Source organism: Streptomyces sp. NPDC005820 (assembly GCF_040630255.1).
Taxonomy (GTDB): Bacteria; Actinomycetota; Actinomycetes; order Streptomycetales; family Streptomycetaceae; genus Streptomyces.
Map to the genome: position 1 here is coordinate 323,882 of NZ_JBEXXE010000002.1, position 56,741 is coordinate 380,622.

Here is a 56,741-nt window from a genome sequence, read left to right on the forward strand (position 1 = left end):
CGGGCGGGGACGGGGTCGTGGGGCCGGCGGGTGTGGGGCGTCCGGTGGGTGGGACGGGGTCGTGGGGCGGTGGGTTTGGGGGCGCATTACGGTAGGGCTGCGTAGATCCCCGTACCGGAGAGCCGATGTCCGCGAAGACGACCACCACCCCCGCCCCCGAGGCGGGCGTGCCCGCGGAGGCCGTGGTGCCGCTGATGCGGGGGGTGGCCGTGCTGCGGGAGCTGACCGGGGCGGGCGGCAGCATGCGGCTGAGCGAGCTGGAGCGGGCCACCGGGCTGGCCCGGTCGACGGTGGACCGGGTCGTCGCGACCCTGGTGCGCATGGGGTACGCCCGGCTGGAGGGCCGGGACGCGATCCTCACCCCGCGCGTGATGGAGCTCGGCAACGCCTGTCTGGCCGCGCTGCGGCTGCCCGCGCTGCTGGGCGCGCGGGCCGACGCGCTCGCCGACGAACTCGACGAGTCGGTGTCGCTGGCCGTCGCCGACCGGGACGGCATCCGTTTCATCCACCAGGCGACCCGCCGCCGCGCGATGTCCCTGAGCTTCCGCATCGGCGATCTGCTGCCCGCCGAACGCACCGCGCCGGGCCCGCTGTTCGCCGCCGAGTGGACGGACTCCGACTGGCGGCGGTGGCGCGAGCGGCGGGCGGCGGACCCCGAGGACCGGTCCTTCACCGCCGTACCGGCCGCCCCGCACCGGGCGCCCGACGAGGACTTCGTACGCCGGGCCGGGCGGGCGGCCGAGGAGGGCTGCTCCCTCGACGACCAGCTGATCGAGCCGGGCCTGGTGGCGGTGTCGGTGCCGGTACGGGCGCCGGGCACGGGGCGGGTCGTGTGCGTGGCGAACGTGGTGAGCCACACCAGCCGGCACTCGGCGGCCGACCTGCGCGACACCCTGCTGCCCCGGCTGCGGGCGGCGGTCGCGGCGATGGAGGAGGAGCTGCGGCGGGCCCCGGCCGTGGACGCGGGCCCGCCGCCCGCCGGGCTCGCGCTGTGGACGGGCGCGTCCAAGCAGGAGCTGGGCCGGGAGTTCATCGAGTCCCTGGCCCGCGGGCTGACCGTCCTCACCGCGTTCGGGGAGGGCCGGGCGGAGCTGACGCTGACGGAGGTCGCCCAGGCGACGGGGCTGGCCCGGGCCACCGCCCGACGGGCCCTGATCACCTACGAGCATCTGGGCCTGGTGGGCCCCGGCGGACCGGGACGGACCTTCGCGCTCACTCCACGGGTCCTCTCCCTCGGCTTCCCGCCCCTGTCCCGTACGACGCTCCCCCGCATCGCGACCCCGCATCTCGCGGCGCTCGCGGAACGGGTCCACGAGTCGACGGCGCTCGCGGTCCTCACCGACGGGGGCGACGAGATCCAGTACACGGCCGGGGTGGCCGCGCACCATCTGATGAGCGTGGACATGACCGTGGGCACCCGTCGGCCGGCCCGGCCGACGGCGGCGGGGCGGGTGCTGACGGGCGGGTACGAGGGCGGGTTCGCGTTCGTCGACGAGGAGCTGGAGCAGGGGCTGCGGTCGGTCGCGGTACCCGTGCGGGACCGGACGGGGCGCGTCGTCGCGGCGGTCGGGGTCGCGACCCACACGGCACGGCGGACGGCCGAGGAATGCGTCCACGACCTGGCACCCGAACTGACGGCGACCGCCGCGCTGATCGAGGCGGACCTGCGGGTGGCGGCCCGCTTCACCCGCGTCCCGCTGTCCTGACCCGCACCTGCCCCGCACCTGTCCCGCACCTGACCCGCACCTGTCCCACGGGCGGGGCGCCTTCTAGGACAGGATCCGACCTAAAGGGTCCCTACGGTGCTCACCACGAGCGCGCTGCGCTTCAGGCACCCCGGATCCCCCAGGAGCACCGATGCTGCGAGGCCTCACCACCGTCCGCTTCCACGCCGCCGACCTCGAGGCGGCCAAGCGCTGGTACACCGAACTCCTCGGCATCGAGCCGTACTTCGAACGCCCGGGCTACGCCGAGTTCCGCATCGGCGACTACCAGCACGAACTGGGCCTGCTGGACAGCAGGTTCACGGGAGCCCTGGGCGGCCACTCGGACACGACGGGAGGTGTGGTGACGTACTGGCACGTGGACGACGCCGAGGCCGCCCTGGCCCGCCTCCTCGCCCTGGGCGCCACCCTCCACGAGCCCCTGCGCGAGTTCGGCGAGGGCTTCGTGGGCGGCTCGGTCGTCGACCCGTTCGGCAACGTCCTGGGCATCATGCAGAACAGGCACTACCTGGAGATCCTGGCGAACCGGTGACCGTGCGCACCGGGTCCAGCCGGCGCAGCACCCTGAGCAGCGGACCGGTCATGACCGTGGTCAGCACCGCCACCACGACGAGCACCGCGTAGAAGTACTCGTCGATGAAACCGAGTCGGAGTCCGGCGGTGAGGATCACCACCTCGGTCAGTCCCCGGGTGTTCATCAGCACGGCGACCGGCAGCGCGAGGTCGCGCGGCATCCCCGACCACCGGGCTCCCAGATGGGCTCCCAGCATCTTCGTCGCCACCGCCACGCACAGCATCACCAGCAGGACGACGAGGTGGGAGGCGCGGAACGCGGCGAGATCGACCCGGGTGCCCGCCATGACGAAGTAGACCGGCAGCAGGATCCGTGTGGCCGACTTCGCCGGTCCGTCCACGACCGCGACACGCAGCCGGTGCTCGCCGCTCCCCCGTGGCATGATCGCGCCGAAGACGAACGCGCCGAAGACGAAGTGGACGCCGAGCCACTCGGTGACCGCGCACGAGCCCATCAGCCCGGCGGTCACCACGAGCAGGGTGCCCGCCGTATCCGCCCCAGCCTGCGCGTCCGCCTTCCGGCCGCGCAGGAACCCGGCCGCCAGGGGACGCACCACGAGGACGGCCACGGCCAGATACACGGGTACGAGAGCCATGCGCCAGGACTGCGTGGCACCGAAGAACGCGGCGACCACGGCGAGGCAGGCCCACGCGATGAGGTCGTTCACGGCCGCCGCCGCCATCGCGACACGGCCGACGGGTGAACGGTTCAGCCCCTGATCGGCGAGAATCCGCGCCAGCACGGGAAACGCGGTCACGGACAGAGCCACGCCGATGAACAGCACGAACCCCGTGCTGCCGGACGGGCCGTGCTCCCGGGCGTAGGGCAGTGCGGCGAGGCAGCCGCCGGCCAGGGGCAGCACCACCGAGCCGAGCGCGACGCCGAGTGCCATTCTGCCGCTGCCGCGCAGGAAGGCCCGGTCCGTCTCATGGCCGATGACGAACATGAACAGGGCGAGGCCGACATCGGCCAACGCCCCCAGCAGTGGCCGCACTTCGTCGTACGGGACGGCGTCGCGCAGGGAGCCCCACGAGTCCGACAGCAGCGTGGAGCCCAGCGCGATACCGGCGACGATCTCTCCCACGACCGCGGGCTGGCCCAGTCGGCGTGCCCCCACCGCGAAGAGCCTGGCCACTGCGAGGACCGCGGCGAGGGCGAGGAAGAAGGCGGCCGTGTGGCCGTTCACGGCTGCGACCCCCCTCCCGTGGCGACCGGTGCTCTCAGGACGGCCCGCCCGATGAGGTCCCGCATCACCTCGCTCGGCCCGGCGGCGATCGTGGCCGCCCTGGCGTCGCGGTACGCCCTGGCCGCGTCGGCCCCTTCGAGGTAGCCGTGCGCTCCCTGGAGCTGCAGAGCGGCGTCGGCCAGTCGGCACGCCAGCTCGGTGGTGCAGAGCTTGGCCATGGAGCATTCCGTGGTGGGCAGCTCACCCCGGTCGTAGAGCCAGGCGGTGTGGTGGACGAGTTGGCGGGCGGCGGCCAGCTCGGTGCCGAGGTCCGCGACGCGGTGCACGGACGCCTGTTTCTCCGCCAGCACGTCCCCGGCCACCCGGCGCTGCCGGAGGAAGCCGCACAGGTCGTCCAGGCTCCGCTCGATGCCGCCCAGGGCCAGCGTGGCCGCCACCAGCCGCTCCAGCTGCAGTCCTCGCATGAGGTAGTAGAAGCCGCTGTCGGCCCGTCCGATCAGACGGCCCGCGGGAACACGCACGTGGTCGTACGTGACCGTGGCCGTACCGGCCGAGCGCCAGCCGAGGGTCCGCACGGGCTCACGGCCGACGCCGGGCAGACCGGAGTCGACCACCAGCAGGGACAGTCCGGTCATGCCGGGCCGGCCGGGGTCGGTGGCCGCGCCGGTGCGGACGGCGACGACGGCGAAGTCCGCCGCCATGCCGTTGCTGACCATGGTCTTGGTGCCGTCGACCACGTAGTGATCGCCGTCCGGTGTCGCCGTCGTGGTCAGCCCCCCGAGGTCGGCCCCCGCCGCCGGCTCCGTGATCGCCAGGGCCGCCACGCGGTCACCGCGCACCGCCGGCGCCAGATAGGCGCGGCACAGTTCACGACCGCCGAACCGGGCCAGGTAGTACGTCGCCATGTACGCGTGCACCGAGACGGCGGCCCGAAGACCCGCGAATCCCGTGCGCCCGAGCTCCTCCAGGAACACGATCGACGTGAACATGTCCCGGCCGCCGCCGCCCGCGCCGGCCGTATGCAGCAGCCCCAGGTAGCCCTGCTCCCCCAGGCGCTTCCACAGCTCCCGCGGGAGTCCGCCCTCGTCCTCCCAGCGCGCCGCGTCGGGCAGCACCGCGTCGGCCAGGAACGTGCGTACCGCGGCCCGGAACACCTCGTGGTCAGGGGTGAAATAGGGGGATCTCACGATCCGGCTCCTCCGGTCTCGAGGGCGGTGGCCAGAGCCCCGAACGTGCTGTCGGTGAAGATCCGGTCCGGGGACAGCGCCTCCTCGCCGAGTTCCGCCTCGATCCCGGCGAGCAGCCGCACGGCGGTCAGGGAGTCCCCGCCCAGGTCGAAGAAGTCGGCGTCCGGCCGCACTGCCTCCGCGCCGAACAGGTCCGACCAGATCCGGGCGAGTACGGCGACACGTGGTCCGGCGCCGGGGTGGGGCGTGGCCGCCGCCACGGGTGGCCGTCCGCCCGTCGTGGTGAGCTCCGCGACCACGGTGAACCGGTCGGGCGGCGCCGTCGCGGGCAGCCGCCGGGCGACGAGCGCGCGCAGTTCCGGTTCGAGGTCGCGCAGTGCCGGGCCGCCGTCGAACACCGGAGCCGCCTCCGAGGCCGCCTCCCGCGTCTGCTCGGCGGCTGCCCCGGGGCGTCGCGCGTACAGGTGGTGGCACGGTGTCAGGACCAGTCGTGGGTCCTGGTCGTGGGCGACCTCGAAACCCCGGGCGCGGAGTTCCTCCAGGAGGGTGTCGAGTCGGCCCTCGACGTCGTGGACCTCCATCACGATCCGGTCGATCCGGGGCCACAGGGCCTCGCCGATCCCTTGGAGTACCTCGGCCTCGGCCTTCTCCGCGTCGATCTTCAGCAGATCGACGCGGGGGAGCCGGAGTTCGTCCGCGACGGACGCCAGCGTGGTCACCCGTACGCGCCGGTGCTCGGCCCGCATGCGGTCCTCGACGAACCGGTCCAGCTGCGCGCCCCGCTCGGCGTTGCGACCGGTGAGCAGGTAGCCCTTGAGCACGGCGTGGTCCTCGGGGCCGTCGGCGAACCGGCCCGACATCACGCTGTTGTGGGGGTAGAAGGTGAAGGCGGCCTCGCCCTCGGCGCGGCCCAGCGCGCAGCGCAGCACCGTGGCGTCCACACCGTGCAGTTCGGCGTTCAGCCGGACCGCTTCGGCGAGTTCCGCGACCGGTTCCACGGCGATGACCCGGGCCCGGGGGCTGTGCCGCGCCGCGTACAGCGTGAACATGCCGATGTTCGCTCCGACGTCCACGACGACCGCGCCGGGGGGCAGCGCGATGCCGTGCCGAAAGTAGGCGTTCTCGGTGAAGATCTCCCGGTGCAGGAAGTCCGTCTCCCCGCGGTTGAGGCCGGCGACGCGCAGCCCGCCCGTCGGCTCGTGCCAGGCGAGGTCACCGAGGCGGCCGGCCGCTTCGAGGACGGCGGATCGGTGCAGCATCGGCGCCCTGTCGGGATCGGGCACGATCCGGGCGGTGAGGCTTTGCCCGTCCGTGCTCTCGACGACGGCCGCGTCCGTCACCGCGGGGTGCCCGCGCAGCGCCTCGGACAGCGCGCGCCGGGAAGCGTCGACGACGTCGTTCATGTGCCCCTCCGGTCCCCGGTGGTCACCTCGTGCAGGAACTCATGGGCCAGGCCGACCAGTTCGCCGCCCGCGTCGAAGGCGGTGAGGTGATCTCCCTCCGGCAGGGTGCGCAGCCGCGCCCGGGGCAGGTGCGCCGAGACGAACGCGGAGCCCGCGGGGTGCGCCGTCGCGTCCTTCGCGCTGGTGACCACCAATGTGGGTGGCCCGGCCGTGAGCAGGGCGCGGCAGTCGGTCGACATGATCGCCCCGTTCAGCAGGCCGTACCGGTACAGCAGTTCCGGCGTCGCGTAGGGGTGGATCAGGTAGTGGGCGATGTCCTGACGCAGCGCCTCCAGGGTCGCGGGTCGGCTCAGCAGCCGGTGCATCCCGGCGGCCTGCCGCCGACCGCGCGCGACCATGGCGAGCAGGGACTCCACGTCCCGCTGGTGTGGCGTCTTGGGTGCCGCGCCGCCGAGTTCGTAGTCGCCGTGCCACAGGCTCATGGAGGTGATCCGGTCCGATCGGGCGGCCGCCGCCAGGGCGATCGCCGCACCTCCGCACAGCCCCATGGCGTGGGCCCGGCCGATGCCGAAGCCGTCGAGCACGGCGAGCAGATCGTCGCTCTGGACGTCCAGGCCGTGTCCCGTCAGCTCGCCGAGGCCGGAGCCGTCGTCCGCCGCGAACAGCCCGCGGCTCTCCCAGGTCACCACCCGGTACGAGGGGGACAGCGCCTGCATCCAGTGCGCCGCCAGCCCGACCGGCATGCCGCAGGCGCCGACCACCGCCACCGCCGGGGCGTCCTCGGGTCCGGCCGCCCAGCAGCGCAGCGGGCTGCCGTCGTGGGCGGACACCACGACGGGCCGGCCGGGGAAGGCCGTGCGGGCCCGGCGTGTCACGTCCTGGAGCAGGTCCTCGTCCGCGGGGCCGTCGTGGGGGCGCAGCGCCAGGCGCCGGCTGACGGCGAGTTCCGTGGCCGACAGCGGTCCCGGCTCCGGCACCACCTCGACCCCGGGTGTCCCCAGGGCGTCGGTGAGCCGGTCGAGGAGTGCCTGGGCGGACGACGTCCGGTCACCGGGGAACGGTGCGGCCGGCGCGACCCTCGCCCGCCGCGGCAGGACCCGGGTGAGGGACGCCGTGTCGAGGAGGGCCCGGGCCAGTGCGCCCAGCGCCCCGGCATCGGGCACGGTGTCCGGCACAGCGCCCGCCGCGGCCTCCGTCGGCATCAGGCCCCGGTCCGGGAAGCGGGCCGGAAGGGCTGGTCGCGGGTGGTGCGTTCGGCGATCCGGTTGTGGCCGTACGCGTCGGTCCCGCTGACCAGCACCGCCCCGTAGCGCTCGAGGCCGACCCGGCCGCCGTACTCCTCGATGTCCGTGGTGCCGGGGTAGACCTCCACGGAGGTGGGCACGTAGCGGGTCGCGAAGCCCATGCGCATCTCCCCGGTCCGGCCCGCGTGCGGATGGGAGGCGTGCATCAGCGTGGACCAGAACACGATGAACTGTCCCGCCTTCATCTCCAGGGAGACGGCCCGGGACTCGTCGGGCTTCCAGTCCGGGTCCACCTGCAGTTCGCGGTAGTCGTAGCCGAAGAATCCCCGTCGTACGCCGTTCTTCTCGACGGAGGTGTTCTGCCCGGGGTCGTAGTGCATCCGCTTGGTCTCGTCGTAGAACATGGTGCGGTGCGTGCCGGGGATGAACTGCAGGCATCCCCGGTCGGCGGAGGCGTCGGTGAACGCACACCACACGGTGATGGTGCCCCCGAAGCCGGAGCCGCCGGGCCACCGGATCTGCGGGGTGCCGGACGCGTTGGCGAAGGTGTCCGCCTGGTGCCAGTCGGTGCCCTCGTCGCCCGGGTACTTCGGGAAGAACTCGGTGCGCCAGCACAGCACGTCGGGGCCGAGGATGCCGGCGACCCGGTGGACGATCTCGGGGCGGGTGATGTGCTCCGCGAGGAAGCCGTGATCGAGGTGGCGGTCGTAGTTGGAGATGTTCGTCGCGCCGGACACCGCCGCGTCGTCGCGGTAGACGGCGGCACTGCGGTCCAGCAGTTCCAGCCGGGTACGCGCCCACGTCTTCTTGATCTCGTCGGGTTCGTACAGCGTGAAGGGGCCGGCGTAGCCGTCGCGGTGGAAGGCCGCCCGTTCCTCGTCGCTCAGGGAGAAGTCGGGGGGCTGGACGGTGGTCACGTGTTTCTCCTCTGCGCGGACAGGGCGTGGTCGACGTGGCGGGCGAGGGTGCCCACCGTCGCGCCGTCGATCAGTACGGTGATGTCGAGCCCGAGCCCGAAGGCCTCGTTGACCTGGCCGAACATGCGCAGCAGGGACAGCGAGGTGCCGCCGAGCTCGAAGAAGTCGGCGTCGCCGGGTATGCCGGGGACCTCGGGGACGTCCAGGACTGACTGCCAGATGCCGGCGATGCGCTGTTCCGTGGCGGTGCGTGCGCGGTGGTCGTCGGCGACGAGGTGGACGGGAGTGGTCGTGGCGCCGGCGACCGGTGCCGGCAACCGGTCCTTGTCCACCTTGCCGTTGCGGGTCAGCGGGAGTTCCCGCAGGACGACGTACGCGGAGGGACGCATGTGGGGCGGCAGGGCGGCGGCGGCCGTCTTCCCCAGTTCGGGAGCGAGGCTGTCCGCGCGCGGCCGGTCGGAGGCGACGTAGGCCACCACGCGGACGTCTCCCCCTCCGTAGTCGTGGGGCAGTACGACAGCTGCCGACACGTCCGCGTGCCGGACGAGGACCGTCTCGATCTCTGCGGGCTCCACGCGGTGGCCGCGGATCTTCATCCGGTCGTCGGTGCGGCCGAGATGGCCGTAGCCGCCCTGCGGCAGGGCGACGACCCGGTCGCCGGTGCGGTGGCAGCGGTGGACCGTGCCGTCGGGGCCGGTGCGCTCGATGAAGCGCTCCTCGGTCGGTTCGGGCCGCCCGAGGTAGCCGCGGGCGAGGCCGGGCCCCTCGATGTACAGCTCGCCGGGCTCGCCCCGCGTGACGGGCCGCCCGTCGTCGCCGAGCACATGGAAGACCAGGCCGGGCAGCGGGTCCCCGATGGGACTCGGCCCGTGCGCGTCCAGGTCGTGCCGGGTGAGCGGCCGGTAGGAGGCGTGCACGGTGGCCTCCGTGATGCCGTACATGTTGATCAGGCGGGGGCTCTCGTCGCCGTGGCGTTCGACCCAGTCCCGCAGCGTGGCCGGCTCCAGACGCTCACCGCCGAACACGACGACCCGCAGACCGGTCAGCCGGTGCGCGGACCTCGCGTCGGCCGCCGCGAGCCGGCCGAACGCGGAGGGCGTCTGGTTGAGGACGGTCACCCGCTCGCCGCGCAGGAGGTCGTGGAACGCCTCGGGTGAGCGCGCGGTCTCCAGGGGAACGACGACGAGCCGCCCCCCGAACAGCAGGGCGCCCCAGATCTCCCACACGGAGAAGTCGAAGGCCGTCGAGTGGAACAGCGTCCAGACGTCGTTCTCGTCGAAGCCGAACCGCTCCCGGGTGCTGTCGAAGAGGCGGACGACGTTGCGGTGCTCCACCTCGACCCCCTTGGGGGTGCCCGTGGAACCGGAGGTGTAGATGACGTAGGCCGGGTCGTCGGGGGTCGTGGCGCCCCTCGTCGCGGGGGCCGGCGGCTCGGCGGGCGGTGCCGTCGGCCGGTCCAGCAGCAGGACGTCCACTCCCAGGTCCGGGAGCGAACCGGCCGGCCCGGACGTCGATACGACGGCGCGGGCGCCGCTGTCCCGGACCGTCCAGGCGATCCGCTCCGGCGGCCAGTCGGGGTCGAGGGGGACGTAGGCGGCGCCGGCCTTGAGGATGCCCAGCACACCGACCGGCACCCCGGCGCCCCGCGGCACCAGCAGGACCACCCGGGCTCCGGGTGCCACACCCGTGGCCGCCAGTTCCCGCGCGAGCAGGTCGGAGCGCCGGTCCAGTTCCCGATAGGTGAGGTCACCGTCGTGGGAGGTGACCGCCGTCAGGTCCGGGAACCGCGCGACCACACGGTCGAACCGGGTGACGAGTGTGCACTTCACCGACTCCATGGGTCTCCTGTCCGTTTCGCTCGGCGCACGGCGGGGTCGGGCCCCGGTCGTCCGTGGTGCGGGTGGCCCGGGGGACGGGTCGGATGCCAGGATGTGCGGCCCGGAGAGAAGGAACGGAGACATCCGTGTTCGACGACACGCCTCGCCAGTTGCCCGCCCGCCTGCCCGAACTGCGCGCCGCGGCGCGCGAGGCCGGGTTCACCATGTCGTGCGACGAACGTACGGGCAGCCTGCTGGCCGTCCTGGCCGCCGGCCGGCCGCGACGGATCCTGGAGCTCGGCACCGGGGTCGGCGAGGGCACCGCCTGGCTCCTCAGCGGGATGGACGACACCGCGGAACTCGTCACCGTCGAACTCGACGGCGCGCTCCAGGCCGTGGCCGGCGCTCTGTTCGGGGCGGACGACCGGATCACCTTCGTCACGGGGGACGGCGGGGCCTGGCTGGAGAAGTACGACGGCGAGCCGTTCGACCTGGTCTTCGCGGACACCTGGCCGGGCAAGTTCACCCATCTCGACCTCGCCCTGGGCCTGGTGGCTCCGGGCGGCGCCTACCTCATCGACGATCTCCTCCCCCAGCCGGGCTGGCCCGAGGGCCACGAGGCGTCCGTGGAGCGGCTGCTGGCGGACCTCACCACCCGCCCCGACTTCCGCACGGTACGGCTGGACTGGGCGAGCGGGCTGCTCCTCGCCGTACGCACCGACGCGTGATGTCCTGTCCAAGGCGTCCTCCCACCCGCTGATCCGGTTGCCCCGCTGGTCCCGTCGGGCGGCGCGCCGCGAAGGCCTACGCGCCTGTCTCCTCCTGCGCCCGCAACCGGGCGAAGGGCCCGCCGCGGGCGGCCAGTTCGTCCGGCGGGCCGTCCTCGACGATCCGGCCGTCGTCGAGGACCAGCACCCGGTCGGCGTGGCGGACCGTGGACATGCGGTGGGCGACGAGCAGGACGGGGGCCACGTCCCGCAGCTCGGTCACCACGCTCATGGCCTGCTGTTCGGTGAGGGAGTCGACGGCCGAGGTGGGCTCGTCGAACACGGCCAGCACCGGGCGTTCGGCCGCGGCGCGGGCGGCGCCGCGCAGCAGCCCGAGCCGCTGCCGCTGACCGCCGGAGAGCCTGCCGGGGGCGAGCTCTTCGCCGGGCCGGCGACGGATGCGCTCGATGACACCGTCCAGGCCGAGCACGCGCACGAACCGGGCGATGTCCGCGTCCGCCCCGTCGGTGAGGTGGAGGTTGTCGTCGAGCGGCCCGGTGAAGAAGTACGGGAACTGCGCGACGTAGACGACGCGTGAACGCCAGGCGTGCGGGTCGATGTCGGCGAGCTCGTGGTCCCCGTTGACCAGCACGCGGCCGGAGTCCGGGCGGGTCAGGGCGCTCAGCAGGTCGCACAGCGTGCTCTTGCCGCTGCCGCTCGCCCCCACCAGGGCCGTCACCTCGCCCCGGCGCAGCGTACAGCTGATGGCGGACAGCACCTCCGGGCGGCCGGGGTGATGGAAGGTCAGGTCGCGCATCTCGATGCGGTCGACCCGGCGCGGAGGCGTCCCGCTGCCCGTCGGCTCCGCCGGCGCCGCCATGATCTCGGCGATGCGGGTCCGGCGCTGTCCGGCCTCCGCGGCCCGCCGGAACCACGCGGTCCAGTCCGCGGCGGCGACGCCGATGCGCGCCAGATAGCCGAACGCCACGACGAATCCGCCGGCGGCGATGGCTCCTCGCGCGGCGAGCCAGCCGCCTCCGGCCATCAGGGTGAGGGTGCCGAGCGTCTGCAGTCCGCCGCTCACCGCCGCGGTACGCGCGTCCAGTCGGGCCCGGGCCTCCCGCGCCGGTCCCACGGTCCGGCGCAGCAGCCGCTCGTACTGGTGGTGCTCCCACGCCCCGGCGCCGCTGGACCTGGTGAACCGCAGGAAGTCCAGGCGTTCCCGCAGGTACTCGTTGACGGCCTCCGTGCCGGCGACCACGTCGGCGGCCACCCGCCGCGCGTCCCGGGCCGCCCAGCGCAGTTGCACCAGCTGGGGCACGGCTGCCAGCAGCGCGGCGAGCGCGAGCAGCGGATGGTAGGCGGTGAGCACCGCGCAGATCACGGCGAGCGCGAACACCGAGCGGACCGCCTGCCACCGCACCCGGTCGTGCTCGACGAGGTAACGGATGTCCTGAGTGGCCCGGGTGACGAGCACACCGGTCCGGCGGGGGACGAACCAGCCGACGGAGGTGCTCAGCATCCGCGCCAGCACCCCGCGTTGGAGTACGGTGCCCGCCTCCTCGGCGCCGCAGCCCTGCGTCCACTCCCAGGCCCACAGCAGCAGCCCCTCGACGAGCGGGAGGGCGATCATCAGCAGGGCCCACACCAGGAACCCGTCCCAGTCCCGCGCCAGCAGACGCCCGACGGCCTGTCCGGCGGCGAGCGGCAGGGCGAGGGCCGCCGACTCGTGCACGGCCATCAGCAGGAACATCGCGGCGGGGTCGCCGTGGGCGATACGGGCCTCTCCCTTGCGGGCCCATCCCGTACGGGCCTCTCCCGTACGGGCCTCTCCCGTACGGGCCTCACCGGCGCGGGTGCGCTCCGCGGCTTGCGGCCCGCCCGTCACGGCGCCTCCCCGGCCGTGGACATCGCGGCGGCCCGGTGCAGCCTCGCGTAGAGGCCGTCGCTGCGCAGCAGTTCGTCGTGGGTACCGTGCTGCCGTACCCGGCCCTCGTCGATGACGACGATGGCGTCGGCGTCGCGCACGGTCACGAGACGGTGGGCGATGATCAGGGTGGTGACTCCTTCGCCGAGTCGTTGCTGGGCCCGGTGCACCCGGGCCTCGGCCGCCGCGTCCAGGGCGCTGGTGGTCTCGTCGAGGACGAGGATCGCCGGCTCACGCAGGAAGGCCCGCGCCAGGGAGAGCCGCTGCCGCTGGCCCCCGGACAGCTGGATGCCGCGCTCACCGACGACGGTGTCGAGTCCCTCGGGCAGGGCGGCCACGAAGTCGCCGAGGTCCGCCTGTCCCAGGGCCCACAACAGCCGCTCGTCCGGGGGCTGTTCGATGCCGTAGCCGAGGTTGGCGCGCACGGTGTCGTTGAGCAGGTAGGCGTCCTGGCTGACGTAGGCGGTCGCCCGCCGCAGCGCGGAGATGGGCCAGTGGGCCAGCGGCCGGTCGTCGACGAGGACCTCGCCGCCGTCCGGGGCGAGCAGCCCGACGAGCAGGTTGGCGAGCGTGGACTTGCCCGCCCCGCTGAGCCCCACGACGCCGATCCGTCGGCCGGGGGCGATGGTCAGGTCCAGGCCGTCGAGTACGGGGACCCCGTCGAGGCGTTTGGACACGTCGCGGAACTCGATCCGCCCCCGGGGCCGCCCGGGCGCCGTCGCACCGGACCCGCCGCCGGCGCCGTCGTCGTAGGGCTCCTCGGGCAGGGCCCGTATCTCCTGCAGCCGGGCCAGCGGGATCCCGTGTTCGCCCCGGTGGGCCGCGAGCCGGGACACGTGCCAGACGAACTGCCGCAGCAGCGGGAAGAGCACCGTCATCGTGAACAGCCCGCCCAGCGACACGGCCCCGTCCAGGACGCGCCGGCCGAGGTAGAGGTAGACCAGGCCCTCGGGCAGCAGGAACATCACATGGTTGAGGAGACTGCCCGAGCACAGCAGCCGCTGATGACTGCGGAACGCCTCCAGATAGCGGCGCTGCGCCCCTTCCAGACGTACCGTCTCGCGCTCCACCGACGAGTAGATCTTGATGGTCCGGACGCCCTCGATCGCTTCGCGCACCACCCGGGAGAGCGACGGGTACTCCGTGAGGTGACCGTTCCAGCGTTCGTTGAACCGGCGCAGCAGCCGCAGCCGGAAGCCGATGTACGGCAGATAGACGGCGAGGCAGATCAGCGGCAGCACGGGGTCGACGCGCACCATGACGACGAGGGTCAGGCAGGCGGAGAGCGCGTAGAACGTGAACTCGGCCAGCAGCAGCCGCATCGCCTCCCTGATGCGTTCCATCCCGTCGGTGAGGCGGTGGTACAGCTCGTCGAAGCCGAGGGCCTCGCAGGCGGTGATGTCCTTGTGCTGGAGTTCGTCGAAGACGGCCAGGCCGAGGGCGTCGGCGCCCCGGCCGATGGCCAGGTCGACGCAGTACACGGCCAGCGTGCGGGCGAGCACGGCGCCGGCGGCGAGCAGTCCGACGGCCGCCCCGGTCTCCAGCGTGCGCCGCAAGTCGTCGCCGCCGGCCAGGGAGTTCATGAAGTCGCCGGTGCGCCGGGCGGACAGCACGGACAGGACGGCGGCCGCGGCGACCCCGCCGACCCAGCCGAGCAGGAGGCGCCGCTGGGGGCGCAGCAGCCGCCACTCCCAGCGGGCGATCCGCCGCCAGGAGGGAGTCGTGTCCCCGGCGGGCCGGTCCGGGTTCGTGTCCGGGGCGTGCGCGGTCATGGGCTCACATGCCCGGGGGCCGGGCCGTCGACGGGCGTGTCCACGGCGGAGGCGGGAGAGGCGGCGGGGGCGGCGGACAGCAGCCGGACGCCCCGGTCCAGCAGACACAGGCTGCCGTTGGAGGTCAGCAGCCGGTCGTTGGCGTAGTTGAGTGCCGCCGACCGCAGATCGCGGAAGAGCCGCTCCAGTCCGAGGGGCGAGTCCCGTTGGTAGCCGAGGGTCAGGCCCGCCAGTTGCACCATCCGGTCGGTGGCGCCGAACGCCAGCTCGGAGGCGGCGATCTTCAGCGTGTTGAGGTGGATCTGCACGGCCGGGTCCGCGGTGTCGGCGCCGGTGGCCCGCGCCTGGCCGATCTCGGCGATCACCCCGTGCAGATAGCCGCTGACCAGTTCCAGGTCCGTACGGATGCGGGCCAGTCGTTCCGTGGTCAGCGGGGAGGCGAGGTCGATGCCACGGGGCCGTCCGCGCGAGGTGAGCAGGCGTACGAGCCGCTGATATCCGGAGCGGGCCGCGCCCAGCCAGCAGGAGGCCCAGGCGATGTGCCCCACCGGGACCATGCTGTCGACGGCCACCGTACGGAACTCGCCTTCGCCGCCCACGAGCTGGCCGGCCGGCACGGCCCCCTTCAGCCGGATCCCGGTGCTGTGGGTGCCGCGCATGCCGAGGGGGTTCCAGTCGCCGACGGGTTCGACGGCGGTCTGCTCGCGCGCGGCGTACACCAGGGACACCTGGTGGGCAGGGGCGTCCGGGGCGGCGCGCAGCGTGATGAGGAAGCCGTCCGCGTGTGCGGCGCCGGTGACCACGGGGCCGGTCCGGTCGAAGTGGAGCAGGTGCCGCTCCGCGGTGAGCGCGGCGTCGGCGCTGAGCAGGTGGCCGCCCTTCCCCGGCTCGGTGGTCACCGACGCCAGGTACATCCCGCCCCGGGCGATGCGGGGCAGCAGTTCCCCGGCCAGCCGCGGGCCGGCGTGCCGGACCACGGCGTCCACCTGCTGTCCGTGCATGGCCCAGATCATCGCCGTGGACAGACAGGCGCCCGCCAGGGTCTGCGCGGTCTCGGCGAACGTCCGCAGGTCGGCGCCCAGCCCCCCGTGTTCCTCCGGCACCAGCAGGCCCATCAGTCCAGTGGCGCGCAGGGCGTCGACGCTCTCGCTCGGGAACCGGGCCTCGGCGTCGCACCGGTCGGCGTGGTCCCGTACCACGGGCAGCACCTCGGCCAGCCGCTCCGGCACCGAACTCACCGGTCGGCCCCGGTGGCAGGGACCGGCAGCAGGGCGGAGACCTGCCGCCACAGGCTGAGCGGGCCGGCGAAGGTCTCCGCGGCCAGCGCCTCGTCGGGCATGACGATGTCGTACGCCTCCTCCACCTCGACCAGCAGACTCACCGTCTGCATGGAGTCGAGCCCCAGCGCGGCGAACGCGGCGTCCGGCGCCAGCGGGGTCTCCGGCTCCAGCAGGGGCAGGTTGGGGCGTACGACGCTCTCGAAGCGTTCGTCCCAGGGAACGGTCACGGCTGCGTCTCTCCTTCGGTCGTGCGGACGAGCGTCAGACGGCTTGCTTCCACGACGTGGCCGGACTCGGTGACCACCTCGGCGGCGACGGGCCGGCTGAGGAAACCGAGCAGACTGGCCGTGAGGCCGTAGGCGCCGGTGTTCGGGACGCGGAGCACGTCGCCGGGGGTGAGGCCGTCCAGGCGTACCCGCCGGGCCAGCCGGTCCAGCGGTGTGCACAGGGGTCCGACGAGGTCGGCGGTCCGTTCGGGTCCGGTCATGCCGGTGAGGTCCGGGCCGACGTCGACCGGCAGCAGTCGGCCGGTGGCGGACAGTCCGCCGAGCGCGTTGATGCCGGCGTCGAGGACGGCGTACGTGCGGCCCCTGCTCTCCTTGACGTCGACGACGGTGGTCAGCAGGGTGCCGCAGTCGGCGACCAGGTAGCGCCCCGACTCGAAGGCGAGGACCGGTCGCCGGCCGGGGTCGGGCAGGTGCTCGTCGAGCACCCGCTCCAGGCCGGCGCGCAGGCCCGGGTAGCGGGGGCGGGTGCCCGGGCCGGCGTACGGCGCGGCGAAGCCACCGCCCAGGTCGAGCAGTTCCAGCGGAATGCCCAGCCGCCGGGAGAGCTCGGCCGCGCAGCGCACGCTCTGGGCCATCTCGCCCAGCAGGGTCGTCTCGTCGCGGGCGTTGGTCAGGGGGAAGAAGTGGAAGCCCCGTACGGTGACCCGGGCGGGCGGCCGGTAGGCGGGCCAGCCCGCCACCAGCCGGTCGTGGTCGAAGCCGAACTGGGAGGAGGTGCCGGTCATACGCAGTCCGCTGCCGCCGGCCGCGTCCGGCGCGTTGACCCGCAGCAGGCAGTCCACGTCCACGCCGTGCCGCTCGGCGGCGGCTCCGATCCGGTCCAGGTCGGCGAAGGACTCGGCCGACAGGACCCGGACGCCCGCCGCCAGCGCCCGGTCGAGTTCCGCGGGGGTCTTGCCGGGCCCGGTGTACAGCACCTCCCCGGCGGGCCGGCCGGCGGCCAGCACCGCGTCGAGCTCTCCGGCCGAGCTGACCTCGGGACGGGCGCCGAGGCCGCCGAGACGGCGGACCAGCGCGGGGTGCGGGTTGGCCTTCAGCGAGAAGTAGACGCGGGAGCCCTCCGGGAGGGCCGCCGTGAGATCCGTGTACGCCTGCTCCGTCCGGGTCAGGTCGTACACGTAGACGGGGGTGCCGTACTCCTTGGCGAGGGTGTCGAAGTCGCCGCCGGACAGGGGGGCGTCGCTGCGGGCGGCCGGCCCGGCCTGCTCGGGCATACGGGTTTCCTGCCTTTCCGGACGTGACGTCGAGCCGGGCTGCGGTGCGCCGGTGCCGAGCAGGGAGCGCAGGGCCTGCCGGTCGGGTTTTCCGTTCGCGGTCAGCGGCAGGGTGTCGAGCACCGTGCAGCGTGTGGGGGTGCGGGCCGGGCCGAGCCGGGCCGCGAGTTCGGCGAGCACGGTGGCGGGCCGGGCGGTGCCGGTGACGAACAGCGGGAGGTCGCGCTCGTCGTGCGGGACGAGCACCACCGCGTCCCGTACTCCGGCGACCGACTGGGCGGCGGCCTCGATCTCCAGGGTGCTCATGCGGACGCCCCGCCGTTTGAAGATCTCGTCGCGCCGCCCGGCGAAGTAGAGGTACCCCTCCTCGTCGAGGAAGCCGTGGTCCCCGGTGTGCAGGCGGCGCCGGGTGGTGCCGGGCGCGGGCCGGAACATCCGCGCGGTGCGGTCGGGGTCGCGCCAGTAGCCGTCCATCACGTGCGGCCCGTCGACCACGATCTCCCCCACCGCGCGGGGCGGCAGGACCGAGCCGTCGGGGCCGAGCACGCTCACCGTGGTACCGGGCAGCGGGCGGCCCACCGAGTCCGGGCGGGCGGCGGCCTCGTGCGGCGACAGGATGGAGACCCGCTTGCACTCGGAGATTCCGTACATCGGGGACACCTGCGCTTCGGGGAACACCTCGCGCAGGGTGCGGGCCGCCCGCGGCGTGAGCTCCGCCCCCGTGTTGGTGAACAGGCGCACCGTGGCGGGTGCGGCGGCCCCGTCGGGGGACCGTTCCCGTCGTGCGAGGGCGACGAGCATCGAGGCCAGCGAGGGGACCAGGGGGACGACCGTCGCCCCGCAGCGACGCAGCTGCCTGAGCACGGTGACGTCACTGCCGTCCTCCGCCAGGACCAGCTCGGCACCGGCGAGGGCGCACAGGAACAGCTGGTAGAGGCCGTAGTCGAAGGAGAGAGGCAGCCGACAGAAGACCACGTCCTCGCGACGGTAGCCGAGGCGCGACGCGATCGCACGGGCCACGAACACCACGCGGTCGTGCGGGCAGACGATGCCCTTGGGACGGGATGTGGTGCCCGAGGTGTAGATGATCAGGGCCGGGGCTTCGGGGGTGGGGCCGGAGGGGGCGTCGAGGGTGGGACCGGAGGGGGCTTCGGGGGCGGGACCGGAGGGGGCGTCAGGGGCGGGGCTGGACGGGGCCTCGCGGGCGGGACCGGAGGGGGCGTCAGGGGCGGGGCTGGACGGGGCCTCGCGGGCGGGACCGGAGGTGGTGGACGCGCCGGCGGGCCGGGCCGCCTCGGACAGTCCCTCGGCATCGGCCGCATCCGCCTCGCAGGCGGGACCGGAGGCGGTGGACACACCGGCCGGGCGGGCCGCCTCGGACAGTCGCCCGGCGTCGGCCGCATCCGCCTCGGGGGCGGGACCGGAGGTGGTGGACGCGGTGGCTGGGCGGGCCGCCTCGGACAGTCCCTCGGCGTCGGCCGCCTCCGCCTCGCAGGCGGGACCGGAGGCGGTGGACGCACCGGCCGGGCGGGCTGCCTCGGACAGTTCTGCGGTGTCGGCCGCCTCGCAGAAGTCCGGTGTCTCCATGCCGGCTTCGGTGATCAGTAGGCGGGCCTCGGTCTCCGTGACGATCGGGGTGAGCTGGTAGGCCGTCGTGGTCGGGGCGAGGGGGACCAGGGTGGCGCCGGCCCGGGAGGCCGCGTACACCAGGGCGGTGAACTCGCGGCTCGCGGGCAGCAGGGTGACGATCCGGTCCCCGGCCCGGACGCCCCGCCGCCCCAGCCAGGCCTCGATCGCCGAGCAGGCCCGGGACAGCTCCTCGTAGGTCCAGCCGCCGAGCGAGTCGCGTACGGCGGGGGCCCGCGGGAACCGGCGGGCCGCCGCGTCGAGAATTCCGTGGACCGCGTTCTCTGGTTCCACCCGGCCGCAGCCTCCCTCTCGTACCCGTCCTGGCCCGTCCCCGATTCGCCCCGGCCTCCCGTATTCACTCCGGAAAATCCGGGAGGGCCGCTGCGAAAAAACTACGCGACGCGCCTTGCAGCGGTCTTCCGATGCGCTTTTACGGCGCTTACACGGGCATTCTTCAGGCCCTTTACGCAGCTCAGCCCGGAGATCGATACGGGGTAATTCGGGGCAAGCCCGTTCTGGACGCTCGCGACCTCTCGGGGATTTACTCGACCCACCGAAGAAGGGGAGGTCTCCGTATGTCCGCACCGCCGGTCTGGCTCGACGCATTCGCGTACGAACTGGGGGAGGAAGAGCTGACCCTGGAGGAACTCCCCTCGCTCACCCCGGAGCTGCGGCAGGATTTCCACGAGGTCGGCCTGAGGACCTTCCGTTCGACCAGGAGGACGTCCGTCGCCCTCGCGGAGGAGGCCGCCGCCCGGACCCTCGCCGCGGCCCCGGAGCGCCGGGGGCATGTGAGCCACGTGCTGTACACCACCAGCAACACCTGGGACGCGGCCCGCACCACCGCCACCGAACTCGGCGCCGCACTGCGCCGGCTGGGCCTGGACCACGCCGCCCTCGTCGGCGTCTCGCGCTTCTACTGCGCGAATCTGCACGCCGCCGTCCAGCTGGCGACCGGCCTGATCCACTCGGGCCAGGCGGAGGACGTCCTCGTGGTCTGCGTCGACACCCGCGAGCCGGGCAGTCCGCGGCTGGTCACCGGCAACATCTCCGTGCACAGCGACGCCGCGTCGAGCCTGCTGGTCACGAGGTCGCCGTCGTCCGCCGCGCTGCGGTTCCTGCACACCTCGCTCACCAACGACCTCCAGCTCGCCGCACTGCGCCCCCAGGACAACTTCATGCGGTACATGGCGGGTTTCTCGAAAGGAATTTCCGTAACGTCCGCGCTCGCCCTGAAGAACGTCGGCCTGGCCGCCTCCCAGATATCGCGGGTACTGCCGAACAACTACAACCTGCGCGTCAACCGCGGCATCACCAGAATTTCCGGATTCGACTTCGGTCAGGTGCACGCCGGCAATATCCCGCGGCTGGGGCACGCCATGGCTTCGGACCCGGTCATCAACCTCGTCGACTCGCTCCACGAGCAGCCCGTCGGCGCCGGAGAGCACCTGATGCTTCTCGGCGCCGGCCCCAGTCAATGGGGGGCCACCGTCCTGGGGGCCGCGACATGAATTCAGGCGCCGCGCCCGACACCCTGTTCCACCACTTCCTGCTGCGCCACGCCGCCGACCGCCCCGGCCATCCGGCGGTCGTCGGCGAGCGGTCGACGCTCACCTACGCCCAACTCGCCGCACTGGCCCACATGTACGCGGACCACCTGCGCGACTGGGGTGTCGGCGACGGCGACCGGATCGTGCTCCAGCTCGATCCCTCCCCGGAAGCGCTTGCCCTGCTGTGCGCGTGCTCGCTCGCCGGCGCCGTGTTCGTCCCCCTGGCCCCCGACTGCCCCCCGTCCCGGCTCGCCGCCATCACCGCGCGCACCGACGCCGTCCTGCTGGTCCGGGCCGCCGAGCCGTCCGACACGGCCACCGCGCCATCGCCCGATCCGGCCGACGAGCCGACCGACGCGGCCACCGCGCCACCACCCGATCCAGCCGATCCGGCCGATCCGGCCGACGAGCCGACCGACGCGGCCACCACGCCGCCGCCCGATCCCGTACCCCGCGCCGCCCTGACCCCCGACGGCCTGCGTCTGCCAGCGAGGCGCCACGCTCCCGGAAGTTCCGGCGGCTCCGGCGGCCCCGACGGCTCCGGCGGCCCCGGCAGCCCCGGCAGCCCCGGCAGCCCCGACGCTCCCAGCGCTTCCGGCGCCCCCGGCATCCGGTTGGCCACCCTCGGGCGGGATCTCGCCTATCTCATCTTCACCTCGGGCACCACCGGCGAGCCCAAGGGCATCATGATGAGCCACCGTGCGGTCCTCGCCTTCTGGCGCGCGCTCGTCGCGCACTGCGCACTCGGGCCGCAGGCGCGGGTCGGCAGCATCTCCCCTCTCCAGTTCGACTTCTCGCTGCTCGACTACGGGCTGGCCCTCGGCTCGGGCGCCACCCTCGTCCTGGTCCCCCGGTACCTCTACCAACAGCCCCGCCGCATGCTCGACCACCTGGGCCGGCACGGTGTCACCCAGATGAACGGCGTCCCGTCGATCTGGTCCGCGGTCCTGCGGCACACACCCGGCGAACTGTCCCGCGCCGCACACCTGGAGGCCGTGCTGTTCGCGGGTGAGGCGTTTCCCGTGGAGCAGCTGCGCCGCCTGACCGAGGCCGTACCGGGACTGCGCGTCATCAACTGCTTCGGCCACTCGGAGTCGGTGGCGTGCTCGTTCCACGACCTGCCGACCCCGCTCCCGGACGACCTGACCTCCCTGCCCTTCTCCTGGGGCCACCCGGGAGCACAGCTGCTGCTCCTCGACGACAGCGGCCGGCCCGTCACCCGGCCGGGCCGGGTGGGCGAGCTGTACCTGCGGGCGGACAACCTGTTCTCGGGCTACTGGCGCGACCCCGTCGCGACGGCGGCCGCCCTGGTGCCCAATCCGCTGCGCCCGGACGACGGAGAGCCGGTGTTCCGTTCCCGGGACCTCGCCGAGACCGGGGAGGACGGGCTGCTCCGCTACCGGGGCCGCGCCGACCTCCAGGTCAAGATCCGGGGCAACCGGGTGGAGCTGGAGGAGGTGGAACACCGGCTCGCGGCCCATCCGGGAATCAGCGAGGCGGCCCTCACGGTCCAGGTCCAGGGCGAGGCCGGCCTCCAGGAACTGCGCGCGGTGGTCGTGCCGGCGCCCGGCACGACGGGGCCCGACCCGGCCGAACTGCGCCGGTGGTGTGCCGAGGTGCTGCCGTCGTACATGGTCCCGAGCGAGATCCGCACGACCGCCTCCCTGCCCGTCACCGCCAACGGCAAGGTCGACCGCACGAGGCTGGCCCTGCTCCCGGCCCCCACCAAGGAGACCCGTTGAGTCGTTCCCCCGTCCTGGCCGACCGCATCAGTCCGCTCGACGAATCACGCGTCCTCGGCCGGCGGCTGATCGTCCGGGAAGCCCGCAACGCCACCCTCCTGCTCGACGACGACGGCACCACCCGCCGGTACACCGACCTCACCAGCTCCTACGGGGCGGTGAACTTCGGGCATCTCAACCCGGACATCACCGCCCATCAGGGGCTCGACGCCGACCTCGTCAGCGGGGTCTATCCCGAGGAGGCGTACGAGGTCGCCGACTGGCTGACCGACCGGCTCGGCGCCCCCGGCCACCGCGTTCTCTACCAGGTCGGCGGCAGCTTCGCGGTGGCGAGCGCCCTCGCCCTGGCCCAGCGGGTGCGGCGGGGCCGGATCCTCGTCCTCGACGGCGCCTTCCACGGACTGGGCGTGGACGCCCTCGCCGCCACCAGCACACACCGGCCGCTCGCCCTGCAGAACACGCCCTGGGTCACCGAGACCGACCGCTGGATCGAGCGCGTCGCCCCCGGCGGTCCGGTCCCCGACCTGGACGGCATCTCCTGCCTGCTGTTCGAACCGGTCCAGGGTGCCAACGGATACGTCCCGGTGGACCCGGCGTGGCTGGAGCGGCTCGTCACGGCCGCCCGGTCCCGGGGCGTCGTGGTGATCGCCGACGAGGTCCAGGCGGGCTTCCACCGGCACGGCTCCCTCAGCCCGTCCCGGGCGGCGGGCCTGGAACCGGACGTCCATCTCTTCAGCAAGTCCCTCACCAACGGGCTCGCGGCGCTGTCGGCCGTCGTGTACCCCGAGGCGTTCGACGAGGCGGTGGGGCAGGACCTCGCACTGGCCCACACCTTCCAGACGTCGGTGCCCGCCTACCGGGCCGCCGCCGCGGTGAGCCGCTGGCTGGACCGGACCCCGGTGGCCGGACTGGCCGACGGCGTCGCGACGGCGCTGGAGAAGTACGCCAAGCAGATCGCCGGCCTGTACGGAACGCGGGACGTCCATCTGACCGGGCCGACCCTGTCCTTCGGGCACGACCGGGCGGGCGAGCTGGTGCACCGCGGTGTCGAGCGCGGCGTCCTGGTGTTCACCGGCGGCCACGACGGCCGGCGCATCCGGGTGGCACCGCCCCTGACCATCGCGCCGGAGCAGCTCGCCTCGGCGCTGGACCTGCTCACCGAGGCCCTGGAATCGCTCGGTGACCCCCACGACGACCCGACCGAGAAGGAGTGACGACCTCGTGGAACGCCAGGATTTCTACCGGACGTTCAGCGACATCCTGAGGACCGTCCGGGCCCCGCGGGAATTTCCCGACCCCGCGCCCGACGACAACCTCTGGGATCTCGGGCATCTCGACTCCTTCGCCATGGTGGAACTGCTGATCCACCTGGAGAAGCTGACCGGTCAGGAGATCACGCTGACCGCCGACTCGCTGCGCAACTTCCACACCATGGAACGCGTCTACGACTCCTACTTCGCCAAAGAGGCAGCATGACGTCCACCACCGCGCCCCCGGCCGACTCCCGCGTGGCCCGTATCCGTGAGACCTTCCGCGAGCTGGGGTGCGCCCAGTTGCGGGACGCCGCGCCCGACTACGTCGAGGTGCTCGCCTGGCCCCTGGTCAGCCGGACTCCGGGCCGGCACCTGGCCGGCCCGGTCTACCCGGTCGCCACGGCCAACGACATGCTGCCCGTCCTCCAGGCCCTCGACGCCGCCGCTCCGGGGGACGTGCTGCTGGCCACCAACACCGCGGAGTACTCCGAGGCCCTCGCGGGTGATGTGCTGAGCACGGCCGCGGTGGCCCAGGGGCTCGGCGGGCTGGTCGTCCACGGGGCGGTACGCGACCTGGGGTTCATCGCGGAGCTGCGGCTCCCCGTGTTCTCGACCGAGGTCAACATCATCTCGGCGAAGACGGCACAGGTGCCCGCCGCCGAGCTGCCGATGACCGTCACCGTGCCGGTGGTCGGCCCGGACAACAGCCCGCGCCCGCTCGAACTCTCCCCCGGGGACTGGCTGTTCGGTGACGACGACGCCGTGGTGGCCGTACGCGCGGACCGTGTCTCGCCGGTCCTCAACGCGGCCCGGCTGCTACGCAGCCAGGAGGAGAGACTGCGCGACGCGGTACGCGGCGGGGTCCGGCTCAGCGAGGCCTGCGGGCTGCACGACTATCTGGCCGGCCGCGGCCCGCTGAAGATGGACGTGTGATGGGAGCGACCGCGGTCGGCGCTCTCAGGCCGCCGGGGCCCGAGCAGTTCGACCCGGCCGCCCACCGGCAGGACCCCTGGGCGTACTACGACTGGTTCCGCGCCCATCGGCCGGTGAGCTGGTCCGAGCCGGGCCGCTGCTTCTTCGTCCACGCGCACGCCCTGGTCGACGAGGTGCTCAGGGGCCCGGACTTCACGGTGGAGAACCTCTTCCGCCGCAGCCGGCAGGTGCTGGGTCCCACGCTGGTGGACAGCGACGGCGAGGACCACACGCGGCTGCGCCCGCTCGTCAACCACGACCTCACCGGCAGCCGGGTGCGGGAGCTGATCGCGCAGGTGGTCCGTCCCGTCGCGGAGGACCTGGCGACCGGCCTGGCCCGCCGCGGCCGGGCCGACTTCGTCGCCGACTACGCCATGGAACTGCCCTTCCGGGTCGCGGTCGAACTGGTCGGCCTCGACCAGGCCGACCGGGCCCGGCTGGCGAGGCTCATGCGGCCGGTGATCGACTATCTGGACCGGGTCGACGCCCCGCTGAGCACGGCCTTCGCCGCGCGGGAGGAACTGGAGGCCCATGTACGCGCGGTGCGCGCCGCCCCGGGCTGCCCGGTGCGCGGCGGACTGCTCGGCCGTACGACCCCGCGGGCCCCGGAAGGGATCGGCGAGGAGGAGGTCGTCCGCACCGTGGGACTGTTGCTGGCGGCCGGCACGGAGACGACGGTGTGCACGCTCTCCAACGCCGTGCTGTGCCTGCTGCGGTTTCCCGAGCAGGAGGCGGCGCTGCGGGCCGGGACGCTCCCGGTCGCCGACTTCGTGCGCGAGGTGCTGCGCTGGGAACCTCCGCTGCACTTCACGCTGCGCTACGCCGTCCGGGACACCCAACTCGGTGCGGTTCGAATCCCCCGAGGGGCCGCCGTCCAGGTCAACTTCGCCGCCGCCAACCGGGATCCGGAGGTCTTCGCCGACCCGGACGCCTTTCGGCCCCGGCGGCCCGAGCGGGCCGGGCTCTCCTTCGGACGGGGGCGGCACAGCTGCCCGGGCAGCCGGCTCGCCACCGCCGAGGTGGAGATCGCGCTGGAGGCGCTGCTGCGCGCGTCCTCCCGTATCCGGTGTCCGCAGGACGGGCTGCCGCCCGTCTCCGGTGTCACGTTCCGCAGATGCCAGGAGCTGCCGCTGGTGCTCGACCCGGCCTGAGATCAGGCCGTGCCGCGCTCCACCAGCGGGCCCCGGGCCGCGACCGGCACCGAGTGCCGCAGCACCGCCTGGTGCAACTCCTTGAGGGGCGGGCAGGGTTCGAGGCCCAGCTCGCCGCGGAGCGCCCGGCTGATCCGGCGGAACTCGCCCAGCGCCTCGGTCTGCCGGCCCGAGTGGTACAGCGCGAGCATGTACCACTCGGAGAAGCGCTCATTGAACGGGTACCGCAGCGTCAGCTCCCGCAGCACGCCCCGTACGGACGCGTAACGCCCGGCCTCGATGGCCAGGTTGACCTGGAGTTCCAGGGCCCACAGGTGCTGCTCCTCCAGCCGGGCCGCGACCCCGCTCAGACACGCCCCGGCCCGCAGGTCCTCCAGTGCCGGGGAGCGCCACAGGTCCAGGGCGGCATGCGCGTGGGCCAGCGCGAGGCCGGGGTCGACGCCCTTGTCGCGCTGCGCCCTGCTCACCAGCGCCTCGAAGGTGATGATGTCCAACTCGTCTTCCTTCAGGCAGAGTTGGTAGCCCCGGCTGGAGGTGACGAGCCGTTGGGCCGCGAAATCCCCGCCGATCCGGGTGCCGAGGATCTTCCGCAGCCGGAAGACGAGCGCGTGCAGCGCGTTGGATCTGACCGCGGACGCGTCGGCCCAGATCTCGCCGATCAGCCATCCCTTGGACACCGGCCGGTTGGCGTTGACCGCCAGCAGGGCCAGCAGCACCTGAAGCCGGTGCCCCGGGATGTCGATGACCTCACCGTCGTGACTGAGGGTGAGCTTTCCCAGCAGCTGTAAGCGGAATGTCACGCCGCCCCCGTTCTGGTCCTCGAACAGCGTTCGCGATCCTGGAAACGTATGAGAAATTCAAGTAACAGAAATGTCAACCACATTCCGAGGCGATCGGCGACACTCCGCCATTCCGCCCGATTTCCCTGTGCCCGGTCCGTGAATTCCCTGTGCGCCGGGCCGGTTCAGAAGAAGTCGGGAACCGTGCGCACCCCTTCCAGGCCCCCGGCGCGTTCGAGGACGAGGCGGGCGACGGCGATGTCCAGGGAGCCGAGGCCGAACGGCGCGTAGACGACGGTCCGTCCCGGATCGCGCCGGGCCACGCCCCGCAGCAGCTCCCCGACCGCCCGGATCCGTCCGGGCTCGACGGCGCCCTGCTCGACGGCGAGCGCCAGGGACGTCTTCTCGCGGAGGGCGTGGGACACCTCGTCGACGACGTGGTCGGCGTCCGCCAGCGCAGCGGGCGTCAGATCGCGCAGGGACATGTGCAGCACGGTGGCGCCCTGCTTGAACCAGCCGCCGTCCGTGACGTGCGGAACGGTCGCGGTGGTCGCCAGCAGCACGAGGTCGGCGTCCGCGACGGCTTCGCGCAGGCTCGCCGCCACCCGTGTCCGGCCGGCGAAGGCGGCGGGCGCCTCCGCGGCGAACGCCTCGGCCCGGTCCGCGTCGAGATCGAAGACCTGGAGCGTGTCGCACGACCAGTTCTCGGCCGCCAGGACCCGCACCGTCGTACGGGAGATGTAGCCGGTGCCCACCACGGCCACGCTGCCCACGGACCGCGCCTCGCCGAGCAGGGCCTCCGCCCCGACCAGCGCGGACAACGCCGTGCGGTGGGCGCTGATGCGGGCCCCTTCGAGCACGGCCACCGGGAAGCCCGTACGCGGGTCGTTGAGGACGATCAGGGCGGAGGCCCGGGGCAGCCCCTCCGCGAGATTCTCCGGGAAGCTGGAGATCCACTTGATGCCCATCGCGGCGGGCGGCCCCGGCACATAGGCGGGCAGGGCGATGACCCGTTCCCGGCGCTCGGCATCGGGCCGCAGGAAGAGGCTGTCGGGATTGACCAACCGCCCTTCGGAGGCCTCGCCGTAGACCTGCCGGACGATGCCCTTGGTCTCCTTGAGACAGTCCGCCAGGACGGCGTCCACGGCGGACCCCGGCACCACGACGAGACCTTGCGGTACGGACGAGGACGACGTTGTCAGGGTTGTCAGGGTTGTCATGGTTTCCTCTCAGCGCAGCAACGAGAACTTCTTGGTCAGCGGGTCGAGTTCGGCACGCGTGGCGAACAGGGCCACGCCGTAGTAGTCGAGCGCCTCCTCCGGCGTGGACCCCATGCGTTCCAGCTGCTCCTCGTAGGTGCCGCCGGTCATCGCCGAGGTGAAGTCGGTGAACAGCAGGCCGGCGTCCGCCGCCTCGCGGCGCAGCCGCCCGAGCCAGGCGGGACGCCCCTCGAGGACCACCAGGGAGAGGCCCGAGACGGGGGCGTGCCGTCCCCCGTCCTTGTCGGGGAAGTCCAGGAAGGACATGCGGGGCAGCAGCTCCGGCCGTTCGGCCGCGGCCTTGACCACCAGCCCCAGGCACAGATGGGACGCCGCGTTGGTCGCCACCCCCGGCGGGAGCTTCGCCTTGAGGGCGACGACGAACTTGTACGAGGTGTCGACCTCGGACGCCTCGGCCATCAGGCGCGGCACATCGGACACGGGAAGCTCTCTTTCGGTCACGGACGGTAAGGGTGGGTGGGTGTGCGCGGGGACGGGCGGACCGCGAGCCCCTCAGGCGTGGGGCCGCGGCTCCGGTGCCACGGGGTACCGGTGGAAGCTCTCCACGTTCGCCGGATTGAACCGGTACCCCGGGCGGCCCTGGATCACGGCGTCGGCGGGTACGGACCAGTCGGTCGCTTCCTGGAACTTCTCCTCGCACACCGCGCGGAACCTGCGGACCGTCTGCGCGAGAGCCGCGGGGGTCCGCCCGGTGCGCGCGGACAGCTCGGCGGCGGACATGAGCGGAACGTCCCTGCCCTCCCGGCGGTTGCGCAGGAACTCGGCGCCGAGCACTTCCAGGACACTGATCAGGGGGTCGGGCGTGATCTCGTAGACCGTGACGCCCTCCACCGACAGGAGCCTGCCGTACAGGGCGACCTCGACGCGGCCGGGTCCGCGCGGGACGCGCCAGAACGTGGCCGCGAGAATCAGGTCCGGCGCGGTGTAGCGCGAACGCAGTCCGATGTACGGGGTCAGCAGTCGCTCCGCGTCGTCCTCCGAGGACGCCTGGAGGTAGTTGATCGCGGCCTGCAGCAGACCCGGGATCTCCGGTCTGAGCTGCGCCACGTAGCGCGTTATCCACTCCACCGTGGCCTGCTTCCCGTGCAGCCGGGAGTGCAGGATGGCGGCGTCGAGCAGGACCACGTCGGCATGTCTGCGCATGCCCGCGTAGCCGAGCCGCTCGCGCAGCCCCATCGCGGTCGCGATCAGGGCGCGCGACCTGATGGAGGCGCGGCTCATCCGCAGCATCTGGTGCCAGAGCGTGTACGCCGTCAGATGCACGTTCCACTGGGGTGTTTCAGCGCCGTACCGGTCGACCAGATGCTGCAGGATGCGGGGGTAGGGGGACCGCGGGAACGTCGTCCACCCGAAGGAGAACAGGTCCAGGGCGGCGCAGAAGTCGCTGACCGATCGGTGTCGGCAGGCCGCGACGAGGAACTCGCCGGCGCGGACGTACCGCACCAGTACCTCGCGGTCCTGCTCGGTCAGTTCGCGTGGATTCAGGGTGGCTGATTCCACGAAGGTGCTGTAGCCGCCGCTGTGCACGTCGCCCTGGTGGAAGGCGAACGAGCGGTCACCGCGGTCGGCGGCGAGCGGCAGCGAGGCGACGACCTCCTCCACGTAGGTCCGCTGCTCGTCGCAGACCTCGGCCGCTTCCCGGGTACGGCCGTCCATGAGCAGGGTGATGACGACGTCCATGAACAGCCAGGAGGCGTCCGCGTAGTAGAGGTACCGGCGATATTTGGCCAGTGACTGCTGGAAGTACTCCCGGGCCGGGCCCGGATCGCCCGCGGCCGCCCGCTCCAGGCCGCGCTGCCAGCAGGAGAACGACGTACGGGTGAAGGGTTCCTCCCCCACGTCGTGCCCGAGTTGCCCGGCCAGCCGGGTGAACGCCGACGGGAACACCGAGTCGGGGTACTCCGCCCAGCCCTGGCTCAGGTGGTCGGCGACCTCCGTGAGCACCGCGAGGGAACGGGTGTCCACGCCTCGGTCCAGGAGTTCGATCATCTCCTTGATGCGCGGGATGATGCGCCCGGTGTAGAGGAACGACATCTCCTGGTAGCGCCGGGCCACGTCGTACAGGTCCGCCGAGACCGACGTACCTCCGTCGAGGCGCGCGCACAGAGCGGTCAGGAAGAGCAGCAGCGCGACATCGTGCTCGTCGGCCTCCAGCAGAGCGGGCCCGGACAGCTCCCGGACGGCGCTCAGTTCCGGTACGCGCCCTTCCGCGACGTGCGCCTCCAGTGTTCGATAGGCATCACGTAGCCCTGGCATCCGATAGTCCTCGTCGATCGATCCGCGTTCCCCGCACGCCCATGTCTACCGTGATACGGCGACCTCTGCCGCACGGCGCGACGCCGCGGGGGCGGCAGGCCCTCGGATCGTGTCCAGCCAGGCGTCGCTGTAGACCGTGCTCCGGTACTTCTCACCCCCGTCCGCGCAGACGCACAGGGGCTCGCGGATCTCGGGGTGTTCCGCGAGGTAGCGCACACAGGCGGCGACGACCGCCCCGGCCGAGCCGCCGAGGTGGATACCGGACTCCCTCAGCAGGGTCCGGCAGTAGTACACCGCCTCTTCGATGCTCGTGTACGTGAGATGGTCCACGAGCGAGTCGTCGAGGAAGGCCGAGCGCCGGCTGGCGCCGACCCCGGGGAGATGGCGCCGTCCCGGCCGACCGCCGAAGGCGACCGAGCCGTTGACGTCCACCGCCACCATGTGCGTCTGCGGACGGTTCTCCCGGAAGCACCGGCTGAGGCCGGCGAACGTCCCCCCGGTGGAGATGGCCGCGAACACGGCGTCGGGCGGCGTGACCATCTGGTCCAGGATCTCCGGTCCGGTCATACGGCGGTGGATGTCGGGGTTGCGCGCACTGTTGTACTGGTCCACCCAGACATACCGGTCGTCGCGGTCGAGCAGTTCGCTCACCTTGGCGAGCCGGGACAGCAGATATCCGCCCGCCGGATCGGGCTCATCGACCTCGACGATGTTCGCGTCCAGGTCCACGAGCCGCTTTCGGCTCTCCGCCGTGATCATGGGGTCGATCACCGCGGTGAATCTCATGCCGAGAAACCTGGCCATGCTCGCCAGCGCCACTCCGAGGTTCCCGGACGTCGATTCCAACAGGTGCGCCCCGGGCCGCAGTCTGCCGTCCTCGGCGAGTCCGCGAACGAGGCCATAGGCCGTACGGGCCTTGATGGAGCCCGTGACGTTGTGCCCTTCCAGCTTCAGGTGGATCCGGCGCCCGGTGCCCAGCACGTCGACCGTCACGGTCTTCACGGGTGTCGGCCCGAGGAGCGTCGCGAAGCGGTCGAGGTACTCCTGCACGAGCGGGTCAGGCATGATCGCCCTCTTCCCTTCGCCCTTGTCGCCCCCGTACCGTCAACTGCGCGGAGTCGCGAAGACCACCCAGTTGTCGTGCCGGTGCCGGTAGGGCCGGAAGTCGCCGTGCGGCGGGTCGTCCCAGGCGACCCTGCGCAGCTCGTGGATGTCCCACTCGGAGAACAGCGCGCGGATCTCGTCCTCTTCGTAGAAACGGAAGAGCGTGTCCTTGTACGCGAAGGTGTGCCGGGCTATCTCCTCGCCCTCGCCGTAGGTCTCGTCCTCGATGGTGAAGGCGTTCGTGACGAACAGGCCGTCCGCGGCGACGATCCGCCGCGCCTCGGCGATCAGGTGCGACGGATCCTGGATCTGGCCGAACACGTCGAAGCAGGTCACCGCGTCCACGGAGGCGTCGATCAGGGGCAGTTGCGTGGCGTCGGCGCGCAGCAGGAACGCCCGCTGCCGGATGACGCGCCGCGCGTGCGCCAGGCCCGTCGGGGCGATGTCCACGCCGAGCGCGTTGAGGCCCGCGTCCACCAGTGCCGCCAGGTTGCGGCCGTCCCCGCAGCCGAGGTCGACCACGGAGCGGACTTCGCGCTTGCGCAGTTCCGCGACCGCCTCGGGGATGACCGGGATCGGCTCCTCCTGCCACAGCGGCTGCTCGCCCTGCTCCTGGTACGCCTTCTCCCACCCGTACTGGAGCTCGCCGTACGTCTGAGATGTCATCTAGCCCCCTCAAGTTGACTGATGCAAATCAGCTTACTGATCCGAGTTGACTGAGGAAAGGGCTTTCTGGAAGCTGTCCCACGTGATGGACAGGCTTCGGAGGATGGATCGGGGCGTAGTGGAAGAAGCAAATGAAAGAACCTCCCGGGACGGACGCAGGGCCGTCCTGCGGGACGCCGCCGGGATAGGCCTGGCCGTGGGCGCCTACGGACTGTCGTACGGCGCGCTCGCGGTCTCGGCGGGACTGACGGTCGCTCAGACGCAGCTGCTGTCCCTGCTGTTGTACGGCGGCTCCTCACAACTCGCCCTGGTGGGCGTCATCGCCGGCGGCGGCGGAGGCCCCTCCGCGGCGGCGACGGCCGCCCTGCTCGGAGTGCGCAACGTCTTCTACGGCGTCGGCCTCGGCCGCCTGCTGCGCCCCCGTCGCGCGTCCCTGCTGCCCATGGCCCATCTGCTCAGCGACGAGAGCGCGGCCATGGCGGTGGGCCGCTCCTCCCCGGCCGCGGCGCGATGGGCCTACTGGAGTACGGGTGCGACGGTGTTCCTGTGCTGGAACCTGGCCACCCTGGCGGGAGCCCTGGCCGGCTCGCTGCTGGCCGACCCCACTGAACTGGGCCTGGACGCGGCGTCCTCCGCCGCCTTCCTGGCGCTGGTCGCCCCCCGGCTGCGGCAGCGGGTCAACCAGGTGGTCTTCGTGCTGGCCTGCGCCGTCGCCGTCGCCGCCTCTCCCCTGCTCGACTCCGGGCTGCCGGTGCTCCTCGGCGGGCTGGTCGCGCTGAGCGTCCTGCTGGTACCGGGCACCACGGCACAGCCGCCGTCCCCACCGGTGCCTACCCCACAGCCGCCCTCCCCACAGCCGCCCTCCCCACAGCCGCCTTCTCCACAGATGCCCTCCCCACAGATGCCTTCCCACGAAGCCGAAGGGCGGATCGGATGAGCTGGGCCTGGATCGCCGTCGCGGTGGCGGCCTGCTTCGCCCTGAAGCTGCTCGGACTCCTGGTACCGGAGCGGTTCCTCGCCCACCCGGCGGTCTCCCGCGTCGCGACGGCCGTTCCCGTGGCCCTGCTCGGTGCGCTCATCGCCGTGCAGACGTTCACGGACCACCAGCGCCTCGTGCTGGACGCCAGGATCGCCGGCCTGGCGGTGGCGGCCCTCGCCCTGTGGCTGCGGGCCCCGTTCCTGGTCGTCGTCGTGTCCGCGGCCGGGACCACGGCCGCACTGCGCTGGGCGGGTTGAGCAGTCACCGAGTGCCTCTCCCCGGACGACGTTCAGGTGACCCTGGAGCGCGGTGCCGATGGGGCGGAGCCGACCCTGACCGCCTACCTCGACCTGGGCGACAGAACCCTCACCCCCGAAGAGGTTCATCAGCTCGTGGTCGACGGCTTCAGAGGCCGCAGGTTCGTGATGGCACCCCACCGGTATGTGATCCGCGACGGCTCCGAAGGACCAGGACGGGGATAAATATCAAATGGAAGCGAAGCGGAGCACAAATGGAACACAAATGGAGCATGAATGGATAAAATAACAATCCACTTCGAAGGCGAGCGGGACGCGACCGCCCCCCTCACGTGGGCACAGCGGAGGACCTGCCGAGGCTCCCGCCTCAAGTACCGCCCGTTCGTGCACATCCAACCCATTCCGCCGGGGAATGACCTCCGCGACGTCGGCAACGCCGCCCAATGGGCATACGAGGAGTTCGAATCCCTCCGAACGACGTTCCCCTTGCGCGCCGATGGCGAGCCCTACCAAAAGGTCGAGAAAGCCGGATCCGCAGAGATCCCCATAATCTCGGCCCCCGAAGCCGAAATCCAAAACACAATACAGCGCTTCAAGCAGGAAAGCTTTGACACCACAACCGAATACGGAGCCTTATTCATCATAATAACTTGCGCCGAAATCCCGACGCACCTCATTTGCCTGGTCTCCCATCTCGCAGTTGACGCTCACGGCTGCAGGGCACTCGGAAGAGCCCTCGACAGCCGCTTCTCCGGCGAAAACGATCACCCACCCGCCCCTCCCCTGCAGCCAGTAGACCGAGCACGGCTGGAGGAGTCGGAGAAGTGGCAACGGAAAAGCGCCCGCTCCCTCACGTACTGGAAGTCGGTCCTGGAAAAACTTCCGCAGGGCGGCAGTCGGTCGGCAGTAATTGACTCCCCCGCACTGAGGGCTGCCGTTTCCGCCATCTCGAACAAATGCGCAGTGAGCACATCCGCCACCTATCTGGCTACCCTTTCCGTGGTCACCGGTGCACTCATCGGCCGGAGCAAGTCCTCCTTCCTGCTGCCGGCTTCCAACCGCATGACCCCGGAAGAGCGTTCGTTCGTCGGAGAGCTCGTACAATTCGCCCCCGGGATACTGGAATCGCTCGACAAACCCTTCGAGACGGTAGTCGGTGATGCCCGGAATGCAAGCATCAGGGGTTACCGATACAGCCTCTACGACGAGCACGCTCTGCAAGTGATGCTCACCGACATCGACGAAGGCAGCGAGAACAAAAGGGCCTTCGACTTCTCATTCAATGACATGAGGAATTCCACAGAAGGCGAGGATTTCCGCGGAGCGGCAGCGGAGATCGGCGATCTCACGGAACAGACGAAGATCGACCTTCGTGAACACGTCTATCAAGGGGGGACTCGGTTCCTGTCGTTCGCCCTCTGGGATGACGGCAGCCACATACTCTCGGTCAATGTCCACGACTCGCACTTCCCAGGGGTCCCCGTCCAGCACATTCTGCTGGCCATCGAGGCTCTGGCGGTCGGGGTGGCCATGGGGGATGCAGAACCACTTGATCACCCCATGCGATTCGCGAGAGCCCACCTGGCAACTCGAAACACGACCACGGTCGACCTCGATTCGCCAGCGGACTCCGGTCGCTGACTGGCCCAGCGGTTCACCCCAGATGTCCCCTTGGAAGGCGGGCCGCTTGGGCCGGCCGTCAGGCGACGGGCATGTGACGCTCCCTGCGGAACCGCGGCATGATCGCCTTCGGCGCCGAAGTCCAGAGCCCCGCCTGATCCGCTGACCTGTCAGGGACCGCCCTCAGTGGCGGTCCCACCGGCCAACGTGCTGTTCCTGCTCGCCGCCCGCAGCGGTGACCTGGCCGTCGTCGCCGTGATCACCGCCCTGTACCCGGCCGGCACCGTCCTGCTCGCCCGCAGCGTCCTGGCCGAGCGCATCCACCGCGGCCAGCTGATCGGCCTGGGTACCGCCGCCGTCGCCGTCAGCCTCCTCGCCCTCACCTGACCCCGCACCCCCGGAAGGGACCCGGCATGTTCATCCAGCCCTGGGACACCGCACTGGACGACGCCGAGTGGCAGACCTGGATCGCCGACGGACACGACTTCGGCCTTCTCAGCGTCAACGGCCTGCCCGGCCATGCGCCGATCGTCGTGCCCACCCACTTCACCGTCGACGGCAGCACCCTGCTGATCCACCCCGCCCGCCCCAACCCCGTCTGGAAGACGATCGAGGTCGACCCGAACGTCGCCTTCACCGTCACCGGCGACTACGCCTTCATCCCCGGCCCCTGGCGCGCCAAGCCCGGCATCCCGCCCACCGACGGCGTCCCGACCAGCTACTACGCGGCCGTCCAGTTCACTTGCCAGGCCACGATCATCGACGACCCCGAGGACAAGGCCGAGTTGCTGCGCCAACAGATGGCGCACTTCCAGCCCGACGGCGACCACGCCCCCGTCGAGGTCGACCAGCCCCCTTACGGGCGGATGCTGCCCGGCATCCGCGGCCTGCGCCTGGACATCACCGAGGTCCGCGCGAAGTTCAAGTACGACGACCACAAACCAGTCGGGCAGCGCGCCGACACTGCCCGCCGTCTCACCGAACGCGGCCATGGCCTGGACGTGCCCACCGCCAACCAGCAGTTGCGCCGCCTGGACCGCATCGGCACCTGGACGTCCTGACCACGCGCCCCCGCCCTCGCCCCATCATCTTGAACGGACCCCCTGTGACCACCTTCCGCATCAGCCCCGCCGTCGCAGACGCCTTCCCCGACACCCTCATCGCCCTGGTCACCGCCACCGGGCTGCGTGGCCACGAACCCTGGCCGCGTACCGCCGCCGCCCTGGAGGACCTGGAGCAGCAACTCGCGGCGGGCACCTGGCATCCCGCCGACGAGACCGACCCCCGTATCGAGGCCTGGCACACCGCCTACCGGTCCTTCGGCACCAACCCCCGCCGCGTCCGCCCCAGCGTCGACGCGCTCGGCCGCCGCGTCGCCAAGAAGGGGAGTCTGCCGCGCATCAACCCGGCCGTCGACTCCTACAACGCCGTCTCCGTCCGGCACGGCCTGCCCGCCGGCGCCTTCGACCTCGACCGCGTCACCGGCGACGTCGGCATCCGCCACGCGGACGGCACCGAAGCCTTCACCCCGCTCGGCGAACCCGACACCGTCGAGAACCCCAAGCCCGGCGAGATCATCTACGCGGACGCCGCCGATGTCCTGACCCGCCACTGGAACCACCGAGACGCCCACCGCACGCGCGTCACCGAAGACTCCGCCCACGTCGCCTTCGTCCTCGAAACCCTCCACGCCACCCGCGACGGCGACCTCCTCGAACTCGCGGCGGAGGAACTACAGGGCCTGCTGGCCCCGCACTCCGCCCACACCACCGTCGACTACCTCAGCCCGGCACAGCCCCAGGCCACCACCTGAGACGTTCTGGCCTTCGGCTCTCCACCGGGATGGCCCGGGCACACTCGAGTTGAGCGTGGTCACTTGGTACGGCGTGTGAGGTCTCGGCTGCCGGTGACGAGGGCGTGGTCGCAGCCAGTTGGCACCCGCGCCCACGTCCAGCCGGCCTGCGCCGCCGTCTGCGCCCTCATCGCCACAGCCGGGACGCGCCCCGCCTCGTGAACGACGAACTCGGCAGGGCGCGGCAGTCTGCGGGGGTCAGGTCATCCGGCGTTGAAGCGGTACGACCCCGCCCGCGCCCGGTAGACCTTGTAGGCGGCGCCCCCTGAGGTGTCCTCCCGGATGTACGCGACGCCCTTCGGCGCTGTGACCGGGTCCTTCCGGGTGGGAACCCAGATCTCGGCCTCGGTGTTGTACGGGACGGTGACCGCAAGTTCGATCCTGCCGTCCGTACGACGCCACCACTCCGACGACACCCTGCCGCGCACCGTGTCGATCGAGGCGCTGACGTGGTCGAGGGTCGCGGGTGACAGGTCGGTGTCCTGGGTGTTCTTCGGCACTTGGCTGTTGACCGCGACCGACGGGATGTACGGGCGGATGCGCAGCGTCTCGTACGCGGTCGAGGCCGGCCTGATACCGGCCAGGCTCTGGTAGAACCAGGTCGCCACATTGGAGCGGTAGTGGTGGTCGACGGAAAGACGGTCGGTCCACTGCTCCCACAGCGAGGTGGCGCCCTTGGCGATCTGGTAGACGTACCCTGGTGTGCCGGTCTGGGTGACCGCCTTCAACGCCACGTCCGTGTAGCCGTACTCGCTGAGGATGTTGAACTCGTAGCGCGAGCCGTACATGTCGTTCTGGATGTGCTGGTCCGCGGCCGCGATGCGGTCCGCGAGGAGCTTGGCGAGGGCCTTCTTGTTCTCCGCGAGGGTCCTGGTGCCGGCCAGATGGCGGGGGTCGTCGGAGTCCAGGTCTGAGCCGGGCACCAAGTCGAATGCGATGGCCATGGCGTTCTCGCTGGAGATGCTGCCCTGGGTGAAGTACCCCAGGGAGGCGTCCCAGTAGTTGGCGATGAACGCCTTACGGAGCGTTCGCGCCAGCTTCGCGTAGTGGGCGGCACGATCGGTGTGGCCCAGCAGACGGCCGACCTCGTCCATGTAGTCACAGAAGTGGATGTAGAAGGCGAGGCTGATCACAGCGTTGCTGCCGGGGCTCTCGGCGCCGGAGTAGGCGCCGAGCGAGGCCTCGAACTTGTAGTCGTTCTCGGCGGTGAACAGGGTCTCGTAGTACTTCAGGAGGCGGTCCTGGTGGTCGTACAGCTCGGCGAACAGACTGCTGTTCCCGTAGTACGTGTGCAGCTCCCTCGGGATGACGAAGTACGCCGAGTCCCAGGCCGGCACCGCCTTCCACGCGGCGTTCCAACCGGGAGTGTGATCGTAGCCGTAGCCGCCCTTGGCCATGGGGACGAACATGGGGAGCTGCCCGGTGGAGATCTGGGTGTCGGGGAAGTGGCGCAGGTAGTTGGTGAGGATCGCGTTGACGTCCCAGGTCAGCGACTCGGACTCGGAGCTGGCCATGGCGTCGCCGGTCCAGCCGTTCTTCTCGCGGGACGGCGTGTCGGTGGGCTTCTGCACGAGGTTGTTCTGTTCGGCCCACTCCAGGTTGCGCTGCAGGCGGTTGAGGAGGGCGTTGTCGGTGGTGAAGGTGCCGGTGCGGGTGAAGCCGGTACGGGCCACGGCGACGGTCAGGAGGTCGGCGTCGCGCTTGAGGTCGGGGGCGCGACCGAGGACCGCTTCGAGGTTCATGACCTCCAGGTAACGGAAGCCGAAGTGGCTGAACTGCTGTTCCCAGCTCTGCTCCGGCCGCTTTCCGAGGGTGTAGTAGTGCGTCTGGAGGTTGGCGTCGTGCTGGAAGTTCTCCTCCTCGACGGAGAGCGGGGAGGCGGCCGTGCCGTCGCCGGCGCTGATCCGGTTGCCGCCGCGGATCCGCAGGGTGAGGCCCTCCTTGTCGGAGCGGATGCCGGTGAGATTCAGGCGGACGAAGCCCGTCAGGATCTGCCCGTAGTCCAGGACCCAGCTCTTCGAGCCGGGCGCCGTCTCGGTGATCGAAACCGGGTGCAGCGTCTGGCTGACCAGCACCGGTTCCGCCTCATGGGCCCGCATGACGGCCGGCTTGAAGCCGTCGGGGACCGTCGTGGCGGGCAGCGCGCCGTGGTACTTCGGTGACGGGCCCGCACAACTGCCCGGCGGGATCAGCAGGGTGGCCGGGCGCCACTCGCGGCCGGCGCGGTAGCCGGCCGAGCGCCAGTCGCCCAGTTCCTCGGCGCGCCGGGCGTCGTACTTCTCACCGGAGTAGACGGAGTCGAACGTCGTGGGCCCGTCCGCGCTGAGCCAGTCATCGTCCGTGACGAGCGTGGTGGCAGTGCCGTCGGTGTACGTCACGACGAGCTTGGCGCGCAGGCGGGGCTGGCCGCTGTAGGGAGCGAGCTGCCAGTACCACTCCTGCGGTGTGGTCACGCCGTACCAGCCGCGTCCGAGTTCGGCGGCCACCGCGTTCTCCCGGCCGGCCCGGAGCAACGCGGTGACGTCGAGGGTGTCGTACAGGACCGTGCGGTCATAGGTGCTCTGGTCGGTGAGCAGCCGGGGCACGTTGGTCCGGCCGCGGGCGGCCCGCTCGCCGTCGACAGTGATCGGGTCGCCATTGACGGTGAACGTGACGTTGCCTGCGGCGCTCAGGTGCAGGCGTGCCTTGGCGATGCGGCGCCCGCGGGGCAGCGTGAAGGCGCGGCGCAGCACCGGTGCCGGGGTGGCGATGGGCAGCACGGCGTTGCGGCCGGGGATGAAGGGGTTCTTGGGAGGGAAGGTCAGGCCTGTCGGGGTGGCGATGCCGCTTTCGAACGGGTTGGCGCCGGTGGTGAGGTCCACGGAGAAGTCGCGGGCTCCGGTGCCCGTCACCTTCACGCCACGCACGATGGCCGAGGTGCCGCCGCCGAAGCCGAAGCTTCCGTGGCGCCGGATCTGGTCGCCGGTGAGTGTGCGGCTGTCGATCTCGACACCGTTGACCGTAGTGGTCACGGTGAGTCCGGTGACCGCGACCGCCACGGTGTGGTCACGGGTGGCCCAGCTGTCCTTGGTCAGTCCGGTGGCGGTGGGAAGGGTGACGGTGCCGACGGGGACGCTGCGGGTGCCCGCGGTGGTGGGGTTTGTCTCGCTCTGCGGGTCGTAGTGGTTCACGCCCCAGTCCGGCTCGGACGTCCCGTCGTCCACCCAGGTGTTGCCGGCGTAGTGGCTGGTCCTCATCACCAGCTGCATGTCGTCGCCGGACTGCCGGACGGTCCAGTTGAGCGCCTCGCCCCAGGTCTTGCCGATGGGCTCGGCACGCAGCAGCAGGGACAGCCCGCCTGCGGCGTCGGAACCACCGCGGAAGACCACGGTGGCGGTCAGGTCCTCCCAGTCGTGGTCCCGCACAGCGCGACCCCCGATCCACCGCGCCCCCGACCAGTCCTTCTCGCCCCTCAGCAGACCGGTCTCCCACATCGCCGGCTCGCTCCACGGGCCGACGGCGCCCTTCTCGTCCCAGGTCCGCACCCGCCAGGAGTACGCCTGCTCCGACCGCAGCGCGCGGCCTTGGTAGGCCACCTCGGTGCTGTTCGAACCCGCCACCTTGCCGCCGCGCCAGACGTCCGCCTTTCCGGGCCCGGTACCGACCTGTATCTCGTACGCGGTCTGCCGGGCGACCGGCGGCACCCAGCTGAACGCCGGCACGGTCTCCGTGCCCAGAGGGGTGATTCGGGAGTTGACCTGCAGGTTCGCGGGCACGGAACCGTGCCTGCCGGACGCTGCCGCGCCCACCGCCACGGCGTTCTGCGCGGCGGCGAGCGGGAGGGAAGCCCCTGCTGCCGCCGCCGTCATGATGCCGAGCACGTGTCGGCGGCTCAACGCACTTCTGTTCTCCTCGGCCACGGATCGGATTCCTTTCATCACCGCGCTGGAACAATGAACTGAAACGATTCAATACCTTCCAAGCGGTCAGCTTATGAACAGCCCGGGCCAAAACGCAACGCCTCCGACCCGATGAGGCCTCTTCCATCGCTCGCGCACACGGGCCTCAGTCGGCTCGGGACCCCGCGCACCGACAACCCTGGTCGGCGACCGGCACTCCGTCCTGCGGATGGCGTGCGAGCAGGGCGCACCGGTCGTTCGCGTACACGCCACGCGACACCCGCACGCCTCGGCGGATCATGCGGCAATACCGCCGTCGGGCAGGTCGTCGCAGGTCAACCCCGGAGCGGGACGGCATGTTCAGGCGACGGCGCTCCGGGCGCCACCGCCCGCTCCTCGGCATTGGAAGGCGTGACGCCGGTGCGGCCGGCGGACGCGCCTCTCCTCGCCTCAGACCCCGCCCGGCTCACCGTCCCCGTTCACCTGGAAGAGCAGATCCAGGAAGGCACGCATCGGTCCGACGATGTCCAGGTCGCGGTCGAGGAGCCACTGCAGCTGAAGGCCGTTGAGCACGGACTGGAGGAGAATCGCCGCGTGGTCGGGTGCGAGATTCCCGTGCAGTTCCCCGCGGTCCGCCTTCTCTCGCATCCCCTGGGCGAAGTACCTGCGCCCCTTGCCGTAGCGCTGGACGAAGTAGGCGTGTGCCGGGTGGTCCGGGCGGGAGGCGGCCGCCGCGAGCTCGATCCACAGACGCATCAGCTCGGGTGACTTCTGGTGATGGCGCAGAAGCTCACCCAGGTACGGCAGGAGCTCGTCCATGTCGGCGACCCGTGACACGCCGTACCGCCACTCCTCGGCGTCCCGCTCGGCGAGCACCGCGGGGGCACTGGGCATGTTCCCCGCCGACAGCCCCGCGGCCCAGGCCATCGCGGCCCGCCGGCAGGAACAGCACGAGCGCATCGTCCAGACCCTGGAGGCAGCCGTCGAAGCGCATGAACTGCGCGCACTCGACGCCCCCTCGGCAGCCCGGTTCCTGATCGCGTCCTGGGCAGGGGTCCACAGCATGGAGGCGCAGTCCGGGACTCCGGCAGAGGCCGCGGCCACTCTGGCGGCGGGCGTCCGTTCACTGATCGAGGGACTGGCCACACCCAACACGGTCACCGACGACCGCCGGCTGCGCCCCGCCTACGAGGCGGCGTTGCAACGGCACGGCCTCGGCCCAGGACTCGACTCGGCGCCATAGACGGACCCCAACCTGCGCGAGCGGGCCGCACCCTTCAGTCATGGCTCCAGCCGGGAGTGACGGGTCGGGCAGACCCGAACGTCACACTTCCCCGTAGCGCCCGCGCTGCACGGATGGATTCGGGATGCCCAAGGGGGCCCTCCTGCACAGAAGCCCCCGCAGAACCCTCGCGGTGCGACACGTATAACTTGCCGCGCCGACTTGGGGATCCCGGTGATCGGTTGTCGACAGAGGCTCTCACCTGCGAGATCACCCGCCTCGGCGCGCGTTCGGTGTCGCGGGTTTCACAGCCGGACCACTCAGGGGCAACGCCCCTTCAAGGGCTGGGAGTTGGTCTGCTCTGCAATGTGCTCGATTTTCCTGCATCACTGCGCGGCCGTCCCTACGCCGCCCACGCGCCCAACTGTGCGCAGGGGTCACAGGAGGGGGCGATGCCGGGTAAGGGATCCTCTGCTCGGTGTGAACGCCGGACGAGTCGGTCTCACGATGGCGTTCTTCGAGTTCTGCAGCCTCGTCACCGATACTCCGGGCAAGGGCATGTACGCCACCACACGGGCGGTCACCCAGGTGGCGGAGGCATGGGCCAAGGACGCCGAGGCAGGCAAGACGGCCCGGCTACGCCTGGGCCAAGAACTCCGTGACTCTCGGGATCACCAGGCGAAGGAGGTAGGCGCAAGGGTCGCCGCCCCACCCGGGGGTCCAGCAGCACCTCGCTCGACGGCAAGCCCGCCTCGGCACCCCGCCGACACCGCTAGACTGTGGGCGGTGCCCCGCTTCGGCGGAGGCGCCCTGTGGATGTTCGGGCCCCAAGGGGCGGAGATCACCCCACTTCGGGTGGATTTCCAACACCTTTGCCCACACATCCCCGCCTTCGTAGCTCAGGGGATAGAGCACCGCTCTCCTAAAGCGGGTGTCGCAGGTTCGAATCCTGCCGGGGGCACCAGGCAAAAGGCCCCGGACCGATCATGGTCCGGGGCCTTTGACATCCAGTTTTGACATCAACGGGGGCGGTCAGCTGCGACCGGGGCGCCTCTTCCTGAGGAGCCGGTCCATGTGGCTCATGGCTTCGCGCTGCGTGTCTTGGACGACGTGCGTGTACACGTCCATGGTGATGCTGATCTGGGAGTGGCCGAGGATCTCCATCACGACACGGGGCGCGACTCCGGCCGCCGTGAGGAGGGTGGCTGTGCCGTGACGGGCGTCGTGGAGCCGGATGACGCGGAGGCCGGCGGACTCGGCGACGCGGGTGAAGGAGCGGTAGAGGTTGCGCGGCTCGACGGGGCGGCCGGTGCGGGTGGCGAAGACATAGTCGGAGTCCTGCCACTTCTCCCCCGCCTTGGCGCGTGCGGCCGCCTGCCGCAGGCGGTGCCAGCGCAGGGGCGCGATGCAGAGGGCGGGAATGGGGACGGCTCGGCGACGGCGGCTCTTGGGATCGTCGTCGTAGAGGACGCCACGGCGTCGCTGGACCTGGTGGCGGACGTAGAGGACACGGTTGTCGAGGTCGAGATCCGACCAGCGAAGCCCCACGATCTCTCCTCGCCTCAGGCCCATGGCGATGGCGATGGCGAAGGCCGCGTAGAGCGGATCCTTGCGGGAAGCGGCGAGGAAGTCGAGCGTCTCGTCGAGGGTCCAAGGGTGCAGCTCGGGCGTGTCCGTGCGGGGCGGCTCGACGAGCTTGGCGACGTTGCGCGCGATGAGTTCCTCGCGGCAGGCCGAGGTCAGTGCCGAGCGCAGAACTCGGTGCGACTCCTTGGCGGTTGCGGCGGTCGTCTCCTTCTCCAGGCGGACGAGGAACCGGCGGACATCGGCGACGCCAAGGGATTCGAGCCGCTTGGCTCCGAGGAGCGGCACCAGGTAGAGCCGGACATGCGCCTCGTACTTGTCGAAGGTGCTGAGCTTCCGCCCGGGCTTGATGATGTTGTCGAGCCAGTACGGCAGCCACTCGGCGAGCTTGGCGGACTTGGTGGGCACGGGTACGCCCTGGTCCACCTTGTCGAGCAGTTCGCGGCGCTTGGCGTCGCACTCGGCCCAGGTCTTGCCGTAGGCGAATTTCCGGGCGCGGGTGCCGTCCGGCTGGAGGACGTAGACCGCGCACTGAAAGCGGCCGTCCTTGCGCTTGGTGATGGTGCCCGCGCCGTTCGGGTTGCGCTTGCGTTGCTGGGCCATCAGGCCGCCGCCTCCAGTTCGTTGGTGATGTAGTCGCGGACAGCACGCGCCGGGATGCGGCGGCACCGGCCGATGGTGAGCGATGGCAGGCGCCGGGAGCGGATCAGGTCATAGACCGTGGAGCGGCCGAGCTTGAGCCGGGCCATGACGTCCGGGACCGTCAGCAGCTCTTCGTCAGGCACGGGTGGACTCTCCTTCCGTTCCGGGGGCGGGTTCGATGGATGCGGCCAGCCAGGCTTCGGCGTCGGACAGGCCAGTGCCGGCGAAGACCCAGTGCGCGAGGATGTACGTCGTCTCGGGCCCGGTGTCTGGTGTGGTGGCTGCGACTTGTGCTCGGCGCCATTCGGCGCGGGCGTCTCGGAGGGCGCCGAGGGTGGTGGAGTACCGGCGGGATTTGGTGGAGAAGTGACCGCGGAAGCCGAGCATGTGAGCCCAGGCCCGCAGGCGGAGGTGTTCCAGGTCCTTGCGAGCGCCAAGGGTCCAGGCGGTGCGGATCAGGCGGCGGGCGTGGTCGCTGATGTCGAGCTGGGCGAGTTCGGCAGCGAACTTCAGGGGGCGGTCGAGAGCTCCCGTGGCTGTCTCGGCGCCCTTGGTGGCGTACTTGGCGATGTACGCGGCTACGGCCCGCTCGGTCAGCTCCTGGCCGTCGTTGAAGTCGGCGGATCGGATGGTCCGGACGTCGAGTTGGCGGCCGAAGGTGAAGGTGTGAGCGCGGTCGTCGAGGGTGGGGCCGTCGACCCGGACCTTGGATGCGGCGGCGGTGATTGCGTCGGTGAGCAGCTCGGCGGTGGCCCAGGCCGGGGGTGAGGTGTCTCCGCCGCTGGGGCCGTCGATGCGGATGACCGCGTGAAAGTGGACCGCGCCGCGCTTTTGGTACTCGGCGACCTTGGCGAAGGAGACGCGGGCGTGGTCGCGGAGACGGCGCTGTGAGAGGCCTGCGCGCTTGGCGACCTCCCGGCGGAGGTAGATCGAGAAGCGCCGCCACAGGGGCCCTGCGTGCGCGTTCCACAGCACGGCCGCCTCATAGTCGTAGGTGTCCGGGGCCAGCGGAGTCCCGAGCGTCTCGTCCTCCTGGTCGTGGTGCATGCCGCAGCGACAGGGGCGCCCGTCGGTACGGCGGTTATGGACCGGGCCGAAGCCGGGGGCGGTGAAGGTGGCGAAGACGCGGGGGTGGGCGGCGACGTTTTCGGGGGTGCCCTTGCCGCCGCGCAGTCCGGCGGTGATCAGTTGGAAGGTGTCGCGGCGGTAGACCTCGGCGCAGGCCGGGCAGCGGGTGATGCGGCGGTTGTTGCAGCGGACGAGGAGTTGGCCGGCCGGGAGAGTGGTCGAGTCGAGGTGCTGGAGGATGCGGCCGATCTCGCCGGTGGCGGTGTCGACGTCGTACTCGGTGCGATGGCCGTCCAGGCGGATCGGGTGGGTGCACCCGCCGAGGCCGGAGAGCTGGCGGAGGATACCGGGCAGCGAGCCGTCTGAGGCGAGCTTGCTGAGTTCGGGCAGTGGGGGCGGGGTGGGGCGGGCGAAGATGGCGATCTCCTTCTGACGGGCACTGGTCGGGAGGGGTGGCCGCCGGGGCGGCGGGATGCTTGGGCGTGTCATGCCGCCCCGGAGGCCGGACCGCTGGTCAGCGGCGGTGGTGTTCGCGGAGCAGGGAGCGCAGAACCACGGCGGCGACGGCGACGGAGATGGCCGTGACGGCGACGGCGGCCAGGAGCGTGGTGAGGACGACTCCGCCGACGAGGACGGCCGCGACGGTCTTCTGATCGATGGAGACCGAGGGGAGCGCGGGGCGCCGGACGGGGGCCGGGTCGGTGGGGGCGTGGGTGTGGGTGGGCTGCGGGGTGGGGTTGTCCGGGTACTTGGGCAGGAACACGGCTGCGATCTCCTGTCTACTCGTCTAGATGTGTTGGCCGTTTATGACGGTCACGCCGGAGCGCGTGCCGGACTCGATGGCGGGGGCGAGGAAGGTGTGCGAGAGCCAGAAGCCGAAGAGGGCGATCAGGACGACAATCCAGGTACGGACGCCGAGGTACTTGACCGCCGCCCAGGCGAAGAAGCCGAGAACGACGACGAGGGGGAGGTTGAGCGTCACGGGGTGCGGGGTCCTTTCAGCGGACGGGGCAGCGGTGGGTGCGGGCGGCCAGTTCGGCGGCGGCGCGGCTGTCGTAGTCGGCGGAGAAGTTGCAGCGCGGGGCGGTGCAGGCGGCGGTGTGCTTCTCGCGGCCCCGGTGGTCGTAGGCGGTGCCGACCTGGACGGGGCCGATGCGGGTGACGTTGCGGAAGCGCCGGTTGGCGGGCACGTCAGCGCTCCTCTCGCGACATGGGGGCGGGGAAGGCGTCGAGGATCCGGGCGGCGTCGGCGGGGTCCGGGGTGCAGTCGGCCGCCGCTTCGGCAAGGAGTCGGGCGAGTGCGGGCCGACCGCTGGCGGCCATCTGACGGGCCGCGTCGAGGTAGTCGGCGGCGGTGTTGAAGGTGAAGAGGGGCACGGGTCAGCTTCCTGTCGGTGTGAGGTGGGCAGCGATGGCTTCGGCCATGGGTGCCGGGACGCCGAGGCGGGCCCGGAGAGTGGGGGTGTCGATCGGGGTGCCGGTGCGGGTGTGGTGCTCGGCGGCGACCTTGCGGGCGTGCTTGATGAGGGCGGCCGGGACCGGGACGGGCGGGGGTTCCGGCGGTGCCTCGATGGCGGGCGGGGTGGCTGTCTCGGGGGCGGGTTCGGGAGCGTCCTCCTGGTCCTTGATGACTTCGGCTGCCGGGGCCGTCTCGGGTGTCGAGTGGGCGAGGAGGGTGCCGCCGAGGAAAGCGACGGCGGGCCAGCCCGCGACGAGGATGCGCAGCCAGGCCGGGACGTCGGCGAGGTCGAGGAGGCCGGCGGTGGCGACGTTCGCTCCGAGGGAGGCGGTGATGGCGATGACGAACCAGCACCAGGCTGCCGTCTTCCCTGTGCCGGAGCGCAGTCGACGCCAGGCGGCGACGAGCAGCAGGTCAACCGAGACGGGGTAGGCCCAGGCTTTCCAGCCGTCCTGTCCGGCGGCCATGGCGATGTCGTGGATGTGGGCGAAGGACAGCGCGGCTGCGATCAGTGCCTGTACGAGCACCGCGTCCATGCGAGCCAGTTGGGCGCGCAAGATGGCGACTCCTTCCGGAATCAGGCATGGGAGGGGTAGGGACGTGGCGCGAGGCGGTCACGCCGACCGGGGAGGGAAGGGGTGTCAGTCTGTGACGGGGTGCGGCTGGACGGCCGGAATGGGGGTCTGCACGGTCCGTACGGGTACGGCGGGCCGGAAGGGCTTCAGCGCGGGCAGGTCGGGCACGAGGTCGGCCGTCTGCTGGCAGATGTCGGCGGCGTCGCCGAGGGAGAGGTAGGGGGTGCGGATGCGGGACCAGCCGCCGGACGTGTCCCCCGCGACGGCGAGGCCGGGCAGCTCAGGGGCGATGGCGCAGGCGGCCCCGACCGCTTCTGGGGCGATGTCGCCGAGCGCCATCTTGGCGGAGGCTTCATCGTTGACGCGGTGGCAGACGCGGCCGGTGAGCTGGGCCCGGAGCATGGTTGCGCCCTTGCCGAGTTCGGCGCCGAAGCGCTGCCCGCAGACTTCCAGGTAGATGCCGGCCGCGCGGCCGAGTTGGGCGAGGCGGATGAGCTGAGTGACCATCTCGTCGCGCCGTTCCTCGTCCTTCTTCGTGGCGACGAGGAAGAGTTCCGCCACCTCGTCGACGAACAGCACGACGGGCACGGGCCGTTCGCTCTCGGGCAGTCCCCAGATGTCCGAGGTGATCTCCTCGTTCGGGGTGCCGGGGGCGATGCCCTGCCGGGCTCTGATCAGGTCGTATCGGTCTTCCATCTCTTTGACCAGGACGGGCAGCAGCTCGGCGACCTCATCCGGCTCGGTGGCGAGGGCGGACAGCCGCGGGGCGAACGGGGCCAGCTCGACACCGCGCTTGCAGTCGAAGCCGACCAGGGCGACGTTCTGACGGGCGAGTCCGGAGACGAGATGCCGCAGGTACATGGACTTGCCCGACAGTGTGGCGCCCAGGGTGAGTTGATGAGGCACGGCCCGGTAGTCGCGGACGAAGGGCATGGCGTCCTCCCGCAGCGCGACCGGCACCTTGAGGAACCCGCCGCCCAGCTTGCGCGGCATGCGCACCTTGCGCAGGACATCGAAGCCGACGAGCCGCAGTTCGACGACACCGGGCTTGACGGTGGTGACGTAGACGGCGTGGACGCCCCAGGCGTGCCGCAGCCGTTCGGCCGAGGCGGCGACGTCGGCGGGTTCCTGCCCCGGAGCGAGGCGGAGCCGGAGCCGCAGCCCGGTCGAAGTGGGCCGGATGATGCCGCGCCGGGGTGGCACGGGCCGGATCTCCCGCCGGGTGGTGGCCTTGACGGCGAGGACCCGCAGCCGCGACGGGGCCACGGTCAGGCCGCAGGCTTCCATGACCGAGGCGTACGAGCTGAGGAGGCGGACGGTGGATATCGGACCGCCGACCGCCGACCAGTACAGGGCCGGGTGGTTGGCCCGGGTGTAGGCGGCCCCGCCGCCGAGCGCGGCGAGGGGACCACCCACCTCCAGGAGCGTCGTCAGGTCGGTCATCAGGCCGTGGCCCCCATGGCGGCCGGGAAGGCGGCCGGGGTGACGGCGGCGGCCCGGTAGGCGATGCCGTGACGCTGCTGCCCGTTGAACACGGACTCCCACGGCCGGGCGATGAGCCCCGGCAGCGAGACGGGCGAGCCGAGGATCAGGCCCTCGGTGACACCGCCCTCCGGGACGGTGACCTTGATGAGCGACGACTCTCCGTCCTCGATGTACACGACGCCGATGGTCATCAGCGCCTCACCGCTCACGGCGTCCTTGGCGATCTCGCCCGTCTGCCGGTCACGGACCTTCGGTTCCGGGGCCTCCGTCAGCAGGATCGTCGCGGCGGAGGTCTCAACACGGATGGTGCGCACAGCACACTCCCCTATCTACTCGTCTATACATGTAGCGATCTGCGAACCCGATCTCCCGGGCTCACGACGATCACCCTGCCACACAACTTGCCCACTCGTCTATACGAGTAAGCGTGTTGGGGTGTACGAGTTCGGAGAAGCGTCCCCCGCGCACCACCGCCCCTCACCCCCTCACGTGGCCGGGAGCTGGTACGACAGGACGTAGGCGTCAGCCGCCATGACCGTGTCGCAGACCTCGACGGGCCGTCCCTCGGTGTCGAAGGCGGTCCGGATCAGGTGGATGACGGGCACGCCGGCCGCCAGGTGGAGCGTCTTGACCTCGGCGGGCGAGGGCATCCGGGCGCGGATCTCCTCCTCGAAGTGGTCGAGGCGGTGACCCAGCTCTTCGAGGCGGGCGTAGATGCCGCCGGGACCGGGGTTGGGTTCGGCGATCTGCGTACCGCGCGCGATATCGAGCGGCAGGTAGGAGGTGGCGAACTCGACCGGACGGCCGTCGAGGAGGTACCGGCGCCGCCGGGCGAGCACCCGCCGCACAGAGCCCAGACGGGCGGAGACATCCTGACCGGCCTTTTCTTCCTTCACCTCAAGACTGTCGACCTGGGGGTGACTGCCGGCCGCATCTGCCTCCACGATGAACGCGGACTTCCCCTGCTCACGGTGGCGCCGGGCGAACCGGTCCGAGGCGAGACGCCGCACCGGCGGACGCGGCCGGACGAACACGCCCTTGCCGTGCTCGGCGTGCACCAGGCCCTCACCCTGGAGGACGGAGAAGGAGTTGCGGACGGTCATCCGGGACACCCCGTAGTGGTCCACCAGCTCAGCTTCCGAAGGCAGCTTCTCGCCCTCCCGGAACCGCCCCCGGTCGATGGCTTCGCGCAGCTGATCGGCGATCTGCCGGAAGACCGCACGATCGCTCGTGGGGTCGAGGTCACCGAGGAGGCCCGAAGGAAGTGAAGGGCTCACGTGTGTACTCCTTTAGGTATCTAGACGAGTGGGCGAGTGTTGTTGCTACGGTGGAGAGCCTAGCCATCCGAGAGGGCCGAGGAACGTGAGCACAGAACGCCCGCACTCCGTGAGCGTGGCCGGGGTCGTCGTCGACGACCAGGGCCGGGCCCTCCTGATCCAGCGCCGGGACAACGGCAAGTGGGAGCCCCCGGGCGGTGTCCTCGAACGCGAGGAGACCATCCCCGAAGCCCTTCAGCGCGAAGTCCTCGAAGAGACCGGCATCAAGATCGCGCTTCCCGCGACCCTCACCGGCGTCTACAAGAACATGACCGGCCTGATCGTCTCGCTGGTCTTCCGCTGCGAGGCCGCCGACGGCGTGCCCACCACCGGCGACGAGACCCGCGCACTGCGCTGGGCCACCCGTGAAGAGGTCTCCGAACTCGCCGACGAGGCGTACGCGATCCGCGTCACCGACGCATTGGACGCGGCGTCTCCGCCGGCCATCCGCGCCCACGACGGCGTGAAACTCGTCTAGCCCGAACCCGCTGCACATGGCGGCCTACCAGCACGAAGGAACTTGTATGCACGAGTATACGAGTATGACGCGAGTCTGGGGACTGTCTTGCCCAGGTTTCCCGGAAGAGGTCAGCCGGGCCCGCCGCTGGACCCGTGACATCCTGCGCGGCTCCCCTTTTGCCGAGGACGCCGAACTGATCGTGAGCGAGCTGAGCGCGAACGCGATCCTCCACACCGCCAGCGGCCGGGACCAGGGCAGCTTTCACCTGGCCGTCGCGGTGTCCGCCCAGGTGGTAGCCGTCTCGGTGACGGACGACGGAGGTACGGGCACGGCCCCGAAGATCGAGCACCAGGACCAGGACGCCGAAGGCGGCCGCGGACTCGGCATGGTCAGCACAATCGCCCACCGGGTCGTCGTCCACGACAGCGAGGCCGGCCACACGGTCACCGCGGAGCTCTTCACGGACGTACGAGGAGGACGGCCCCTGTGCTAAGGACGACGACCAGCCCCGGTTTCTGGTGCGAGTGCTGGACACAGGACCTGGACGCGCGACAGGCCCCGGCGCTCTTCGGCTCCTACGACGCGCACGACGTGGTGGAGGCGAACAACTGGGTAGCGACGATCCTCCGCACGATCTCACCGGCCCTCGACACAGCAGCCTGCGCGGAAGCCTGGGAACGGCTCTACGACCACCGCATCGATACCCGACGAGCACTGCTACGCCGCGAGCCCTGCACGGTGTCCATCACCCACATCAGCACGCGCGTCACATGGACGGTTCGACCAGTGCTCTTCCTGCCCTTCGCACACCGCCAGGGCTCAGAACTCCCTACGTGCGCATACGACTTCAAGCCCCATGCCACTGGCTGAGGCAGTGCCAGCCTGGAACTACCTCCAGGTTGGCACTGCTCCGTGAGTCACGGTGTCGGCCACTGGAGGAACTCCTGGATGAGAGGATCTGGCTCGCCCGTTTCGGGATCGAGGCCTGCAAGCCACCGGCGTTGCGCCTCACGCCAGTGCACGAATGGGGCGGTCCTGCCCCAGAGGGAGGCATCCCCAAGAGGACACTCGTCGAACTCGGCGCGCATCATCTTGACCAGGAAACCCACCATGCTGCAGTCGAAGAGCTTCCATCGCGAGTCGCCGTAGCTTATCTGCCGCCGCCAGGCCACAACGGGCCACTTGTCAGGGTTCGGGTCGAGCGTCAGCCAGCCCAGCTCGTTGGCATTGCAGCCGGAGCCCCAAGGCAGGACCGATCTGCTGTCAGCTTCGACACCGGGGACACCACCCTCGCTGTCCCAGATCTCCCGGAACAGCGGCACGCTGTCCACGATGCTGCCAGGGTCCCACTGCAAGTAGTCAACAGGCAGCGGCCCCAGGATGCCGAGATCCCCGATGCCACCCGCGCCGTAGACCGACATGAACGCCTTGTAGTCGCTCGGCAGACCGACTCCGAGAGCCTCTTCGGCGTCAGCCCAGTCCACTTGCTCATCCGCCCCATGCTCATTGGACACGAGACTAAGCAACGGCTTCAAAGAGCTCTCAGCGGACACGGCGCTCCTTCCATCGACACGGGCCCTCACCGTAACTACACGCGCCCGACGCACACACCCAGCCGAGGCAAGCGGTGTCAAGCATCAGGTGAAGCCACAGCGTCAAGCATCAACCGAGACAAGACACACCCAGAGCGCGCGACTGCGTTACAACTTTCTCTACTGGTTCAAGCCCCGGCTGCGCTCCGCTCCGCCGGGCGCGCTTCCCGGCTCTGGCTGCGCCCGCGCTCCTGCCTTCGGCCCGCTCGGCGCCGCCGACGCCGCCGCGCGCCCACAGGTGGATAGGGCCGAGGGCCATGGGTTGATCACCGTGCAGAGCAGCCACGCTCAGAACAAGCCTCCGGCGGGGGCGCTCAGGCTCCGAGATGACAGGGGGCCCGGTGCGCGAGTGCCGGCCGTGAGTGGCTGGTGCGGGGGCTCCCATCCCGTCTGCCGTCGACCCAGGCAGAGCCGAGCAGTCGCGGCCCAGGGCGTCAAGGTCGTTCGTACAGTGGCGCGCTCCACCTTGACGCCCTGAACCACGCCCGCTCCACGGTGTGTGGGTCGACGGCAGACGGGATGGGAGCTAGGGAGAGTGGTGGGTTGAGGGAGTCTGTGTCGTGATCGCTTGGATTCCCGATTTGCCTCAAATCCCCTCAGTGGGTTACAACTTGAATGCTTGTAGCTCAGTGGATAGAGCAGCCCTTTCGCGAAGGGCAGGTCGCGGGTTCGAGTCCCGCCAGGCCCACAGGAGGCGGGGACCACGCGTACCCCCGCCTCCGTCAACGTCTAGGGGAAGGGGTGTCGCTCATGCGTTGCCCCTCTTGTGCCGCTACAACGTCTGTCGTTGCTGCCGCAGTGTGCGATGACGGATCGACGATCAGGCGTCGCCGCAGGTGCTCCGTGTGTGACTTGCTGTTCACCACGTTGGAATACGCGACGCTGATCACCGTTGCGCCGTGGGGCGTGCGTGTCCCGTTTTCCCGTTGGTCCGTGATCACGAAGGTACGCACCGCAGCGCAAAGGCACTGCCAGGTGATCGACTCAGTCGCCCATCGCAAGCGCACCAGAGGCCCATCACTAGGGACTTCGCTTCCCCGTCACCTTGCGCAGCGCCGGACCACAGAACCCAGCGAGCTAGGCGCAACGTCGCCTTTCTCGCTGGCGTCTGCTTCGGGTCGGGGCTGAGCCAGCGTTCCGCCAATCTTCTTTGGACTGTGCATGTGAGGAGCGCGATGCGCGGCCGGCCCCTTGGCGCATCCATACCTTCATGTGGTCCCTGGTTCGTGATCTCTCTATCAACCTGCTCAGTGGAGCCCTTGTCGCCCTGGCCGCTACTGCCGCTCGAAGGGTGCGGCGGCGACGTGCAGAACCCGACCCGGCTGGGGAGTCGAACGAAGCCGAATGATTCGGGCCTAGGGGCTACTCTCCACTGGTCAGAGTGTCAAGCAGCCACTGATGTCTGACATCAACGACTGACACCAACAGCGGCGAACGACTCCGGATTGGCGCGGACCGCAACGGCCAGTCCAAGCGGGCGTAGCGGCTGCTATGCAGGTCCAGGAGTCCCGCAGGATCGACCTGATAAGGATGAGGCCACAGGTTCAAATCCTGTTAGCCCCACCAGCGAAAAGACCCCCAGTCGGTATCGACTGGGGGTCTTTGACATCTCCGGTCGGCTCGGCGGTGAGTGGACTTCCAGGTGCGCGGCGACGGCGTCGGCGCGGGACCGTGATACGTCGACCACAGCCTGTCGATACGCCACACACCAGCCTGCCGATACGCCGCACACAGCTCACCTCGTGTGTCGGCCGAAGGCCCGCGAGGAGCTTCCGGGGCCGTCTACGGGGCGGAAAAGCAGCTCCCGGCCAAAGTCGCTACGCCGACCGCGTGGACTAGGGCAGCTCGTTCGTGGCTTCGTCGGGTTTGCTTTGTTGCTCGTTGAGACTTTTAAGTAGCTTGGCCAGTGCAGCATCCGCTTTTGCCCTATCGCCATCAGTTTGCTTCTGAGGCGAGTTGCTGTAGGCCATGTATCGATGGGGGACGACGATTCGTCCGGCCCGAAGCTGGAACTGGATGAGGGGCTCCCACCCTTTCTTGTGGCCGAGGAGCACTTCAAGTAGAACGGTGTATTCGCGGGCTTGTGGAATAAACCCGGGGAAAGGGCCGCCAAACTCGATGTAGACCTGCTCGACTTCCCTACCCGCTACGGCGAAGCCGGCGGGCAGCTTTGACTCGGAGACAGACGTCGCAGGACTCAGCTCTGGCCAGGATGACCTCCAGGGGAGTGGGAGGACTGAATCGGGCTCGTCCGGAAAGCTCATCCGAAGGTCTTGTACGACGATGGGTACAGCGCCGGTGTTGTGGAGAACGAGAGGGAATCTGTATTCGGCTTCGCTTCGTGAGAGGTGGGCAGCGAAAGAATGTGGCTCCCATGTCTGAAGTCGGCCGCGCCGCAGATTTTGCCACCAGAACGTGAGGACCGTTAGAACCAAGGCGAAAAATGCGACGATAGCAGCTGCGGTGATCGACGACCAAAATGTATGCTGGTCGGTACTTTGATTCACAATTAGCACACACCGAGTGTGGCACTTGCATCGCTCATCACGCAGGCATTTGAATAATTTCGCGGCGCCGGACTTCTTCCCCATAGTGGTCCGTGACGATGCCCGGCAACTGTCACCGATCATCGCGGCCAGCACAGGACCCTGCTCAGCAGGCCAGTCTCGCGGAACAAGATCGCCTGCTGGGCTGTTGGCGGGCGGCCAAGGACGCGCCAGGCCGATCGATGCAGCACCAGCAGGACCAGCCACACGGCGGGCACACAGATCAGACAGCCGTGCCGGTGCAAACATGGACAGATCATGCAGGGAACCGCAGGAAGCAGCGGGTGCCAGCTCACCAATCAAGCAGACGCTAACACCCGCTCTCCCCCAGGTCAGACCAGCTCCGGTCCACTGATCACCTGAGATCCCCAAGCCGAGTACCGACCGCCGGCTGGGTCCGCACCCACGGCCACCACAGCTCCCGGTCCCGCATGGCGAGACCGTTCGACGATCATGAGTAGGAGATACACGCGGAGGCCATGCCCGAACAGAAACCCCTTCGTCGCAGAGCTCGGCCTACTCCAAGGAGAGTGTTGTTCCTCACCATCGCTCAGCTCTTTACATGCGACTTCACCTCGGCAAGGATGCAGCCTCATTAGATTAGCCGTTCCACCAAGATGACCTTGGAATATAGATCATTCATGGTGGCTGCGGCTAAAAGTTTGCAAGAAATCGCGCACTGCGCCTTCACTTGTGCACCCAACCATCCTCCTCTGACTCGCGTACCGGCCAGAAGAGTCGCACACTAAAGGAGGGTCAGCTGCGCCCCGTTCATGAAGGGACATCATGTCCGCCACCTCCGATCGGAGGGCTCAAGAACAGCGTGAGTTGCAGCAGTTCGAACAAGCCCGGAGTGCGTTGCGGGAAATACTTCCCATCCTCTCAGCCCCCATTCCTTTCTCGCAGCTTGAGAAACTGACGATGGAGCACACTGGGCTCGAAAAATGGCCTATACGGCAGGCTATTTGGCACTTGCTGAGCGTTGGGGAGATATCCTTCGACGAAGAGGAACGCAATCTCATCCCAACGTAAACTTCGAACCCCACGGCCTTGAACCAAGGATAATTTGTGGGAGCCCAAAATGACCAACGGCGTGGATCCAACGGCTCGTAGGTACGCCAGTAAGCAGGTAAAAGGCGATTACGCGAACCCTTTCGCTGAGGATCTGGACAGCATCTTCTACTCCACGGCCTGCCGCAGGCTGGCAGGAGTGACACAAGTTGCCCCGGCGACAGAGCAGCGTCTCCTTCACAATAGGTTGACGCACAGCCTGAAGGTTTCACAAGTCGGACGCCGGTTGGCAGATAGGGTTCTAAACGACCCCGATGACGGTAATCCGGATCTTGGAAAATATATCGACCCGGTGGTGGTCGAAACTGCGGGCTTGGCACACGACCTCGGCCACCCGCCATTTGGTCATGCTGCCGAGACGGTCCTAGACGAGCTGATGTCGGCCGTCGATGGCCTTGAGGGTTTTGAAGGCAATGCGCAAACCTTCAGAATCGTCACCAAGCTGTCCGCCCGAGAAACGGGCTCAGAAGGACTTAACCTAACGCGTGGCTCTCTTGACGCGATCCTTAAATATCCACGAAAAAGGAAAGAAGTGCCGCAGCGCGGAGTAAAAACGGGGCGAGAATGGACCGACCGCGAATATGGCAATAAGTGGGGCTACTATGAGAGTGAAGCAAAGATTTTCGGTTGGGTGCGAAGCCCATCAGGGGAAGAAAGAGATGCTAGTCGGTGCGCCGCAGCCATTCTCGTCGACTGGGCCGATGACGTCAGCTATGCGATACACGATGTAGAGGATTACTTCCGCGCCGGACTCATACCACTGCATCAAATCGAAGATGACTTTGGGAGAATCGTAGCCCACGGGGTGGCACGCCTCACAAAATCCCTTAATGAAGGCTTTAATGAGGGAAAGTTCCAGTCTGCGCTTCGAGACGTAGTGGACTCACTACCATTTAAGCACCCTTTCTCCGACACATCGCGTGATCGTGAAATCTTGTACGAGGTCACTTCTACGCGCCTGCGCGATTATGTTTCTGGCGCTGTAGCGCAGGACGATTTCCCGTATGTTCGAATAAAAGAGCGTCAGCAATATGAGGTCGAGGCCCTGAAAGAGCTGACTTGGTTCTACGTGATCCACAACCCCGCACTTGCTCTTGTTCAGGAAGGGCAGAAGAAGGTAGTTACCGAACTGTATAAAACACTGCGGGACTGGCTGTGCAGAGAAGAACAGAGCCCGCGCATCCCTCATGCCCTCTTTGACTTCTACGAAGCAGCGCGACGAGACCTGCAGGCGGGCTGGCAGGGAAATAGGAATGCGATGGTCAATCGCGCAGTATGTGATTACCTCTGCACACTGACCGACGCTCAAGCTCTTGATATATATGAGAGGCTCATTGGCATGTCTCGGGGCTCTGTTTTTGGGGTCTCGTTCGTATAGTTCAGGTGACAGGGACGAAGAAATTTCACGGAGGCCAAGGCCGGGCTAGGTCAGAAGCCGCCACTGGTCCCGCCAAGCGGTGACGTCCTCGGGCTTTATGACGGTGTTCCTCGAATCGGGGTTTCGAGGGCGCACA

The 56,741-nt window shown here is 70.3% G+C and carries 51 protein-coding genes, 2 tRNA genes and 1 pseudogene; 22 read left to right on the forward strand and 32 right to left on the reverse strand.

Features of this window, described 5'->3' with window-relative positions:
• Positions 1-125: 125 nt before the first annotated feature.
• Both ABZ464_RS03805 and ABZ464_RS03810 read left to right on the forward strand, forming a co-directional pair.
• A complete protein-coding gene (locus ABZ464_RS03805; RefSeq protein WP_359270417.1) occupies positions 126-1,706 on the forward strand; it encodes a helix-turn-helix domain-containing protein in 1,581 nt (526 codons plus the stop codon).
• A gap of 151 nt (positions 1,707-1,857) precedes the next feature.
• Entirely contained in the window at positions 1,858-2,256 is a 399-nt protein-coding gene (locus tag ABZ464_RS03810) for a VOC family protein (protein ID WP_359270420.1), read from the forward strand.
• Here ABZ464_RS03810 and ABZ464_RS03815 read toward each other — a convergent pair.
• Genes ABZ464_RS03815 through ABZ464_RS03840 form a run of 6 tightly spaced genes read right to left on the reverse strand, consistent with a single transcriptional unit; the run spans position 2,213 to position 10,073 of the window.
• Positions 2,213-3,484 carry a cation:proton antiporter gene (locus tag ABZ464_RS03815; protein ID WP_359270423.1) on the reverse strand — a complete coding sequence of 424 codons (1,272 nt, stop codon included), beginning with the start codon at positions 3,482-3,484 and terminating at the stop codon, positions 2,213-2,215. The two genes, ABZ464_RS03810 and ABZ464_RS03815, sit on opposite strands and share 44 nt — an antisense overlap.
• Positions 3,481-4,671: an acyl-CoA dehydrogenase family protein gene (locus tag ABZ464_RS03820; protein ID WP_359270426.1), complete on the reverse strand. Its 1,191-nt coding sequence runs from the start codon at positions 4,669-4,671 to the stop codon at positions 3,481-3,483. The genes ABZ464_RS03815 and ABZ464_RS03820 overlap by 4 nt, the downstream gene beginning before the upstream one ends.
• Positions 4,668-6,074, reverse strand: a complete 1,407-nt coding sequence (locus ABZ464_RS03825; protein WP_359270428.1) for an FkbM family methyltransferase — start codon at positions 6,072-6,074, stop codon at positions 4,668-4,670. The genes ABZ464_RS03820 and ABZ464_RS03825 overlap by 4 nt, the downstream gene beginning before the upstream one ends.
• On the reverse strand, positions 6,071-7,276 hold the full coding sequence (locus tag ABZ464_RS03830) for an alpha/beta hydrolase (RefSeq protein WP_359270431.1): 1,206 nt from the start codon (positions 7,274-7,276) through the stop codon (positions 6,071-6,073). Before ABZ464_RS03830 ends, ABZ464_RS03825 begins: the two co-directional genes overlap by 4 nt.
• Positions 7,276-8,235, reverse strand: coding sequence for a chlorinating enzyme (locus tag ABZ464_RS03835; RefSeq protein WP_359270434.1), 960 nt, complete (start codon positions 8,233-8,235; stop codon positions 7,276-7,278). Before ABZ464_RS03835 ends, ABZ464_RS03830 begins: the two co-directional genes overlap by 1 nt.
• Positions 8,232-10,073, reverse strand: coding sequence for an amino acid adenylation domain-containing protein (locus tag ABZ464_RS03840; RefSeq protein WP_359270440.1), 1,842 nt, complete (start codon positions 10,071-10,073; stop codon positions 8,232-8,234). The genes ABZ464_RS03835 and ABZ464_RS03840 overlap by 4 nt, the downstream gene beginning before the upstream one ends.
• A gap of 125 nt (positions 10,074-10,198) precedes the next feature.
• Here ABZ464_RS03840 and ABZ464_RS03845 point away from each other — a divergent pair, with 125 nt between their 5' ends.
• A complete protein-coding gene (locus ABZ464_RS03845; protein WP_359270443.1) occupies positions 10,199-10,780 on the forward strand; it encodes a class I SAM-dependent methyltransferase in 582 nt (193 codons plus the stop codon).
• Positions 10,781-10,856: 76 nt separating this feature from the next.
• On the opposite strand, the gene ABZ464_RS03850 is transcribed toward ABZ464_RS03845, so the two are convergent.
• The 5 genes from ABZ464_RS03850 to ABZ464_RS03870 are packed head-to-tail and all read right to left on the reverse strand — an operon-like array spanning position 10,857 to position 19,159.
• The gene (locus ABZ464_RS03850; protein ID WP_359270445.1) at positions 10,857-12,647 is read right to left on the reverse strand and encodes an ABC transporter ATP-binding protein; all 1,791 of its coding nucleotides are present in this window, start codon (positions 12,645-12,647) and stop codon (positions 10,857-10,859) included.
• Positions 12,644-14,458, reverse strand: a complete 1,815-nt coding sequence (locus tag ABZ464_RS03855; protein WP_359270448.1) for an ABC transporter ATP-binding protein — start codon at positions 14,456-14,458, stop codon at positions 12,644-12,646. Before ABZ464_RS03855 ends, ABZ464_RS03850 begins: the two co-directional genes overlap by 4 nt.
• A complete protein-coding gene (locus ABZ464_RS03860; protein WP_359270451.1) occupies positions 14,455-15,696 on the reverse strand; it encodes an acyl-CoA dehydrogenase family protein in 1,242 nt (413 codons plus the stop codon). The genes ABZ464_RS03855 and ABZ464_RS03860 overlap by 4 nt, the downstream gene beginning before the upstream one ends.
• Entirely contained in the window at positions 15,693-15,965 is a 273-nt protein-coding gene (locus ABZ464_RS03865; RefSeq protein WP_359270452.1) for a phosphopantetheine-binding protein, read from the reverse strand. The genes ABZ464_RS03860 and ABZ464_RS03865 overlap by 4 nt, the downstream gene beginning before the upstream one ends.
• Positions 15,962-19,159, reverse strand: coding sequence for an AMP-binding protein (locus ABZ464_RS03870; protein WP_359270455.1), 3,198 nt, complete (start codon positions 19,157-19,159; stop codon positions 15,962-15,964). The genes ABZ464_RS03865 and ABZ464_RS03870 overlap by 4 nt, the downstream gene beginning before the upstream one ends.
• A gap of 284 nt (positions 19,160-19,443) precedes the next feature.
• Between ABZ464_RS03870 and ABZ464_RS03875 the strand changes: the two genes are divergently transcribed.
• The 6 genes from ABZ464_RS03875 to ABZ464_RS03900 are packed head-to-tail and all read left to right on the forward strand — an operon-like array spanning position 19,444 to position 25,536.
• Positions 19,444-20,379 carry a 3-oxoacyl-[acyl-carrier-protein] synthase III C-terminal domain-containing protein gene (locus ABZ464_RS03875; RefSeq protein WP_359270458.1) on the forward strand — a complete coding sequence of 312 codons (936 nt, stop codon included), beginning with the start codon at positions 19,444-19,446 and terminating at the stop codon, positions 20,377-20,379.
• Positions 20,376-22,160 (forward strand): AMP-binding protein, encoded by a 1,785-nt coding sequence (locus ABZ464_RS03880; protein ID WP_359270460.1) that lies wholly within the window; start codon positions 20,376-20,378, stop codon positions 22,158-22,160. Before ABZ464_RS03875 ends, ABZ464_RS03880 begins: the two co-directional genes overlap by 4 nt.
• Positions 22,157-23,374, forward strand: a complete 1,218-nt coding sequence (locus ABZ464_RS03885; RefSeq protein ID WP_359270463.1) for an aminotransferase class III-fold pyridoxal phosphate-dependent enzyme — start codon at positions 22,157-22,159, stop codon at positions 23,372-23,374. Before ABZ464_RS03880 ends, ABZ464_RS03885 begins: the two co-directional genes overlap by 4 nt.
• A gap of 7 nt (positions 23,375-23,381) precedes the next feature.
• Positions 23,382-23,636 (forward strand): hypothetical protein, encoded by a 255-nt coding sequence (locus ABZ464_RS03890; RefSeq protein ID WP_359270466.1) that lies wholly within the window; start codon positions 23,382-23,384, stop codon positions 23,634-23,636.
• Positions 23,633-24,346, forward strand: coding sequence for an RraA family protein (locus ABZ464_RS03895; RefSeq protein WP_359270468.1), 714 nt, complete (start codon positions 23,633-23,635; stop codon positions 24,344-24,346). The genes ABZ464_RS03890 and ABZ464_RS03895 overlap by 4 nt, the downstream gene beginning before the upstream one ends.
• Positions 24,346-25,536, forward strand: coding sequence for a cytochrome P450 (locus tag ABZ464_RS03900; RefSeq protein WP_359270470.1), 1,191 nt, complete (start codon positions 24,346-24,348; stop codon positions 25,534-25,536). Before ABZ464_RS03895 ends, ABZ464_RS03900 begins: the two co-directional genes overlap by 1 nt.
• A gap of 2 nt (positions 25,537-25,538) precedes the next feature.
• On the opposite strand, the gene ABZ464_RS03905 is transcribed toward ABZ464_RS03900, so the two are convergent.
• The 6 genes from ABZ464_RS03905 to ABZ464_RS03930 all read right to left on the reverse strand — a co-directional run bounded on the left by ABZ464_RS03905 (position 25,539) and on the right by ABZ464_RS03930 (position 31,621).
• Positions 25,539-26,336 (reverse strand): AfsR/SARP family transcriptional regulator, encoded by a 798-nt coding sequence (locus ABZ464_RS03905; protein WP_359270472.1) that lies wholly within the window; start codon positions 26,334-26,336, stop codon positions 25,539-25,541.
• 164 nt (positions 26,337-26,500) lie between these two features.
• Complete coding sequence (locus ABZ464_RS03910; RefSeq protein ID WP_359270475.1) at positions 26,501-27,535, reverse strand: 2,3-diaminopropionate biosynthesis protein SbnB; 1,035 nt, start codon at positions 27,533-27,535, stop codon at positions 26,501-26,503.
• A 9-nt stretch (positions 27,536-27,544) separates the two neighbouring features.
• The gene (locus ABZ464_RS03915; RefSeq protein WP_359270477.1) at positions 27,545-28,015 is read right to left on the reverse strand and encodes a DUF2000 domain-containing protein; all 471 of its coding nucleotides are present in this window, start codon (positions 28,013-28,015) and stop codon (positions 27,545-27,547) included.
• 72 nt (positions 28,016-28,087) lie between these two features.
• The gene (locus ABZ464_RS03920; RefSeq protein WP_359270480.1) at positions 28,088-29,851 is read right to left on the reverse strand and encodes a hypothetical protein; all 1,764 of its coding nucleotides are present in this window, start codon (positions 29,849-29,851) and stop codon (positions 28,088-28,090) included.
• Between the two features lie 45 nt (positions 29,852-29,896).
• The gene (locus ABZ464_RS03925) at positions 29,897-30,916 is read right to left on the reverse strand and encodes a pyridoxal-phosphate dependent enzyme (RefSeq protein ID WP_359270483.1); all 1,020 of its coding nucleotides are present in this window, start codon (positions 30,914-30,916) and stop codon (positions 29,897-29,899) included.
• A 39-nt stretch (positions 30,917-30,955) separates the two neighbouring features.
• Positions 30,956-31,621 (reverse strand): methyltransferase domain-containing protein, encoded by a 666-nt coding sequence (locus ABZ464_RS03930; protein ID WP_359270486.1) that lies wholly within the window; start codon positions 31,619-31,621, stop codon positions 30,956-30,958.
• 118 nt (positions 31,622-31,739) lie between these two features.
• Between ABZ464_RS03930 and ABZ464_RS03935 the strand changes: the two genes are divergently transcribed.
• From ABZ464_RS03935 to ABZ464_RS03960, 6 genes and pseudogenes are all read left to right on the forward strand, one after another.
• Positions 31,740-32,558, forward strand: a complete 819-nt coding sequence (locus tag ABZ464_RS03935) for an AzlC family ABC transporter permease (RefSeq protein WP_359270489.1) — start codon at positions 31,740-31,742, stop codon at positions 32,556-32,558.
• The gene (locus tag ABZ464_RS03940; protein ID WP_359270491.1) at positions 32,555-32,857 is read left to right on the forward strand and encodes an AzlD domain-containing protein; all 303 of its coding nucleotides are present in this window, start codon (positions 32,555-32,557) and stop codon (positions 32,855-32,857) included. Before ABZ464_RS03935 ends, ABZ464_RS03940 begins: the two co-directional genes overlap by 4 nt.
• A 276-nt stretch (positions 32,858-33,133) precedes the next feature.
• Complete coding sequence (locus ABZ464_RS03945; protein WP_359270494.1) at positions 33,134-34,498, forward strand: condensation domain-containing protein; 1,365 nt, start codon at positions 33,134-33,136, stop codon at positions 34,496-34,498.
• A 180-nt stretch (positions 34,499-34,678) separates the two neighbouring features.
• Positions 34,679-34,864, forward strand: a pseudogene (locus ABZ464_RS03950) (EamA family transporter); the annotation flags it as partial.
• Positions 34,865-34,890: 26 nt separating this feature from the next.
• Complete coding sequence (locus tag ABZ464_RS03955) at positions 34,891-35,538, forward strand: FMN-binding negative transcriptional regulator (RefSeq protein WP_359270497.1); 648 nt, start codon at positions 34,891-34,893, stop codon at positions 35,536-35,538.
• Between the two features lie 44 nt (positions 35,539-35,582).
• A complete protein-coding gene (locus tag ABZ464_RS03960; RefSeq protein ID WP_359270499.1) occupies positions 35,583-36,290 on the forward strand; it encodes a phenylalanine--tRNA ligase beta subunit-related protein in 708 nt (235 codons plus the stop codon).
• A gap of 242 nt (positions 36,291-36,532) precedes the next feature.
• Here the strand turns inward: ABZ464_RS03960 and ABZ464_RS03965 are convergent, their stop codons facing one another.
• Together ABZ464_RS03965 and ABZ464_RS03970 are read right to left on the reverse strand one after the other, a co-directional pair.
• Entirely contained in the window at positions 36,533-40,204 is a 3,672-nt protein-coding gene (locus ABZ464_RS03965) for a family 78 glycoside hydrolase catalytic domain (RefSeq protein WP_359270502.1), read from the reverse strand.
• A 453-nt stretch (positions 40,205-40,657) separates the two neighbouring features.
• Positions 40,658-41,101 (reverse strand): TetR family transcriptional regulator C-terminal domain-containing protein, encoded by a 444-nt coding sequence (locus ABZ464_RS03970; RefSeq protein WP_359270505.1) that lies wholly within the window; start codon positions 41,099-41,101, stop codon positions 40,658-40,660.
• Here ABZ464_RS03970 and ABZ464_RS03975 point away from each other — a divergent pair.
• Positions 41,100-41,450 (forward strand): hypothetical protein, encoded by a 351-nt coding sequence (locus tag ABZ464_RS03975; RefSeq protein ID WP_359270508.1) that lies wholly within the window; start codon positions 41,100-41,102, stop codon positions 41,448-41,450. The genes ABZ464_RS03970 and ABZ464_RS03975 overlap by 2 nt on opposite strands.
• An 867-nt stretch (positions 41,451-42,317) precedes the next feature.
• Positions 42,318-42,393, forward strand: a tRNA-Arg gene (locus ABZ464_RS03980).
• A 68-nt stretch (positions 42,394-42,461) separates the two neighbouring features.
• On the opposite strand, the gene ABZ464_RS03985 is transcribed toward ABZ464_RS03980, so the two are convergent.
• From ABZ464_RS03985 to ABZ464_RS04035, 11 genes are all read right to left on the reverse strand, one after another.
• A complete protein-coding gene (locus ABZ464_RS03985; RefSeq protein ID WP_359270511.1) occupies positions 42,462-43,616 on the reverse strand; it encodes a site-specific integrase in 1,155 nt (384 codons plus the stop codon).
• A complete protein-coding gene (locus ABZ464_RS03990; protein WP_319670859.1) occupies positions 43,616-43,798 on the reverse strand; it encodes a helix-turn-helix domain-containing protein in 183 nt (60 codons plus the stop codon). Before ABZ464_RS03990 ends, ABZ464_RS03985 begins: the two co-directional genes overlap by 1 nt.
• Positions 43,791-45,212 carry a replication initiator gene (locus tag ABZ464_RS03995; RefSeq protein WP_359270514.1) on the reverse strand — a complete coding sequence of 474 codons (1,422 nt, stop codon included), beginning with the start codon at positions 45,210-45,212 and terminating at the stop codon, positions 43,791-43,793. Before ABZ464_RS03995 ends, ABZ464_RS03990 begins: the two co-directional genes overlap by 8 nt.
• Before the next feature lie 25 nt (positions 45,213-45,237).
• The gene (locus tag ABZ464_RS04000; protein WP_359270517.1) at positions 45,238-45,486 is read right to left on the reverse strand and encodes a SpdD protein; all 249 of its coding nucleotides are present in this window, start codon (positions 45,484-45,486) and stop codon (positions 45,238-45,240) included.
• A gap of 24 nt (positions 45,487-45,510) precedes the next feature.
• The gene (locus tag ABZ464_RS04005; protein ID WP_037684464.1) at positions 45,511-45,705 is read right to left on the reverse strand and encodes a hypothetical protein; all 195 of its coding nucleotides are present in this window, start codon (positions 45,703-45,705) and stop codon (positions 45,511-45,513) included.
• Between the two features lie 16 nt (positions 45,706-45,721).
• Entirely contained in the window at positions 45,722-45,913 is a 192-nt protein-coding gene (locus ABZ464_RS04010; protein ID WP_037684465.1) for a mobile element transfer protein, read from the reverse strand.
• A gap of 1 nt (position 45,914) precedes the next feature.
• Complete coding sequence (locus ABZ464_RS04015) at positions 45,915-46,100, reverse strand: hypothetical protein (RefSeq protein WP_359270520.1); 186 nt, start codon at positions 46,098-46,100, stop codon at positions 45,915-45,917.
• 3 nt (positions 46,101-46,103) lie between these two features.
• Positions 46,104-46,739 carry a DUF2637 domain-containing protein gene (locus tag ABZ464_RS04020; protein WP_359270523.1) on the reverse strand — a complete coding sequence of 212 codons (636 nt, stop codon included), beginning with the start codon at positions 46,737-46,739 and terminating at the stop codon, positions 46,104-46,106.
• An 84-nt stretch (positions 46,740-46,823) separates the two neighbouring features.
• On the reverse strand, positions 46,824-48,200 hold the full coding sequence (locus tag ABZ464_RS04025) for an FtsK/SpoIIIE domain-containing protein (RefSeq protein WP_359270526.1): 1,377 nt from the start codon (positions 48,198-48,200) through the stop codon (positions 46,824-46,826).
• Positions 48,200-48,556 (reverse strand): hypothetical protein, encoded by a 357-nt coding sequence (locus tag ABZ464_RS04030; RefSeq protein ID WP_055635081.1) that lies wholly within the window; start codon positions 48,554-48,556, stop codon positions 48,200-48,202. Before ABZ464_RS04030 ends, ABZ464_RS04025 begins: the two co-directional genes overlap by 1 nt.
• 171 nt (positions 48,557-48,727) lie before the next feature.
• On the reverse strand, positions 48,728-49,519 hold the full coding sequence (locus ABZ464_RS04035) for a GntR family transcriptional regulator (RefSeq protein ID WP_340378197.1): 792 nt from the start codon (positions 49,517-49,519) through the stop codon (positions 48,728-48,730).
• 109 nt (positions 49,520-49,628) lie between these two features.
• Here ABZ464_RS04035 and ABZ464_RS04040 point away from each other — a divergent pair, with 109 nt between their 5' ends.
• The 3 genes from ABZ464_RS04040 to ABZ464_RS04050 are packed head-to-tail and all read left to right on the forward strand — an operon-like array spanning position 49,629 to position 50,888.
• Entirely contained in the window at positions 49,629-50,036 is a 408-nt protein-coding gene (locus ABZ464_RS04040; RefSeq protein ID WP_359270679.1) for an NUDIX hydrolase, read from the forward strand.
• A gap of 46 nt (positions 50,037-50,082) precedes the next feature.
• Complete coding sequence (locus ABZ464_RS04045; RefSeq protein ID WP_359270530.1) at positions 50,083-50,511, forward strand: ATP-binding protein; 429 nt, start codon at positions 50,083-50,085, stop codon at positions 50,509-50,511.
• Positions 50,505-50,888, forward strand: a complete 384-nt coding sequence (locus ABZ464_RS04050; protein WP_359270533.1) for a hypothetical protein — start codon at positions 50,505-50,507, stop codon at positions 50,886-50,888. The genes ABZ464_RS04045 and ABZ464_RS04050 overlap by 7 nt, the downstream gene beginning before the upstream one ends.
• Positions 50,889-50,935: 47 nt before the next feature.
• Here ABZ464_RS04050 and ABZ464_RS04055 read toward each other — a convergent pair whose 3' ends face one another.
• On the reverse strand, positions 50,936-51,571 hold the full coding sequence (locus ABZ464_RS04055; RefSeq protein ID WP_359270536.1) for an SMI1/KNR4 family protein: 636 nt from the start codon (positions 51,569-51,571) through the stop codon (positions 50,936-50,938).
• Between the two features lie 656 nt (positions 51,572-52,227).
• Between ABZ464_RS04055 and ABZ464_RS04060 the strand changes: the two genes are divergently transcribed.
• A tRNA-Ala gene (locus tag ABZ464_RS04060) sits at positions 52,228-52,298 on the forward strand.
• A 1,147-nt stretch (positions 52,299-53,445) separates the two neighbouring features.
• Here ABZ464_RS04060 and ABZ464_RS04065 read toward each other — a convergent pair.
• Entirely contained in the window at positions 53,446-53,874 is a 429-nt protein-coding gene (locus tag ABZ464_RS04065; protein ID WP_359270539.1) for a hypothetical protein, read from the reverse strand.
• Between the two features lie 1,363 nt (positions 53,875-55,237).
• On the opposite strand from ABZ464_RS04065, the gene dgt reads away from it, so the two are divergent.
• The gene (gene dgt / locus ABZ464_RS04070; RefSeq protein WP_359270542.1) at positions 55,238-56,605 is read left to right on the forward strand and encodes a dGTP triphosphohydrolase; all 1,368 of its coding nucleotides are present in this window, start codon (positions 55,238-55,240) and stop codon (positions 56,603-56,605) included.
• Positions 56,606-56,741: the final 136 nt, after the last annotated feature.

Excerpts from the sequence above, each read along its gene's own strand:
- ABZ464_RS03805 (WP_359270417.1), top strand. The coding sequence starts at position 126 with ATGTCCGCGAAGACGACCACCACCCCCGCCCCCGAGGCGGGCGTGCCC.
- ABZ464_RS03985 (WP_359270511.1), bottom strand. The coding sequence starts at position 43,616 with ATGGCCCAGCAACGCAAGCGCAACCCGAACGGCGCGGGCACCATCACC.
- ABZ464_RS03830 (WP_359270431.1), bottom strand. The coding sequence starts at position 7,276 with ATGCCGACGGAGGCCGCGGCGGGCGCTGTGCCGGACACCGTGCCCGAT.
- ABZ464_RS03880 (WP_359270460.1), top strand. The coding sequence starts at position 20,376 with ATGAATTCAGGCGCCGCGCCCGACACCCTGTTCCACCACTTCCTGCTG.
- ABZ464_RS03900 (WP_359270470.1), top strand. The coding sequence starts at position 24,346 with ATGGGAGCGACCGCGGTCGGCGCTCTCAGGCCGCCGGGGCCCGAGCAG.
- ABZ464_RS03910 (WP_359270475.1), bottom strand. The coding sequence starts at position 27,535 with ATGACAACCCTGACAACCCTGACAACGTCGTCCTCGTCCGTACCGCAA.
- ABZ464_RS03970 (WP_359270505.1), bottom strand. The coding sequence starts at position 41,101 with ATGCCCAGTGCCCCCGCGGTGCTCGCCGAGCGGGACGCCGAGGAGTGG.
- ABZ464_RS03955 (WP_359270497.1), top strand. The coding sequence starts at position 34,891 with ATGTTCATCCAGCCCTGGGACACCGCACTGGACGACGCCGAGTGGCAG.
- ABZ464_RS03895 (WP_359270468.1), top strand. The coding sequence starts at position 23,633 with ATGACGTCCACCACCGCGCCCCCGGCCGACTCCCGCGTGGCCCGTATC.
- ABZ464_RS04025 (WP_359270526.1), bottom strand. The coding sequence starts at position 48,200 with ATGACCGACCTGACGACGCTCCTGGAGGTGGGTGGTCCCCTCGCCGCG.
- ABZ464_RS03975 (WP_359270508.1), top strand. The coding sequence starts at position 41,100 with ATGTTCCCCGCCGACAGCCCCGCGGCCCAGGCCATCGCGGCCCGCCGG.
- ABZ464_RS03825 (WP_359270428.1), bottom strand. The coding sequence starts at position 6,074 with ATGAACGACGTCGTCGACGCTTCCCGGCGCGCGCTGTCCGAGGCGCTG.
- ABZ464_RS03810 (WP_359270420.1), top strand. The coding sequence starts at position 1,858 with ATGCTGCGAGGCCTCACCACCGTCCGCTTCCACGCCGCCGACCTCGAG.
- ABZ464_RS03995 (WP_359270514.1), bottom strand. The coding sequence starts at position 45,212 with ATGACACGCCCAAGCATCCCGCCGCCCCGGCGGCCACCCCTCCCGACC.
- ABZ464_RS03925 (WP_359270483.1), bottom strand. The coding sequence starts at position 30,916 with ATGCCTGACCCGCTCGTGCAGGAGTACCTCGACCGCTTCGCGACGCTC.
- ABZ464_RS03920 (WP_359270480.1), bottom strand. The coding sequence starts at position 29,851 with ATGCCAGGGCTACGTGATGCCTATCGAACACTGGAGGCGCACGTCGCG.
- ABZ464_RS03875 (WP_359270458.1), top strand. The coding sequence starts at position 19,444 with ATGTCCGCACCGCCGGTCTGGCTCGACGCATTCGCGTACGAACTGGGG.
- ABZ464_RS03940 (WP_359270491.1), top strand. The coding sequence starts at position 32,555 with ATGAGCTGGGCCTGGATCGCCGTCGCGGTGGCGGCCTGCTTCGCCCTG.
- ABZ464_RS03930 (WP_359270486.1), bottom strand. The coding sequence starts at position 31,621 with ATGACATCTCAGACGTACGGCGAGCTCCAGTACGGGTGGGAGAAGGCG.
- ABZ464_RS03945 (WP_359270494.1), top strand. The coding sequence starts at position 33,134 with ATGGATAAAATAACAATCCACTTCGAAGGCGAGCGGGACGCGACCGCC.
- dgt (WP_359270542.1), top strand. The coding sequence starts at position 55,238 with ATGACCAACGGCGTGGATCCAACGGCTCGTAGGTACGCCAGTAAGCAG.
- ABZ464_RS04065 (WP_359270539.1), bottom strand. The coding sequence starts at position 53,874 with ATGAGCTTTCCGGACGAGCCCGATTCAGTCCTCCCACTCCCCTGGAGG.
- ABZ464_RS03855 (WP_359270448.1), bottom strand. The coding sequence starts at position 14,458 with ATGACCGCGCACGCCCCGGACACGAACCCGGACCGGCCCGCCGGGGAC.
- ABZ464_RS03840 (WP_359270440.1), bottom strand. The coding sequence starts at position 10,073 with ATGGAGTCGGTGAAGTGCACACTCGTCACCCGGTTCGACCGTGTGGTC.
- ABZ464_RS04045 (WP_359270530.1), top strand. The coding sequence starts at position 50,083 with ATGCACGAGTATACGAGTATGACGCGAGTCTGGGGACTGTCTTGCCCA.